The organism is Thiocapsa marina 5811, from assembly GCF_000223985.1.
GTDB classification, from domain to species: domain Bacteria; phylum Pseudomonadota; class Gammaproteobacteria; order Chromatiales; family Chromatiaceae; genus Thiocapsa; species Thiocapsa marina.
Window position 1 is genome coordinate 230,687 of record NZ_AFWV01000009.1, and the last position, 56,287, is coordinate 286,973.

At 66.2% G+C, this 56,287-nt stretch carries 49 protein-coding genes, 1 tRNA gene and 1 other RNA gene (1 of these 51 only partly in view); 19 read left to right on the forward strand and 32 right to left on the reverse strand.

Going from position 1 to position 56,287, the window contains the following annotated elements; all coding sequences use genetic code 11:
* Window positions 1-1,707: the 3' portion of an SF1B family DNA helicase RecD2 gene (gene recD2, locus THIMADRAFT_RS14585; RefSeq protein WP_007193828.1), read on the forward strand. It extends 468 nt beyond the left edge of the window; 1,707 of the gene's 2,175 nt are visible here — the last part of the coding sequence; its start codon lies off the left edge, out of view; the stop codon is at window positions 1,705-1,707.
* 194 nt (window positions 1,708-1,901) lie between these two features.
* On the opposite strand, the gene THIMADRAFT_RS14590 is transcribed toward recD2, so the two are convergent.
* The 8 genes from THIMADRAFT_RS14590 to ybgC all read right to left on the reverse strand — a co-directional run bounded on the left by THIMADRAFT_RS14590 (window position 1,902) and on the right by ybgC (window position 8,221).
* A tRNA-Lys gene (locus THIMADRAFT_RS14590) sits at window positions 1,902-1,977 on the reverse strand.
* 101 nt (window positions 1,978-2,078) lie between these two features.
* Window positions 2,079-2,942 carry a tol-pal system protein YbgF gene (ybgF, locus tag THIMADRAFT_RS14595; RefSeq protein ID WP_007193829.1) on the reverse strand — a complete coding sequence of 288 codons (864 nt, stop codon included), beginning with the start codon at window positions 2,940-2,942 and terminating at the stop codon, window positions 2,079-2,081.
* Window positions 2,943-3,138: 196 nt separating this feature from the next.
* Window positions 3,139-3,678 carry a peptidoglycan-associated lipoprotein Pal gene (gene pal / locus THIMADRAFT_RS14600; RefSeq protein ID WP_007193830.1) on the reverse strand — a complete coding sequence of 180 codons (540 nt, stop codon included), beginning with the start codon at window positions 3,676-3,678 and terminating at the stop codon, window positions 3,139-3,141.
* A gap of 267 nt (window positions 3,679-3,945) precedes the next feature.
* Window positions 3,946-5,268 (reverse strand): Tol-Pal system beta propeller repeat protein TolB, encoded by a 1,323-nt coding sequence (gene tolB / locus THIMADRAFT_RS14605; RefSeq protein WP_007193831.1) that lies wholly within the window; start codon window positions 5,266-5,268, stop codon window positions 3,946-3,948.
* A 15-nt stretch (window positions 5,269-5,283) separates the two neighbouring features.
* Entirely contained in the window at window positions 5,284-6,630 is a 1,347-nt protein-coding gene (gene tolA, locus THIMADRAFT_RS14610; protein ID WP_007193832.1) for a cell envelope integrity protein TolA, read from the reverse strand.
* 21 nt (window positions 6,631-6,651) lie between these two features.
* The gene (gene tolR / locus THIMADRAFT_RS14615; protein ID WP_007193833.1) at window positions 6,652-7,095 is read right to left on the reverse strand and encodes a protein TolR; all 444 of its coding nucleotides are present in this window, start codon (window positions 7,093-7,095) and stop codon (window positions 6,652-6,654) included.
* Window positions 7,096-7,115: 20 nt separating this feature from the next.
* Complete coding sequence (gene tolQ / locus THIMADRAFT_RS14620; protein WP_007193834.1) at window positions 7,116-7,790, reverse strand: protein TolQ; 675 nt, start codon at window positions 7,788-7,790, stop codon at window positions 7,116-7,118.
* Window positions 7,787-8,221: a tol-pal system-associated acyl-CoA thioesterase gene (gene ybgC / locus THIMADRAFT_RS14625; protein WP_007193835.1), complete on the reverse strand. Its 435-nt coding sequence runs from the start codon at window positions 8,219-8,221 to the stop codon at window positions 7,787-7,789. The genes tolQ and ybgC overlap by 4 nt, the downstream gene beginning before the upstream one ends.
* Window positions 8,222-8,605: 384 nt before the next feature.
* Here ybgC and THIMADRAFT_RS14630 point away from each other — a divergent pair, with 384 nt between their 5' ends.
* A complete protein-coding gene (locus THIMADRAFT_RS14630; RefSeq protein WP_007193836.1) occupies window positions 8,606-9,097 on the forward strand; it encodes a methyltransferase family protein in 492 nt (163 codons plus the stop codon).
* Window positions 9,098-9,277: 180 nt separating this feature from the next.
* Here the strand turns inward: THIMADRAFT_RS14630 and THIMADRAFT_RS14635 are convergent, their stop codons facing one another.
* Window positions 9,278-10,168: a class I SAM-dependent methyltransferase gene (locus tag THIMADRAFT_RS14635; protein WP_007193837.1), complete on the reverse strand. Its 891-nt coding sequence runs from the start codon at window positions 10,166-10,168 to the stop codon at window positions 9,278-9,280.
* 121 nt (window positions 10,169-10,289) lie between these two features.
* Window positions 10,290-12,365 (reverse strand): thioredoxin domain-containing protein, encoded by a 2,076-nt coding sequence (locus tag THIMADRAFT_RS14640; protein ID WP_007193838.1) that lies wholly within the window; start codon window positions 12,363-12,365, stop codon window positions 10,290-10,292.
* 234 nt (window positions 12,366-12,599) lie between these two features.
* Between THIMADRAFT_RS14640 and THIMADRAFT_RS14645 the strand changes: the two genes are divergently transcribed.
* Window positions 12,600-13,796, forward strand: a complete 1,197-nt coding sequence (locus THIMADRAFT_RS14645; protein WP_007193839.1) for a class I SAM-dependent rRNA methyltransferase — start codon at window positions 12,600-12,602, stop codon at window positions 13,794-13,796.
* A 149-nt stretch (window positions 13,797-13,945) separates the two neighbouring features.
* Window positions 13,946-14,548, forward strand: coding sequence for a L,D-transpeptidase family protein (locus tag THIMADRAFT_RS14650; RefSeq protein WP_007193840.1), 603 nt, complete (start codon window positions 13,946-13,948; stop codon window positions 14,546-14,548).
* 136 nt (window positions 14,549-14,684) lie between these two features.
* Here THIMADRAFT_RS14650 and minE read toward each other — a convergent pair whose 3' ends face one another.
* The 12 genes from minE to THIMADRAFT_RS14710 form a co-directional block, all read right to left on the reverse strand.
* Window positions 14,685-14,954 (reverse strand): cell division topological specificity factor MinE, encoded by a 270-nt coding sequence (gene minE / locus THIMADRAFT_RS14655; RefSeq protein ID WP_007193841.1) that lies wholly within the window; start codon window positions 14,952-14,954, stop codon window positions 14,685-14,687.
* A gap of 3 nt (window positions 14,955-14,957) precedes the next feature.
* Window positions 14,958-15,767 carry a septum site-determining protein MinD gene (minD, locus tag THIMADRAFT_RS14660; RefSeq protein ID WP_007193842.1) on the reverse strand — a complete coding sequence of 270 codons (810 nt, stop codon included), beginning with the start codon at window positions 15,765-15,767 and terminating at the stop codon, window positions 14,958-14,960.
* A 49-nt stretch (window positions 15,768-15,816) separates the two neighbouring features.
* The gene (minC, locus tag THIMADRAFT_RS14665; RefSeq protein WP_007193843.1) at window positions 15,817-16,605 is read right to left on the reverse strand and encodes a septum site-determining protein MinC; all 789 of its coding nucleotides are present in this window, start codon (window positions 16,603-16,605) and stop codon (window positions 15,817-15,819) included.
* Between the two features lie 207 nt (window positions 16,606-16,812).
* Window positions 16,813-17,157: a histidine triad nucleotide-binding protein gene (locus THIMADRAFT_RS14670; RefSeq protein ID WP_007193844.1), complete on the reverse strand. Its 345-nt coding sequence runs from the start codon at window positions 17,155-17,157 to the stop codon at window positions 16,813-16,815.
* Window positions 17,158-17,274: 117 nt separating this feature from the next.
* The gene (recR, locus tag THIMADRAFT_RS14675) at window positions 17,275-17,871 is read right to left on the reverse strand and encodes a recombination mediator RecR (protein WP_007193845.1); all 597 of its coding nucleotides are present in this window, start codon (window positions 17,869-17,871) and stop codon (window positions 17,275-17,277) included.
* A 15-nt stretch (window positions 17,872-17,886) separates the two neighbouring features.
* Window positions 17,887-18,210, reverse strand: a complete 324-nt coding sequence (locus tag THIMADRAFT_RS14680; protein ID WP_040731662.1) for a YbaB/EbfC family nucleoid-associated protein — start codon at window positions 18,208-18,210, stop codon at window positions 17,887-17,889.
* A 203-nt stretch (window positions 18,211-18,413) separates the two neighbouring features.
* Window positions 18,414-20,150: a DNA polymerase III subunit gamma/tau gene (dnaX, locus tag THIMADRAFT_RS14685; RefSeq protein WP_007193847.1), complete on the reverse strand. Its 1,737-nt coding sequence runs from the start codon at window positions 20,148-20,150 to the stop codon at window positions 18,414-18,416.
* Between the two features lie 234 nt (window positions 20,151-20,384).
* Window positions 20,385-20,481: signal recognition particle sRNA small type (ffs, locus tag THIMADRAFT_RS25765), an RNA gene on the reverse strand.
* 278 nt (window positions 20,482-20,759) lie between these two features.
* On the reverse strand, window positions 20,760-21,992 hold the full coding sequence (locus THIMADRAFT_RS14695) for a nucleotidyltransferase family protein (RefSeq protein ID WP_007193848.1): 1,233 nt from the start codon (window positions 21,990-21,992) through the stop codon (window positions 20,760-20,762).
* Entirely contained in the window at window positions 21,959-22,387 is a 429-nt protein-coding gene (locus THIMADRAFT_RS14700) for a hypothetical protein (RefSeq protein ID WP_007193849.1), read from the reverse strand. The genes THIMADRAFT_RS14695 and THIMADRAFT_RS14700 overlap by 34 nt, the downstream gene beginning before the upstream one ends.
* Entirely contained in the window at window positions 22,384-23,151 is a 768-nt protein-coding gene (locus THIMADRAFT_RS14705) for a PqqD family protein (RefSeq protein ID WP_158308387.1), read from the reverse strand. Before THIMADRAFT_RS14705 ends, THIMADRAFT_RS14700 begins: the two co-directional genes overlap by 4 nt.
* A gap of 67 nt (window positions 23,152-23,218) precedes the next feature.
* Window positions 23,219-23,398: a hypothetical protein gene (locus THIMADRAFT_RS14710; RefSeq protein WP_007193851.1), complete on the reverse strand. Its 180-nt coding sequence runs from the start codon at window positions 23,396-23,398 to the stop codon at window positions 23,219-23,221.
* Window positions 23,399-23,595: 197 nt separating this feature from the next.
* Between THIMADRAFT_RS14710 and THIMADRAFT_RS14715 the strand changes: the two genes are divergently transcribed.
* The 3 genes from THIMADRAFT_RS14715 (at window position 23,596) to THIMADRAFT_RS14725 (ending at window position 27,267) form a co-directional block, all read left to right on the forward strand.
* Complete coding sequence (locus THIMADRAFT_RS14715; RefSeq protein ID WP_007193852.1) at window positions 23,596-24,645, forward strand: helix-turn-helix transcriptional regulator; 1,050 nt, start codon at window positions 23,596-23,598, stop codon at window positions 24,643-24,645.
* Between the two features lie 488 nt (window positions 24,646-25,133).
* Window positions 25,134-26,405, forward strand: a complete 1,272-nt coding sequence (locus tag THIMADRAFT_RS14720; protein WP_007193853.1) for a hypothetical protein — start codon at window positions 25,134-25,136, stop codon at window positions 26,403-26,405.
* A 46-nt stretch (window positions 26,406-26,451) separates the two neighbouring features.
* The gene (locus THIMADRAFT_RS14725) at window positions 26,452-27,267 is read left to right on the forward strand and encodes a fumarylacetoacetate hydrolase family protein (RefSeq protein WP_007193854.1); all 816 of its coding nucleotides are present in this window, start codon (window positions 26,452-26,454) and stop codon (window positions 27,265-27,267) included.
* Window positions 27,268-27,421: 154 nt separating this feature from the next.
* Here THIMADRAFT_RS14725 and THIMADRAFT_RS14730 read toward each other — a convergent pair whose 3' ends face one another.
* Window positions 27,422-27,964, reverse strand: a complete 543-nt coding sequence (locus THIMADRAFT_RS14730) for a hypothetical protein (RefSeq protein ID WP_007193855.1) — start codon at window positions 27,962-27,964, stop codon at window positions 27,422-27,424.
* A 484-nt stretch (window positions 27,965-28,448) separates the two neighbouring features.
* Between THIMADRAFT_RS14730 and THIMADRAFT_RS14735 the strand changes: the two genes are divergently transcribed.
* Entirely contained in the window at window positions 28,449-28,925 is a 477-nt protein-coding gene (locus THIMADRAFT_RS14735; RefSeq protein ID WP_007193856.1) for a hypothetical protein, read from the forward strand.
* Window positions 28,926-29,052: 127 nt separating this feature from the next.
* Here the strand turns inward: THIMADRAFT_RS14735 and cysS are convergent, their stop codons facing one another.
* Entirely contained in the window at window positions 29,053-30,453 is a 1,401-nt protein-coding gene (cysS, locus tag THIMADRAFT_RS14740) for a cysteine--tRNA ligase (RefSeq protein WP_007193857.1), read from the reverse strand.
* A gap of 571 nt (window positions 30,454-31,024) precedes the next feature.
* On the opposite strand from cysS, the gene THIMADRAFT_RS14745 reads away from it, so the two are divergent.
* Window positions 31,025-31,513, forward strand: coding sequence for a peptidylprolyl isomerase (locus tag THIMADRAFT_RS14745; protein WP_007193859.1), 489 nt, complete (start codon window positions 31,025-31,027; stop codon window positions 31,511-31,513).
* Window positions 31,479-32,312 carry a UDP-2,3-diacylglucosamine diphosphatase gene (locus THIMADRAFT_RS14750; protein WP_007193860.1) on the forward strand — a complete coding sequence of 278 codons (834 nt, stop codon included), beginning with the start codon at window positions 31,479-31,481 and terminating at the stop codon, window positions 32,310-32,312. The genes THIMADRAFT_RS14745 and THIMADRAFT_RS14750 overlap by 35 nt, the downstream gene beginning before the upstream one ends.
* A 301-nt stretch (window positions 32,313-32,613) precedes the next feature.
* Here the strand turns inward: THIMADRAFT_RS14750 and THIMADRAFT_RS14755 are convergent, their stop codons facing one another.
* From THIMADRAFT_RS14755 to THIMADRAFT_RS14775, 5 genes are all read right to left on the reverse strand, one after another.
* Window positions 32,614-32,913 carry a hypothetical protein gene (locus THIMADRAFT_RS14755; RefSeq protein WP_007193861.1) on the reverse strand — a complete coding sequence of 100 codons (300 nt, stop codon included), beginning with the start codon at window positions 32,911-32,913 and terminating at the stop codon, window positions 32,614-32,616.
* Between the two features lie 21 nt (window positions 32,914-32,934).
* Window positions 32,935-33,405 (reverse strand): rhodanese-like domain-containing protein, encoded by a 471-nt coding sequence (locus THIMADRAFT_RS14760; RefSeq protein WP_007193862.1) that lies wholly within the window; start codon window positions 33,403-33,405, stop codon window positions 32,935-32,937.
* Window positions 33,406-33,644: 239 nt separating this feature from the next.
* Entirely contained in the window at window positions 33,645-34,307 is a 663-nt protein-coding gene (locus THIMADRAFT_RS14765) for a response regulator (RefSeq protein WP_007193863.1), read from the reverse strand.
* Window positions 34,307-35,929 carry a histidine kinase gene (locus THIMADRAFT_RS14770; RefSeq protein ID WP_007193864.1) on the reverse strand — a complete coding sequence of 541 codons (1,623 nt, stop codon included), beginning with the start codon at window positions 35,927-35,929 and terminating at the stop codon, window positions 34,307-34,309. Before THIMADRAFT_RS14770 ends, THIMADRAFT_RS14765 begins: the two co-directional genes overlap by 1 nt.
* On the reverse strand, window positions 35,926-37,779 hold the full coding sequence (locus tag THIMADRAFT_RS14775; protein ID WP_007193865.1) for an ABCB family ABC transporter ATP-binding protein/permease: 1,854 nt from the start codon (window positions 37,777-37,779) through the stop codon (window positions 35,926-35,928). The genes THIMADRAFT_RS14770 and THIMADRAFT_RS14775 overlap by 4 nt, the downstream gene beginning before the upstream one ends.
* 307 nt (window positions 37,780-38,086) lie before the next feature.
* On the opposite strand from THIMADRAFT_RS14775, the gene THIMADRAFT_RS14780 reads away from it, so the two are divergent.
* From THIMADRAFT_RS14780 to THIMADRAFT_RS14800, 5 genes are all read left to right on the forward strand, one after another.
* The gene (locus THIMADRAFT_RS14780; RefSeq protein WP_007193866.1) at window positions 38,087-38,473 is read left to right on the forward strand and encodes a S24 family peptidase; all 387 of its coding nucleotides are present in this window, start codon (window positions 38,087-38,089) and stop codon (window positions 38,471-38,473) included.
* Window positions 38,474-38,571: 98 nt separating this feature from the next.
* Window positions 38,572-39,624 (forward strand): efflux RND transporter periplasmic adaptor subunit, encoded by a 1,053-nt coding sequence (locus THIMADRAFT_RS14785; RefSeq protein WP_233490261.1) that lies wholly within the window; start codon window positions 38,572-38,574, stop codon window positions 39,622-39,624.
* Window positions 39,621-40,265: a hypothetical protein gene (locus THIMADRAFT_RS14790; protein WP_007193868.1), complete on the forward strand. Its 645-nt coding sequence runs from the start codon at window positions 39,621-39,623 to the stop codon at window positions 40,263-40,265. The genes THIMADRAFT_RS14785 and THIMADRAFT_RS14790 overlap by 4 nt, the downstream gene beginning before the upstream one ends.
* A 381-nt stretch (window positions 40,266-40,646) precedes the next feature.
* Window positions 40,647-43,781, forward strand: coding sequence for an efflux RND transporter permease subunit (locus THIMADRAFT_RS14795; RefSeq protein ID WP_007193869.1), 3,135 nt, complete (start codon window positions 40,647-40,649; stop codon window positions 43,779-43,781).
* 50 nt (window positions 43,782-43,831) lie between these two features.
* Entirely contained in the window at window positions 43,832-45,634 is a 1,803-nt protein-coding gene (locus THIMADRAFT_RS14800) for an oxygen-binding di-iron domain-containing protein (RefSeq protein ID WP_007193870.1), read from the forward strand.
* A 178-nt stretch (window positions 45,635-45,812) separates the two neighbouring features.
* Here THIMADRAFT_RS14800 and THIMADRAFT_RS14805 read toward each other — a convergent pair whose 3' ends face one another.
* The 3 genes from THIMADRAFT_RS14805 to THIMADRAFT_RS14815 form a co-directional block, all read right to left on the reverse strand.
* Window positions 45,813-46,661, reverse strand: a complete 849-nt coding sequence (locus tag THIMADRAFT_RS14805; RefSeq protein ID WP_007193871.1) for a c-type cytochrome — start codon at window positions 46,659-46,661, stop codon at window positions 45,813-45,815.
* A 176-nt stretch (window positions 46,662-46,837) separates the two neighbouring features.
* Window positions 46,838-47,302 (reverse strand): CBS domain-containing protein, encoded by a 465-nt coding sequence (locus tag THIMADRAFT_RS14810; RefSeq protein ID WP_007193872.1) that lies wholly within the window; start codon window positions 47,300-47,302, stop codon window positions 46,838-46,840.
* 447 nt (window positions 47,303-47,749) lie between these two features.
* A complete protein-coding gene (locus tag THIMADRAFT_RS14815; RefSeq protein ID WP_233490262.1) occupies window positions 47,750-48,295 on the reverse strand; it encodes an REP-associated tyrosine transposase in 546 nt (181 codons plus the stop codon).
* Window positions 48,296-49,026: 731 nt separating this feature from the next.
* Here THIMADRAFT_RS14815 and THIMADRAFT_RS14820 point away from each other — a divergent pair.
* The 4 genes from THIMADRAFT_RS14820 to THIMADRAFT_RS14835 all read left to right on the forward strand — a co-directional run bounded on the left by THIMADRAFT_RS14820 (window position 49,027) and on the right by THIMADRAFT_RS14835 (window position 56,020).
* Window positions 49,027-53,136 (forward strand): ribonucleoside-diphosphate reductase subunit alpha, encoded by a 4,110-nt coding sequence (locus THIMADRAFT_RS14820; RefSeq protein ID WP_007193874.1) that lies wholly within the window; start codon window positions 49,027-49,029, stop codon window positions 53,134-53,136.
* A gap of 601 nt (window positions 53,137-53,737) precedes the next feature.
* On the forward strand, window positions 53,738-55,147 hold the full coding sequence (locus tag THIMADRAFT_RS14825) for an MBL fold metallo-hydrolase RNA specificity domain-containing protein (protein ID WP_007193876.1): 1,410 nt from the start codon (window positions 53,738-53,740) through the stop codon (window positions 55,145-55,147).
* A gap of 194 nt (window positions 55,148-55,341) precedes the next feature.
* A complete protein-coding gene (locus THIMADRAFT_RS14830) occupies window positions 55,342-55,605 on the forward strand; it encodes a ribbon-helix-helix domain-containing protein (protein WP_007193877.1) in 264 nt (87 codons plus the stop codon).
* Window positions 55,592-56,020 carry a type II toxin-antitoxin system VapC family toxin gene (locus THIMADRAFT_RS14835; RefSeq protein WP_007193878.1) on the forward strand — a complete coding sequence of 143 codons (429 nt, stop codon included), beginning with the start codon at window positions 55,592-55,594 and terminating at the stop codon, window positions 56,018-56,020. Before THIMADRAFT_RS14830 ends, THIMADRAFT_RS14835 begins: the two co-directional genes overlap by 14 nt.
* The last annotated feature ends 267 nt before the right edge of the window (window positions 56,021-56,287 follow it).

Sequence of the window (56,287 nt, forward strand, 5' to 3'; positions counted from 1 at the left end):
TTTCTGCAGTCCCACGGGGTCGGCACGGCGCGCGCGGTGCGCATCTTCAAGACCTACGGGGACGCCGCGGTCGAGAAGGTCCGCGAGAATCCCTATCGCCTGGCGCTCGACATCTGGGGCATCGGCTTCAAGACCGCCGATGCGATCGCCGAGCGCCTCGGCATCGCGCGTGACGCGCCGATCCGGGCGCAGGCGGGGGTGCGGCATGTGCTTCAGGAGCTCTCAACCGAAGGCCACTGCGCCGCTTGGCGGGATGCGCTGAGCACGCAGGCCGCGCGTCTCTTGGAGATCCCCGCCCCGATCATCGCGGCGGCGATCGACAGCGAGCTGGCCGAGGAGCGCCTGGTCGCCGAGACGATCGCCGAGCGCCCTGCCCTCTTCCTTGCACCCCTGCAGCGCGCCGAGCGCGGGGTCGCCGGTCATCTGCGCCGGCTCGCGCAGGATCCGCCGCCCTGGGGTCCGATCGACGCCGAGAAGGCCCTGCCCTGGGTCGAGACGCGCACCGGGCAGGTGCTCTCGGCCTCGCAGCGCACCGCGGTCGCGACGGCGCTCGAGGCCAAGGTGGCCATCGTCACGGGCGGTCCGGGCGTGGGCAAGACCACGGTGGTCAACAGCCTACTGCGGATCCTCGCGGCCAAGGGCGTGGAGGTCCTCCTGTGCGCCCCGACGGGGCGTGCCGCCAAGCGGCTCTCCGAGTCGACCGGCCGGGAGGCCAAGACCATCCACCGGCTGCTCGAATTCGACCCGCAGGTGATGGGCTTCAAGCGTGATGCCGAGCACCCGCTGGAGGCGGATCTGGTGGTGGTCGACGAGACCTCGATGGTCGACATCGTGCTGATGAACCAGTTGCTGCGCGCCGTGCCGAGCGCCGCCGCCCTGCTCCTGATCGGGGATGTCGATCAGCTCCCCTCGGTCGGCCCCGGCGCGGTGCTCGCCGACATGATCGCCTCCGGCACCCTGCCGACCCTGCGCCTGACCGAGATCTTCCGCCAGGCCGCCGCCTCGCGGATCATCGTCAACGCCCACCGCATCAACGCCGGAAAGCTGCCCGAGGCTGCGGCCCCTGACGGCCAGGACAGCGACTTTCATCTGGTCCGGGTCGACACCCCGGAGGCGATTCACGAGCGGCTCCTGCGGGTGGTGACCGAGCGTATCCCGGCACGCTACGGTCTGGATCCGGTACGCGACATCCAGGTGCTGACCCCGATGAACCGCGGCGGTCTCGGCGCGCGCGCACTCAACGTCGCCCTGCAGGCGGCGCTGAACCCCGAGGCCCAGCCGCGCATCGAGCGCTTCGGCTGGACCTATGCCCCGGGCGACAAGGTCATCCAGCTGGTGAACGACTACGACAAGGAGGTCTTCAACGGCGACATCGGACGGATCCGCACGATCGATCTCGACGAGGGGATCCTGACCATCGACTTCGACGGACGCCCCGTCGCCTACGAAACGGGAGAGCTCGACGCCCTTGCACTCGCCTACGCCACCAGCGTGCACAAGGCCCAGGGCTCAGAGTACCCGGCGGTCGTCATCCCGCTGGCGACCCAACACTACACCCTGCTGCAACGCAACCTGCTCTACACCGCGGTGACCCGCGGCAAGCGGCTGGTGGTTCTGATCGCTCAGCCCAAGGCGCTCGCCATGGCGGTGAAGCAGACAGGGGCAGGACGGTTGACGCGGTTGCGGGAGCGATTGGCGGAGGGGTGAGACGGCGAATCGGGGCGGCGGACCCCGGGATCCTCTCGGGCGATCGCGCAATCGTGCGCGCCGATCGGCTCGCGGTCCAGCGAGGGTTTCGGAGCATGACTGCAGGATTAAGGCCGGGCTGGAGCCGGTCCGCACATGTTCCGGTACACCGGAAACGAACAAGGCCACCGAAGTGGCCTATCCCGTCGTTTTTATGGTGCGCCCTGCAGGGCTCGAACCTGCGACCACCTGATTAAAAGTCAGATGCTCTACCAACTGAGCTAAGGGCGCGAAAGCCAGACAGTATAATGCCCCGCGCGGTCTTTTTGAAGGGTTACGACGCGCACCCGTCGAAACAAGTGTCGTCGCGGCCGTGCGCCTGACGGAATCGCTCAGCGCAACTCTTGGCCGATCCGGTCCAAACGACTTTTCGCGAGGCGCGCTTCGGTGCTGTTGGGATAACGGCTGACGACCTGCTCGAGCGACGCGCGCGCCTGATCGAACGCCTTCTGCTCGTATTGGATGTAGCCGATTTTGAGCAAGGCGCCGGGGACCTTGGGACTCTCGGGGCTCAGTTGGACCAAGCGATCGAGCTCGGCCAAGGCGGCGGGGTAATTGCGCTGGACATAGTAGGTCTCGCCGAGCCAGTAGCGCGCGTTGTCGGTGAACTGGCCCTGCGGATAGCGCCTGAGCAGGTCGTTGAAGGCGGCTTGGGCCTCCTCGTAGTTGCGCTCTTTGAGCAGCTCGAAGGCGGCGGCATAGGCATCGCGCTCGCTGCCGCCGGTCGTCTCGGGCGATGGCAAGGACGGAATACCCGCGGCGCCGGGCGACGCGGGAATGGGTGCACCGATCGAAGGCGGCGGCGCGGGCGTACCGGCGGGAGCATCGAGACCGCTCCCGCGCAGGTCGCCGGCGCCGGCCCCTAAACCGCCGTTCAAATCACCCGGCGCGGCGGGACCCAAGGGATCACTGCGATCGGCGCCGAGCCGAGAATCGATATCCAGGAATTGATCGCGTTGCTGGCGTTGCAGCTTTTGGATCTCGAACTGCTGCATCTCCACCAGACCGCGCAGCTCCTGCATCTCCATCTGTAGCTGCTGCATCTGGAGCAGCAGCTCCGAGCCGGCCTGATTTTCGAGAATTCGCTCCATTCGGGCAATCCGCGCCTCGAGGGCGGGGTTTGCAAAGGTCGTCGCCGGCATGGCCGCGGCGACAAGGGCCGCGGCCAGAATCGGGACAATCGCTCGGATACCCATAAATGCACTCCTAAACCCTGCTCCGTTGACAATCGAGCGCTCCGCGCGCTCGAAAGTCGACCGAAGACCGCAAGCGCCGAGAAAAGCGCGATTGAATGACATTTTCAGACGACTTGAATCGCGTCGACACCGACGCCTGCAAACAGACGCAAACCCTGACCCGACGGAAGGGCTTTCACTGAGAATCAGACGCGATTCAATACTGGATCACGACACGCCGATTCAACCGCCACGCCTGCTCGCTATGGCCGGGATTGGCGGGGCGTTCTTCACCGTAGCTGAGCGTGGACAATTGGTTCGGCGGCACACCGTCGGCGATCATGAGACGCCGCACCGACTCGGCGCGTTGATCGCCCAGGGCGAGGTTGTACTCGCGTGTTCCGCGCTCGTCCGTATTTCCTTCGAGGGTCGCCTTGACCCCGGTATTGGTGCCCAGGTAGCGCGCGTGGGTGCGCAGCACCGGGAGATATTCGGGCTTGATCTCGGCGGTGTCGTAGTCGAAATAGATGGTCCGCTGGTACAGAGGATTGCTCGGATCCTCCCAGGGGCCGGCATACACCGGGCGAGGCGGCTCAAGCGGGACGGTCGTGGTCGGGGCCGCGGGCTGCGGCTGCGGCGCGACCGGCTCGGGCGGCTGTTTCGGCGCGCTGGTGCAGCCGGCCGCGAAAACGCCGGCGAGCACGCCGGCGAGGAGGATGGGCGTCGACGCCCGGAGGCCCTTGCGGCTCGTTGTCATGACAGACTCCTTCACCCCGGCCTCGGGGATTGGACGTTGGATGGTTCGGGGCGAGCCTTGCTCATGAGCTCGGCCAGGTCGCTGATCGGTAACGGTAGGGTGGACGAGCGGAAGCGAGGTCCACCGAGCGCTGTGCCGGGGTCTGGTGGACTGCGCTGCGCTTGTCCACCCTACGGCGCTTGTCCACCCTACGGTGCTTGTCCAGCCTATGGTGCTTGTCCAGCGTGCGGGGCGCCGGATGAGCAAGTCCATCGTGGCGCGCCGAGGTCATTCGATGTAGGGAGACCAGGCAGGCTCGCGGACCTCGCCGGAATCCTGCGACAGGCGCTGGTTGCCGCCGCCGTCGATCGAAGCTGCGGCCAGGACGCCGCGACCGCCGTGGATGGTCGCGTAAATTACCATGCTGGCGTTCGGCGCGAAACTCGGTGACTCGTCCAGGCTGCCGTTGCTGAGCAGGCGCATGAAGCCGCGATCCAGATCGATCACCCCGATGCGGAACATGCCGTTGACCCGTGTGACCAGGACAATGGAGCGCCCGTCAGGCGCATAGGAGGCGCGCGCATTGTAGTCGCCCTCGGAGCTGATCCGTTGGGCCGGACCGCCGCCCGAGCCCATGCGATAGATCTGCGGGCTACCGCCGCGATCGGAGGTAAAGATGATCTGTTGACCGTCCGGCGACCAGGAGGGCTCGGTGTCGATAGCGAAATGGTCGGTCAGACGCACCAGCTCGCGGCTGGTGAGATCCAGGACATAGATGTCGGGATTGCCGTCCTTGGAGAGCGTCATCGCGAGCTTGCGCCCGTCGGGCGAGAAGGCCGGCGATCCGTTGATGCCGGGATGGCTCGCGACCAGCTCGCGACGCCCGCTGGCCAGCTCCTGGACGTAGATGGCGGCACGCTTGTTCTCGAACGACACGTAGGCGATGCGGCGTCCGTCGGGAGACCAGGCCGGCGACATGATGGGCTCGCCCGAGGAGACGATGGTCTGTGGGTTGTAGCCGTCGGCGTCCGCGACGCGCAGGGTCACGGTCTGGCCCTCGCCTTGACCGGTAGCGGTCACATAGGCGATGCGGGTGGCCGCCACGCCGCGCTGGCCGGTGAGCTTCTGGTAGATGATGTCGGAGATGCGGTGCGCGGTATTGCGCATGCCGGCCTTGGTGGAGACGATGGTGCTGCTGGCGAGTTGATCGCCGCGAAAGACGTCGTAGAGGATGAAGCTGACCCGGTAACCATTGCCGTCGGCCTCGACGCGACCGATGACCAGGTTGTTCATCCCGAGCAGGCTCCAGTCGCGCAGATCCACGTCCTCGTGACGAGCCGGCATGTCGAGCATGTCGCGTGTCGGCATCGGGCGAAAGCGGCCGGTGCGCGCCAGATCCGCGCTGATGACGGCGGCGATGTCGACCGGCGGGATCAACCCGTCGCTGACACCGAAGGGGACGACGGCGATCGGCTGGGCTGCCTCGACACCGCCGGTGACCTCGATGTTCAGGCGCGCCTGTGCCGGACCGGCCCCGAATCCGAGTCCGAATCCGAAAAGGACGACGGCAAAGGTCAGGAGGATCGAGGTGCGGCGCTGATGTCGGGGCATAGGTGTCTGTCCTGGCTAGGGCCTGAAGGTGAAATTGAACTCGCGAAAGCGCTCGAACACGGGGCCGGACGGCACCGGCAGAGGCGATGCCTGATTCACCGCCGCAACGACCGATTGATCGAAGGCGGTGTTGCCGCTGCTCTGAACCACGCGAACGCTGTTCGGCACCACATCGCCGCCCGGAATGAGCCGCACCGAGACCACGGTAGAGAGGTCACGGCCGGTCGCCGGCGGCCGCACCCAGAATTGACGCACCCGATCGCGAATCACGGGGACATAGCGATCGGCCTCGCGCGCGAGCTGTTCCGACGCCAATGAAGACAGCAGGTCGCTCTCGCGGGTCCGCTGCGCCTCTTCTGCGGCAAGTCTGCGCTGTGCCTCCTCCGCGGCCATCCGCCTGGCCTCCTGCTCGATGCTCTCCTGAGCAAGCTCCTCGACGAGTCTCCGCTCCTCGATCTCGGCCATCAGGCGCGCCTCCTCTTCGAGCCGACGCTGCCGCTCTAGGACGGCCTCGGCATCGGCTTGGCGCTGCGCCTCCGCACGACGCTCGATCTCGGCACGGCGCTCGGCCTCGACCCTCGCGCGGCGTTCGTCTTCGGCGCGCGCCGCCTCGGATCGACGTTGCGCCTCGGCCCGTGCCGCGGCCTCCGCGGCAAGACGCTTCTCTTCGGCGAGACGTTCCGCCTCGGCCTTGGCTGCTGCGGCCTCGGCGGCCAAGCGCTCGGCCTCGGCGCGTCGTGCGGCCTCTGCACGCCGCTCGGCTTCCGCGCGCCGTTCGGCCTCGGCCCTCGCAGCGGCCTCTGCGGCCTCTCGTTCGGCCTGCGCGCGGCGCTGTGCCTCGGCCATGCGGTCGATCTCCAGCTGACGGCGCGCCTCGGCCTCGGCTGCAGCCGCTTCGGCCTCCGCTGCCAGGCGCTCGGCTTCGGCGGCGGCGCGAGCGGCCTCGGCAAGACGCTGCGCCTCCTCGCGCTCGGCGTCGGCTTGGCGCTCGGCCTCGGCTGCTTCGGCTTCAAGCCGCTCGGTTTCGAGCCGGGCGGCCTCGGCCGCGCTCAGGTCTTCAAGCGGCACAGCATCCGGCGGCTCCTGCGCGTCCGGAATCATCTCCGTGCCGACCTCGGGACTGACCTCCGGGCTGATCTCGGGGCCGGCCGGACGCCGCGCCTGATCGGCCTGAAACTCAGCGACCATCGCCTCGAGCGCGGCGTCGCCGACGATGGTCGCCTGGACGACCCGCGGCTTGCTGCCCGCCTCCGTGATGGGTCGGTCGATCTTCACGCCCACGAAAAAGAGCAGGGCGAAAAAGACATGCAGACCCAACGACCAGTAGAAGGCCCTCGGGTTATGCCTCAGGATCTGCCACATGTCGGGGCTCGTGCCGCAGCGCTAGGGCTCGCGGCGCTCCGGAGGCACCGTCACCAGACCGACCTCCGGCGCACCCGCCGCTTGAGCGACGACCATGGCACGCACGACACGCCCGTAGTCGACCCGATGGTCCGCGCGCACCAGGATCGGTGTTTCGGGCGTGTATTCGAGCACGACACGGATGCGGTCGAACAGGATCTGCTCGCTCGCCGGGGCGTTCTTCTCGTCTCCGATATCGATGTAATAGTCGCCGAACTCATCGACCGTGATGATCAGCGACTCGGTCGTCGGGCTCGGGATACCGCCCGCCTTCTCCTGCGGCAACGCCACCTTCACACCCTGCGTAATCAGGGGCGCCGTCACCATGAAGATGACGAGCAACACCAGCATCACGTCGATGTAGGGTACGACATTGATCTCGGCCATCGGCCGGCGGCGCTGTCTGGAGCGGGTGCGCTTGAGCATCTGTCGGACTCCTCGAACGCTCAGTTGCGGCCTTGGCGTTGCAGGAGGGTCGAGAACTCTTCCATGAACTCCTCGTAGCGGCTGTTGAGACGCTCGACCTGATGGGCGTACCTGTTGTAGGCGATGACGGCGGGGATGGCCGCGAAGAGACCGATCGCGGTGGCGACCAACGCCTCCGAGATACCCGGCGCGACCAGCGCGAGGGTCGCCTGCTCGACGTTCCCCAGCGCATGGAACGCATGCATGATGCCCCAGACGGTGCCGAAGAGACCGATGTAGGGGCTGGTGGAGCCAACCGTCGCCAGAAAGGTCAGGCTGGTCTCCAAACGGTCCATCTCGCGGCTGAGGGCGACGCGCATGGAACGCTCGGTCCCCTGCAGCACGGCCATCAAGTCATTGCCCTCGATCTTGCGCAGCCGCACGTATTCCTTGAAGCCGGCGCGGAAGATGGACGGCAGACCATGCTCGCCCTTGCGGTTCTCGCTCAGATCCTTGTAGAGCGCGCTGAGATCGCCGCCGGACCAAAAGCGCTCCTCGAAGGCATTGGCATTCCTGCGCGCGGCCGAGAGCACACGGCCGCGATCCAGGATCATGGTCCAAGAGGTCACGGAGGCGATCACGAGCACCAGCAGAACCAACTGAACCACCAGGCTGGCCTGGAGGATAAGGTTGAACAACGATAGATCGGACGTCATGACGATGGCTCCGCTGGACCGCTCGCGAAAGGCAACAACTCGGACAAGAGATCGCCGGGCAGGCGCGCCGGGCGCAGGGTGTCGGCATGCAGGCAGGCGATCTTCACGGCGCCTCGGCAGCAGCAGGAAGCGTCGCTGTCGCGCATCACCTGCTGGTCGAACTCCAGACTCGCACCGCCCGCCCGCACCAGCCTGGAGGTCACGCTCAAACAGTCATCGAGACGCGCGGGCGCCAGATAGTCGATGTTCACCCGTCGCACGGCGAAGAGGATCCCGCAACGCGCGCGCAAGGCATCCTGCTCGTAGCCGACTGCGCGCAGCCACTCCGTGCGCGCCCGTTCCATGAACTTCAAATAATTGGCGTAGAAGACCACGCCACCCGCGTCGGTATCTTCGTAATAGACCCGCACCGGCCAGGTAAAGGTCAACAATCGGGGATCGCTCGATGTCGGCACTGCACGGACCGCATGTTTGGGCTTGACTTAAACCGCGGGAGTGTACCGGAAAGCACCTGTTCGGGCACCTTGCGTCGAAGGGAGCGGCGACGGCGAGAGGTTGCAGAGAATCCAGGACGCCCGAAATCATTGTCGTTGTCGCTGTCGCTGTCGCTGTCGATCGATCGTCGATGACGACAACGAACGGTCGCGTCGACAGACCTGGCGTGGTGCGCGATTGGCTCAGGTCGACACCCCCGGTCTCGGTCGGTTGGTTGTGCCGCACGACGCTCGGCACAACCTCCCCGGATGTCGGACAATGCCTGTCTTCGCGACCCGACAGACGGCCGCCTGCGCTCAACCTGCGATAAGGACCTCGATATGACCCGTTTCTCGTTCCTGAAGGGCCACCGCGGCGAATACCTCGTCGTGCTGCAATTCGTGCTCTTCTTCGCCTTTGTCTTCACCCCTGCGTGGAATCCGCTCGCAACCCCTGCGCTGATGGATGCCCTGGCGCCGTTACGCTGGCCGGCGCTGATCGCCTTTTGGGCGGTCGCCCTCGTCCTCGGCGGGTTCGGCTCGGTCCATATCCGCGAGTATCTGACACCGTTGCCCTATCCGGTGGATCACAGCCAGCTGGTGAAGCACGGCGTCTACGCCCGGGTTCGCCATCCGCTCTACAGCAGCCAGCTCTTCGCGGCGGCGGGCTGGGTGCTCTTCACGCTCAGCATCCCGCACCTTGCGATCCTGGTCATCGGCTTCGTCTTCTTCGACTACAAGGCCAGCAAGGAAGAAGGCTGGTTGACCGAACGTCATCCGGAGTATGCGGAGTATGCGAAGGAGGTGAAGAAGCTCGTGCCCTTCCTCTACTAAACCGCGCCCGAGCTTTTCTGCACGATCGGCGGCCGGGGTCGGTCTCGGATGGCTTCAAGACCGTTTGAGTCGACGCGGTTTAGGAGATTGAAAGCATTTTTCCCTTCTTCGTTCTCTAAACCGCGCCAGGTTTAAGTCGCTTGGTCGTCGTGAGGGTCGTCACCGGTAAAACCGCGTAGGTCACAAAAGGCGCGGTTTAGAGGCGGCGGAGAGCACATAGTCCAGACCGCCGTAGACGCTCTCGGCGCTCATGCCGAGTGCGAGTCGGGCCGGGAGTCGGGTCGCGGGGTGGAGCCGGTCGAGCGTCTCCGGGTGTCTCGAGAGATAGTCGTGCAGGGGGGTGTAGACGCGATCGCGGATGGAGGCGACCTCGACATCCGCGAAGCCGCACGCTCGAAGCTTGTCCGCGTAGATCTCGCGCGTGTAGACGTTTTCGGCAGGTATCGCGAACTTGCTTGCGACCAGTCCCCAGGACCAGCGCTGTTTGAGCCGGGCACGCCAATCCTCGGCCAGCGGCATCGGGATGATGTCGGCCGTGACCAATCGGCCCCCCGGACGCAAAACGCGAAGGGCCTCCTCGAAGAAGCGTTCGCGGGTCTCGAAGTGGAAGGCGCACTCGAGTGCGACAACCGTGTCGACTGAATTCGAAGGCAGCGGCATGTCCGTGGCCGAGCCTTCGCGCAGGTCGATGAGCTCTTCGAGACCGAGATCTTTCACCCTTCCGCGCGCGACGGCCACCTGCGAGGCGGTGATGTTGAGGCCCTGGATGTGGTCGGGCGCGTAGGTCCGAAGCCAGTAGATGTCTTGATCGGCGAAACCGAAGCCGACGTCCAGCACCCGGTCGCCGGGCCCCATCGCCGCGCGTTCCGCGACCAAGGCCGCCAGTGCCTGGCAGGCCTCGTCCAAGCTCTGCTCCGCGCTCCAGTAGCCCAGGTTGAGATAGAGCCCGTTTTCGGTGGCCACGTCGGTCGAGAGGAGATCGTAGACGCGGGTCACGTCCCATGACTTGAAGGGGTTATAGAGCCAATCGAGATAGGCGAGATGCCGTCGAAACGGCCGTGCTGTCGACATGAGGGATGACCTGCTGGTGGGTGAGGCTGCCGGGCGGCGGTGCTTGTGCGGATCGCGATCAAGGCGCGGGTTTGGGGCTCGGTAAGGCTGCCGCCGTTGCGCGTCCTATCGTCGGCACGACCTACGAGGTTGGTTTCACGACGTCGGCGAGCGATTCGGTCGGCGGCTCGCAGCGGGTGCCGCTGCAGCGGTAGATGCGCGGGCGCTCGCCGGGCGCCATGGCGGCGAGCGTGCCGGGGAGATGGCTCTCGTCGGCGGGGATGCCCAGGACGAAGCGACGTGGTCGGTAGCCGCGTTGGGCCTCTCGGCGCCAGGCGTCGAGACGCTCGTCGCCGGCGCGGATCACCAGGGTCTCGGGCGGGTCGAGCCACTCGTCGAGCGCGAAGAGGAGTGTGGCGTGGGCGTAGGGCATGCGGCGGATCGACTCGGCCGCGAGCTTCAGGGTCCGTTCGGCCGCCGCGAGATAGCGCGGCTCGCCGACGAGATGGCCGAGCCGCTCGAGCGCCAGCGCGGCGACGCCGTTGCCGGACGGGATGGCCTCGTCGCCGAGCGGTTTGGTGCGATGGATCAGGGTCTCGTGATCGCGCCCGGTGAACCAGAAGCCGCCGCCGATCGGATCCTCGAACTGATCCAGGAGGACCTCGGCCAGCGCGAGGGCGAAGTCCAGATCCGCCCGCGACCAGCGTGTCTGCAGGAGTTCCAGCAGCGCATCGAGTAGGTTGGCATAGTCGTCGAGATAGGCGTTCAGATGGGCGGTGCCGTCCTTGTAGGTCGCGAGCAGCCGACCCTCGCGCCAGAGTGTGCCGCGGATGAAGGCGAGCGCCTGCTCGGCGGACTCCAGATAATCCGGTCGATCGAAGGTCCGCGCGGCACGCGCCAGACCTTTGATCATCAGGGCGTTCCAGGCGGTCAGGACCTTCTCGTCCCGACCGGGGCGAACGCGCCGCTCGCGTGCGACATAGAGGGTCGCGCGCGCGGCGGCGAGCAGGGCCTGCACCCGCGCCGGCTCGAGCCCGAGATCAACGGCGACGGCCTCGGGCGTGCGGTACCCGTGCAGGTGCCAGCGGCCTTCGCAGTTGGCCGGACGATCCAGACGGTAGACGGCGGCGAAGGGCGCGTACTCGGCCGGTGCGAGCAATGCCCGGATCTCCTCGCGATCCCAGACGTAGAACTTGCCTTCCTCGCCCTCGCTGTCGGCGTCCAGACTCGACCAATAGCCGCCCTCCGGGGACTGCATCTCGCGCAGCACCCAGTCCGCGGTCATGACGGCGGCATCCCGAAACACCGGATCCTCGGTCACGGCGAAGGCGTCGCAGCAAAGTGCGAGGAGCGGACCGTTGTCGTAGAGCATCTTCTCGAAGTGCGGGATCATCCAAAGCGCGTCGACCGAGTAGCGATAGAAGCCACCGCCGAGTTGATCCGTGAGTCCGCCGCGGACCATCCGCTCTAGCGTCCAAACGGCCTTCGCGAGCGCAGAGCGGTCGGGGGCCCCGGTCTGCGGTGCGTCCGTCGCGTGCCGAAGCAGGAGATCGAGGTTGGTCGGATGCGGAAACTTGGGCGCATCTCCGAATCCGCCATGCTCGGGATCGAAGCTCGTGTCGAGCTGTTGCAAGGCCGCATCGATCGCCGAGCGCTCGGGCAGCGCGTCGGAGGCATGCGGCTCCAGCTCGGCAAGCGCAGCCATCAGGCTCTCGTTTTGCGACTCGATCGCCGTCTTTTGCTCACGGTAAGCACGCTCGACCCCTTGCATCAACTGCTTGAACGCAGGCAAGCCGTGACGCGGCTCGCGCGGGAAGTAGGTCCCGGCGAAGAAGGGTTTTTGATCGTCCGGCATCAGAAACACCGTGAGCGGCCAACCGCCGGGACGTTGCGCGAGCAGCTGGTGTGCGGTTTGGTAGATCTTATCGAGATCCGGGCGCTCCTCCCGGTCGACCTTGATGTTGACGAAGAGCCGGTTCATCAGCTCCGCGGTGCCGGGATCCTCGAACGATTCATGGGCCATCACATGACACCAGTGACACGCCGAGTAGCCGATCGAGAGCAGGATGGGGCGATCCGTCTCGCGTGCCAGCGCAAGCGCCTCCTCGCACCAAGGCCACCAATCCACGGGGTTGTGCGCGTGCTGCCGCAGGTAAGGACTGGTGGTCTCCGCCAGACGGTTGACGGGACCGGTCGGGGACGAGGGGGCGTTCGACATGGAGGTTTCCCGGAAGCTTGGGGGGATGGTGGGGAGATGAGGGTGAAAGGTGAAAGGTGAAAGGTGAAAGGTGAAAGGTGAAGGGTCGAAGGGCGATGACTGGCGGCTGGCGGCTGTTCAGACAAGACGGGTTCTGCCGACTCCCCTTTCCATGCCCCGACCGACCTCGGCCGGTTCTGATAGTCTGTGACCGCGCAAGACGACGAGCGCCCAGACACCACAGGACACGCGATCATGAAGACCCAACCCCTCATCCTGAGCAAAGACCAGGAACGCCGCCTCATCGCCGGGCACTGCTGGATCTACAGCAACGAGGTCAACACCAAGGTCACGCCGCTGAAGGATCTCCAACCGGGCCAGCCGGTCGCGATCCGCAGCGATCACGATCGCTGGATCGGTCATGGATACGCGAATCCGCATTCACTGATCTGCGCGCGCGTGGTCAGCCGCGATCCGACACAGCCGCTGAGCCCGACCCTTTGGCTGAAGCGCATCCACGACGCGCTCGCCCTGCGCGAGCGGCTCTACGCACGCCCCTTCTATCGACTCATCTTCGGGGAAAGCGACGGGATGCCGGGCCTGGTCGTCGACCGCTACGGCGATCTGCTCGCCGTACAGATCACCACCGCGGGGATGGAACGGGTGCAAGGCGAGATCCTCGCCGCGCTCGAGCAGGTGCTGCGCCCCAAGGCAATCGTGCTGCGCAACGACACCTCGGTGCGCGAGATGGAAGGCTTGACACAGGGCGTCGAGGTGATCCTGGGCTCGCCCGAGGATCGCCTTACCCTGGTCGAAAACGACCTGGAGTTCCTCGTCTCGCCCCTGACCGGCCAAAAGACCGGCTGGTTCTTCGACCAGGCCGAGAACCGCACGCGTCTGGCGCGCTACGGCGTCGGGCGGCGCGTCCTGGATGTGTGCAGCTATATCGGCGCATGGGGTCTGCGCGCCGCGGCGCTGGGCGCCGAGCAGGTCGTCTGTGTCGACAGCTCGCTACCGGCGCTCGAGCGGGTCGCCGACAATGCGGCTCGCAATCGGCTGGCGGAGCGCGTCCAAGGCCGGCATGGCGATGCCTTCGATGTACTGCGTGCGCTGCGCGAGGAAGACGCCCGTTTCGACACGGTCCTGCTCGACCCGCCCGCCTTCATCAAGCGACGCAAGGACGAAAAGGACGGGATTGCGGCCTATCTGCGGCTCAATCGACTCGGGATGGAGCTGCTCGAGCCGGGCGGCCTGCTGGTGACCTCATCGTGCTCCTTCCACATGGGTCGCGATGTCTTCGTGCGGACCGTGCAGCAGGCGGCACGCCGCGCCGGGCGCACCCTGCAGTTGTTGGAAACCGGTCAGCAGGGACCGGACCATCCGGTGCATCCCGCAATCCCCGAGACCGCCTATCTCAAGACGCTCTTCTTCCGCGTGCTTCCCGAGTTTTGATCGGCAATCTCGATGTCGTGAGGTCGTTTTTTCCGATCGAAAAATTGCGAAACAAGATGGCGTTTTGTCATGTGGTTACCTACACTTTCGCGTGTTGCTCATGAGCACGGCCAACGCCGTAACATCCTTACAGACACCGGATCAGACCCATGTACACCGACGCGAAAAACACCGTGACCGCCATCGCCGAGCCCCCGACGCGCCGACCCGAGCGGGGTGCGCATCGGGTCCGATCCCTGCTGACGGTGCTCGCTGTGATAGGGGCTTTGGGACTCGCCGGCTGCGGCAGCACGTCGAAGATGGCGACGGTCGAGCCGAGTCACGCGGACAAGGTCGTCGTCAAGAAGTCACAACGCAAGCTGGAGCTGCACAACAACGGACGGGTGATCCGCGAGTACCGGATCGCGCTCGGCGGTGCACCGGACGGACATAAGTTTCGCGAAGGCGACGAGCGCACCCCGATCGGCGACTACTTCCTCAACTGGCGCAATCCGAACAGCAACTTCTACAAGTCGATCCACATCTCCTACCCGAACGAGCGCGACAAGCTGGTCAGCCGTTCGCTCGGGTACTCCAGTCCGGGCGGGATGATCATGATTCACGGGCTCCCGAACTACGTCCGGTCCGAGGCACTGCGCCAACAGTACGCCAACCGCGATTGGACACAGGGCTGCATCGCCGTGCAGAACCACGAGATCGACGAGATCTGGTCGATGGTGCGCGACGGGACGCCGATCAAGATTCTGCCCTAAACCGCGCGCGACGCGGTATGCGCTGTTTTTTGGATGGATCGGCCTCGGCAGGCTCGACGACCGTTGGCGCCGGCGCGGTTTAGAGGAGGGGTTTCGCTTACGCTGTACCCACCCCGCTAAACATGGCCAGCCGCCCTCAAATCCGTCCCTGCGCCGTGTCCGGGAGGACGATATTCAGCTCGAGGACCTCGTGGCTGTCCTCCTGCTCGTATTTCACGGAGACGGCGTTCATGTCGACCTCCACATACTTGCGGATGACCTCGAGGATCTCCTGCTGCAGCTTGGGGAGATAGGATGGACGGCCACGTTGCGTGCGATCGTGGGCCACCAGGATCTGCAGCCGCTCCTTGGCTACATTTGCGGAGCCCTTCGGTCGCGAGGAGCGGAAGTAGTCGAGTAAGCCCATAGGTCAGCCTCTGAAAAAGCGCTTCAGGAAGCCCTTCTTCTCCACTTGGAGAAAACGGTGCGGCACCTCGTCGCCCAGATAGCGAGCGACCGTATCGGCATACGCCTTGCCGGCATCGCTCTCCCGATCGAGGACCACGGGTACGCCGGAGTTGGACGCGGTCAGGACGGATTTCGACTCCGGGATGACGCCGAGCAAGTTCAGCGACAAGATCTCCTGCACGTCCCCCACACTCAACATCTCGCCCTTCTCCACGCGTGCCGGATCGTAGCGGGTCAGCAGGAGAAACTCCCGGATGGGCTCGTCGTTGGACTCCGCCCGACGCGACTTGCTCGAGAGGATACCCAGCATGCGGTCGGAGTCCCGCACCGAGGAGACCTCGGGATTGGTGACCACGACGGCATCGTCGGCGTAATACATGGCCATGGTGGCACCGTGCTCGATGCCGGCCGGCGAGTCGCAGACGATGAAGTCGTATCCGTGGGCGAGCTCCTCGAGCACCCGACCGACGCCCTCCTTGGTGAGCGCATCCTTGTCGCGGGTCTGAGAGGCCGGCAGCACATAGAGGTTGTCGCAACGCTTGTCGCGGATCAGGGCCTGGTTGAGGTTGGCCTCCTGATTGATGACGTTGACGAAATCGTACACGACACGGCGCTCGCAACCCATGATGAGATCCAGGTTGCGCAGGCCTACATCGAAATCGATGACGACCGTACGATGACCGCGCTGGGCAAGGCCCATCGCCAACGCGGCGGACGTGGTCGTCTTGCCGACCCCGCCCTTGCCCGAGGTGATCACAATAATTCTCGCCAAAGTAGCCGCCTCCAAAATGGGATGGTCCGTCGCCCAACCCTGCGTCGGGTCAAAGTTTTTCGATTCTCAGAATCTTCTGGTCCAGAAAGATCTGGACGGGAACGCCGCGCAGCTCGCGCGGGATGTTCTCGCTTACCCGGTAATGCCCCGCGACGGACACCAGCTCCGCCTGAAGGTCTTGGCAAAAGATCCGCGCATCCGTGTTGCCCTTCATGCCGGCCAATGCCCGACCGCGCAACGGACCGTAAACATGGATGTTGCCGTCGGCCATCAGCTCGGCACCCGAGCTCACGGCGGCGATGATGGACAGATCCCCGCCGGCGGCGTAGACACGTTGCCCCGAGCGCACCGGGCGCGTGACCAAGGTGAAGGCCGCACCCGCACCTGGCCGGGGCGGCGCCGCGGGGGCCTCCTGCACCGTCGGCGCAACCGCGGCGGGGACGACGGGCGCGGGCTCCTCGGGTGCGGCGACGCGCTCGGCGCGGGTTGACCGGGTCTCGTGCTCGCCGAGGATCGCCAGCTCCATCGCCTCCGCCGCCTCGTTCTGGGCCTTGTTGCCGCCGCGCACGCCGAAGGGGATCATGCCGTAGCCGCGCAGCAGGCCGACCAAGAGCGGAAACTCGACCTCGCCGCCGCCGTCGGGAAAGGCGCTCAGATCGATCACGACCGGCGTATTGCGAAAAAACTCGGGCGCCTGCTCCACCCGGGCACCCAGCTCGGCGGCGACCGCCTCGATGTCGGCCTCGAGCAGACGAAGGATCGGCAGCGTGAAGCCGGCCGCCTTGAGCTCGAAAACGGCGGGGCGATCCCCGACGGACGTGCGTTGATACCCTGCCATGTTGCTGCTTTCGGGGCAAACGCCCGTCGATCTCCACTGGAATGAATCAAAAGGTCGTCGTTCGTCGACGCTATCCGGGTCCTAGCGCTGTAGGGTGGACAAGCGAAGCGCAGTCCACCAGCGCCGTCGCGGGTTTCGGCGGACTTCGCTTGCGCTCGTCTACTCGACGGCACCGCTGCCGTGAACAACACCGCCCTGCAACATCGATCAGCCCGGCGGCCACTGCATGGGACGCCCGCCCAGGATATGCAGGTGCAGGTGATACACCGTCTGCCCGGCCGCGGCGTTGCAGTTGATCAAGGTCCGGTAGCCGCTGTTCGCGATGCCTTCCTGCTCGGCGATCTTGGCCGCGGCCAGGAACAGCTTGCCGATCAGCTCGGCATCCTCGGGCTGCACGGCGTTCAAGGTCGGAATCGGCTTACGCGGGATCACCAGGATATGGGTCGGTGCTTGCGGGTGAAGATCTCGAAAGGCGACCAGGTCATCGTCTTCATAGACGATATCGGCCGCGACTTCACCGGCGGCGATCTTGCCGAAAATGGTATCAGACATCGTTGCGATCCGCTCCGTTAAACCACGCCCAGCGCGGTATGTGATGTTTTTGGATGGGACCGGCCCCGGCAGATTTGAGGATTGTTGAAGCCGGCGCGGTTTAAGAGACCAGTGGCGTCAGAGTCGGCGCCGACCATTGAAGGCGAGCGCCAGCGTTCCGCCGTCCAGATACTCGAGCTCTCCGCCCAGCGGGACACCGTGGGCGATGCGTGTCGCGCTGACCCCGTACCGATCGGCGGACTCGGCGATGAAGTGTGCCGTCGCACTCCCTTCGACGGTCGGGCTGATCGCCAGGATCACCTCGCGCACCTCCCCTGCCTGCAGACGCGCGTCGAGCTGGTCGAGGCCCAGCTCCTGCGGGCCGATCCCGTCGAGCGGCGAAAGCCGCCCGCCGAGCACGAAATAGAGTCCGCGAAAGTCCGTAGCCTGCTCGATCGCCAGGATCTCGGAGGGCTGCTCGACCACGCACAGAAGTCCGCCGTCGCGATGCGGGTTGGAGCAGAGTCCGCAGAGCTCTTGCTCGGTCAGGGTCCGGCAGCGGCGACAGCGCCGGATCAGGCTCATCGCATCGGCCATGATCCGCGCCAAACGCACCCCGCCCTCGCGATCGCGCTCGAGCAGGTGAAAGGCGATACGCTGTGCCGACTTGGGACCGACGCCGGGCAGGCACCGCAAGGCATCGATCAATTGACCGAGAAGCGGGCGCTCCGACACGGCGACCGACCGCGCCTAGAAGGGCAGCTTCATCCCGGGCGGTAAGGGCAACCCGGCGGTCAGCTCGGCCATGTTCTCCTTCGCCTTCTCGGCCACGCGCTGGCTTGCACCGTTCACGGCGGCGGTGATGAGATCCTCGAGCATCTCCTTGTCGTCGCCCATCACGCCCGGGTCGATCTCCACCCGACTGACCTGGTAGCGGCCGTTCATGGTCACCTTGACCATGCCGCCGCCGGACTCGCCGACGACCTCTTCCAAGGCGAGCCGCTCTTGGGCCAGCTTCATGTCTTCCTGCATCTTCTGCGCTTGCTTGAGCAAGTTGCCGATTCCGCCTTTCATCATGCCTTGTCGCGGGAAACCCCGGCCGGATGGCCGAGGCGGGATAGCGCACGGCGCCGAACGCCGTCCATCTCCCGCATCCTCTCTTCTCGGTTGGCTATCTCTTCACAAAGATCCGTCGCAGTGCGACATCGGTTCGCCCGGCTCTCCGACCGGAGAGCCGGCATCGTATCCACGGCAGCCGGCCCCGGATCGGCCGGCCTTCAATCACTCGGCTCGATACTCCCGGCGATCCAGCTCGCGTCCAGCTCGTCCTGCATCGCGCGCGCCACCGGATCCTCCTCCATCGCGGAGACCGCGGCCTGACGACGCTCGCCGGTCTCGCGCTCGCGCCGCTGGGCGAGGGTCTCGCGCTGCGGCCGCGCCACCTGGATGTCGAGCTTCACCGCGGTACCCATGGTCTTTTCCAGGGCCGCATGCAGGCGCGATTCCGCACCCGGCGAGCGCAGATGCTCCGCGGCCGGGTCCAGGCCCAGCGAGAGCCGTCCGTCTGCCCAGCCTTTCAGATCACAATGATGGGCGATCTGGCTCGCGATGCCGCCCAACTCCAGACGATCGACAAGCGCGAGCCATTCCGCATGCGAGGTCAGCACGACCGCAGCCGCGGCGCCCGTGGTCTCCGTCGGCACGTGCGCCGCGGCCCTCGCGTGCCGCGCGGGTGCGGGCTCGGCGACGCGCGGCTCGGTGACCGGCCTCAACATCGAGACCGGCGAGGACGCCTGCGCGGACAACGGCGCGGACAACGCCGAGCCAACCGCGCCGCCTGCGGCCTCGGGCGGGTGCGTCGCATCGCCGGACGCGCTCTCCCGCAAGGTCGCGAGGCGCGCCGGCGCACGCGCCGGCTCATCGCGATGCGGGGCCGGTCGAAACGCCAAGGCGCGCAGCAGGACCATCTCGAAACCGGCGCGCGGATCGGGGGCCAGCGGCAGATCACCTTGCCCGGTCAAGGCCACCTGATAATAAAGCTGAAGATCCTCGGCCGGGAGACGCTCCGCCAGCGCCTTCAGACGCGCGGCATCCGGATCGTCCGGGGCCAACGTCTCGGGCACCTGCTGGAGCAACGCCAAGCGGTGCAGCAGCGCGATCAGCTCGCGCAGCAGCTCTTCGAAATCCGGCGTCAGCGACGCCACGCGCTCGACCTCCGCCAAGACGCGCGCTGCGTCGCCCGCCGCCATGGCATCGAGCAAGTCCAACGTCAGATCGCCCGGCAGGGTCCCGAGCATGGTCCGCACGCCCGATTCATCCACGCGCCCGCCGCCGAAGGCGATCGCCTGATCGAGCAGACTCAAGCCGTCGCGCATGCTGCCGTCCGCCCCGCGCGCCAGCAAAGGCAGCGCCGAGGCCTGAAACTCGAGTCCCTCGGCTTCCAGGACATGCTGGAGTCTGGCGCGGATCTCCTCGGGCAAGAGACGGCGCAGATTCAACTGCAGACAGCGCGAGAGCACCGTCACCGGGACCTTCTGCGGGTCGGTCGTCGCGAGCAGAAACTTCACATGCGGCGGGGGCTCCTCCAAGGTCTTCAACAAGGCGTTGAAGCTATGGTTGGAGAACATGTGCACCTCGTCGATCAGATAGACCTTGTAGCGTGCACGGGCCGGGGCATAGGGAACGTTGTCCAGAAGCTCGCGAGTTTGATCGACCTTGGTGCGCGAGGCGGCATCCACCTCGATCAGATCCACGAAACGCCCGCCGTCGATCTCGCGACAGGCCGAGCAGACACCGCAGGGGCGCGCGCTCACGCCCTCCTCGCAGTTCAGCGCCTTGGCGAGGATGCGGGCGAGCGTGGTCTTGCCGACACCGCGGGTGCCGGTAAAGAGATAGGCGTGATGGAGCTGGTCGCGATCGAGCGCATTGGAGAGTGCGCGGACCACATGCGATTGTCCGACCAGATCATCGAAGCTCTTGGGGCGCCATTTGCGGGCGAGCACCTGGTAGGACATGCGTGATTCGAGTCGGACGAATTCCGTTTGGAGCAGAGGCCGAGGTGAATGGAGACGGTCATCCCCGGTGCCGGATCTTCCCGGTGGCCACCGTGTCGTCCATCCGGTTTTGAACGGGCGGCCTCAAGCGCCCTAGGGGCAATGGCCGAGCCGATCTTCATGCCGTGCGCGCCGAGGCTCGCGCGTCCGCCCCGATCAAACAGGACCGAGCCGGCCCGCGACTTGGGCGGCGGCCGACGCCAGCCACACCCCGGCACACGCTTCAACCGCTGCGGCTGCTCCCTTCCGGGCCTGACCGGGTTCACGGTTTCGCGTTGCGAGGGGACCGGCGCAAGCCACCATGACATTCGATCCGTGACCAAGCCGCGAATCGACGGGCAAGATTAACAAAGCCCGCGGGCGAAGACAAACGCCCGACGCCCGCGTTCGGCAGTCCGGCGCTGCTCGGAACACCGGCCACTGCGATGATCTTGCGCTGCGGGCTCGACTCGCGCCGGGTGGACAAGCGAAGCGCAATCCGCCAGCCCCGGTCGCGTACGCCCAATTCCGGGCGAACGGTGGAGGTCGGCCGCGATCATGAACGTCGCCGGCAGCCCGAAGCAGCTCGCCTTACGGTGGATCCAGACGTTCGCCAGATGTCCGATCCGCAATGGACTTCGCAGCGGCCTGACGCCGCGCGACCCACTTCTGCATCCAGAAGCGATATTTTTCCGGATACCAGGCGGGCGTCATCAGCCGCCGCGGCAGATTCGGCAGCCGTCGGGCCTGGCGCAGCGCCCGCAAGCGCCAGGCGAACAGCCGATCCAGACGCGGAGAGTCGAGCCGCGCCCAGAACCGCGCCTGCGCTCGGCGAGCCGCCGCAGTCGGACGCACGCCCGCCGGCAGCGGCTGACCGAACAGCTCCTGCACGGCGAGAAGATGGGCGCCCACCGTATGCGCCAATCCCCGGCGCTTCAGGTCCGCCATGAGCCCCGGCCAGTCGATATCGACTGCCGCCGGCAAGGCCAGCAACCTCTTGAACTCAAGGAGTTGGCGTAGCGATCGTCGGTCAGTCCAGAACGCCTGATCCTGGACCTGATGATGCAGGGCGTTGTGCAGGAGCCGGTCGGCCAGGGTCGGAATCCGGATCCGCAGCCCGTCCCAGTCGTGCGTTTCGGCCCGGGCGAGCACGGCGCACAGGGGCAGCACCGCCTTCTGCGGCATGCCGCTGAAGAGATCGTAGTGCAATTCTACATAACCGTCCCCGGAGGAGTGGATGAGCGGCGGCAAATGATGCCCGGACGCGGTTGACCAGTGCAGTGGCTCGCGATCGGGCGCCGGACCATCGGGCGACCGATAGTGATGGTAGCCAGCGGCCCGGAGCGCCGCGCCCGCGCGGTTGGCCTGATCGAGCGGCACGCCCAGATCCAGATCGCTCAGGACACGGGCAAACGCCAACGGGTACTGATCCGGCAGCAGGGCGATGGCGCCCTTGAGCAGGAGGGGGACGATCTCGGCTTGATTCAGAGTCGCGACGGTCTCCCGCAACACCCGGCGCAGCCGGCGGTTGCGGGCGTCGTTGCGCTCGTGGAGATAGGCGAGTGCCTGGCGGACATCCTCCGGCACCGGTTCGAGCGTATCCCGGTCCCGTTGGCCCGCACCCAGTTGTGCCGCATAGAGGCTCGGGGCCACCAGTTGTGTGGTGGCCAGGCCATAGAGTTCGCGCCAATCGTCGATCGGGCCGGCGCCCGACCGCTCCGGACCGGCGTCGGCGTCGGCGGGATCGAGCAGGGCTGCCAGCGACCGCCAACGACGGCTGTGCAGCGAGGTCACGGCCGCTCCCCCGCGGCTGCCCGCAAGCATGCGGCCACCTGATCCTGCCCGGCGGCCAGATCCGGATAGGTCAGTGCGAAGGCCGGAAGCGCCTCGATCCAGCGGGCCAATTCATCCAGCTTGAACTGCGTCAGGTCGCGGATCACCACTTCGGCGCCGATGATCCCCTGCAACGCCTGGACCGGGGACAGCGGCGTCACCCGGGCGACCTCCTCCGGGGCATAGCGCGGGAACAGCAGACAGAGCGGGCGCACCGGCCGAGTGACGGCGGGACCGCGGGCGGCCAGGAAACGCACCCGTCGGCCGAAACGCTCCACCACCGGGGCTTCCTCCAGGTCCGGCCGACAGGGCCGGAGCACCGGCCAGCCGCCGGGCTTCAGACAAAGCGGCAGATTCAAACCCAACAGTTCCCCGGCCAGGGTCACCGGTACCAGTCGTCGCTCAGCAGCGCGAAACCGGCGGCATTCAGCGCCGCCGCCAGCGTGGTCTTGCCCGAGCCGCCCGGCGCGATCAGCAGCAGCCCCTGCCCGTCCGGCGCGACCAGACCGGCACCGTGGAGCACCATCAAACGCTCGGCGGGCCGGCAGCCCAGATTGGCCAGGGCCGTAATGGTCGCGACCAAGGCCGCGTCGAGCCCCCGACCGCAGTCGAGGGTCTGGCCGTCGCACGCGAGCCGCCAGTCCGCGGCCGTGCCATGCAGAGACAGCTCATGATCGACGCGGGACTGCTCTCCCTGCTCCGGCTCGGACTCCGACGACGGCTCCGAGGCATGCTCCAGCGCCAGCATCCAGCCGAGGTGCCGCTGGATCGCCGCCTCCTCGCACCATACACCCACCCGGCGATCGGCCAGCCACAGCGCCCGGGCGCCGTGCTCCGGCAGGCGCGGCCGGGGCGCGGGCCAGAACGGCGCGTCCGTGGTGCCGAGACGCCAGTCGATGGGGGTCTCGCCGCCGACGTCGAGCAGTCCGGCGCTCTGCCAATCGGCGACCAGGGTCATGACCTGATCGTGCGCCAGCTCCGACGGCAGGGCGAAACGCTCCACGAGCAATCCGGCCAGCCGCTCCGGCGACAGTCCGACGGCGTGCAGATCCCAGAGCGCGCTCGCGGATGCGTCGAGCAGACACAGCCGCCGGTCGCCGGGGCGGGCGAGCAGGCGGCCGTGTCCAAGGGCGGTGGAGATGATCGACATCATCTGTTTCTCGCGTGCGTCCGCACCGGCGCCACGGGGGTCCGGAAGATCCGCGCCGTCCAGGCGGCTACTGTTGCGAGTCGGGCGCTGCCCGTGCCGAGGTCACCAACGTCAGCATGGCCGGCGCGGTCCATGCCGCCAGGGCGCCGAGGCGGGCGAGCGCGGCGCGGCGCTCGGGGTCGATCATGTCCGAGGCCGGGTCGTCGGTCGATGGTCGGGGAGAGCTCTGATCGTCGTTTGGTTGCATCGTCGGGTTCTCGTCGGTTGATATGCGCAGCACGCATGCCTGTGGGATAGTCGGTCCTCAGACCGCCTCAAGGGCTTCTAACTTGCTCCCGAACTGCATGAACGTTCAACTGCCGCCTTCTACCATCCGATGACCGATTTATACCTCTGCAGGACCTTCACAAGCCCGCATCGTCTGCTCTCGCCCGCTCGGATGCCATGAATCGCCCGACGCTTCCCGCACTCAATGTCCACTGGCTCACCGATCCGACGGCCACCGGGGAGCCCCCGTCCGTTCCCGAAAGTCACGACCTGCAACGGGTGCAATTCCCGATTCCGCCCGACATCGGCCAGGCCTGGATGGAACGGCTGCCGCTGGCGGAGGGGGTCTCGCTGTTTCGCGGCATTCATCGATTTCGGCTCGAAGCACGCGGTCAACGTGTCCCGCTGGGTGAATTCAGCTACCGATTCCCCGAAACCACGTTTTGCGCACAGGTCATGGATGGCGGAACCGCCCACCACAGGGAGCTTTATCCGCCTGCCGAGTTGAATTTCCAGCCGGGCCATGACTTTTTCCGTCTGGCCGATCGGTTTCACACCATTTCATCGATCGATTCCCCGGCCGACAGCGACATGACGGCGCTGATGGTCACCGAAACCGTATTGACACAGCTCATGGACGAGGAGGTAGCCAAGCAACTGCTCGTTTGGATCGGTTTGGATTCACCGCCGGCCGTCAAGGTGCTGCCCATTCCCCGATCCGTCTCCGCCCCGTTGCGGGCCGCGTTCTCGACCCAGTTGCAGGGAAGCTTGCAGCGGTTGTTCGCGCAGTCGAAGATCCTGGAGTATCTGTGCGCGCTCTGCGCCTACACGACGGCCGGCGACCCCCAAGCGCCGCGGCTCGCGGATCGGCGGGATCAGCTCCGGGAGCTCCACGATTATCTGACGCAATTGGAGGGACGCTTGCCCGGCCTGGAGGACTTGGCGGTGCAGTTCAGGATGTCCGCACGGCGACTCAACGCGGCCTTCGCCGAACAGTACGGCTTACCGATCTATGCCTTCATCGCCGACCGGCGGCTGAACGAGGCCTATGCGGCGATTCGCGACAGCGAGGTTGCGCTCAAGGTCTTGGCCGACCGATTGGGTTACTCCCATGTCAACCACTTCAGCCGAGCATTTCGACGCAAATTCGGTCATCCGCCGGGTCAGCTCCGTTGCCGGCGCGGGGCGGCGCAGAGTGGGGCCGAAAACGAAGGGGGAGCTAAGTAACCGTTTAGAAACCACTTAGCCGTTCCGGTTCATTCTCCCCCTCTCCCCAACCCCTCTCCCGCGAGGGGCGAGGAGCTAAACCGCGTCCAGAGCGACATGCGTCATTTTCACTTTGTGTCGGGATTAGGGATTTTTCCGAACCTCATGGAGACTCGGTTTAGAATTTTAGATTTTTTAATCTCTTAAACCGCGCCGACTCCAACGAACGTCACGTCTGCCGGCGCCGATCCCATCCAAAAACGTCGCATACCGCGCTGGGCGCGGTTTAAAGGCGAAGCGCGGACGGACTTGGCCGAGGACCGATCGATTTCCGCCCTGCACCGGACCGATGCAACCTCCTCCGCTCGCCCGACACGCGAATCGACCCGACCGCCCCGGCGTGGCAGACTTGTCGCGTCCGACCCGTGGCCGGGTCCGAGCATCCGACACGGCGGAACCCGCCGACTCGGGACCCGTGCAAACAGACCCGCCGAGGCATCCTGATTCCCATGCGTGCTATCGCCCCGCTCATCCTTCTCCTCGGAACGCTCGTCCTCGGCAGCGGCGACCTCGCCGCCGAGACCGAGGGCCCCGCGGCCGCTTCCTCCCAATCGGAGCCGGACGTCTGGAATCGGACCCTCGAGACCGCCTCCGATTGGTGGCAACGCTCGCGCGACTTTGCCGACCAAGCGGTCGCCGATGCCAAAGGACTCTTCGCCGACGATCAGGATTTTGCCCGGGTCTGGGGGACGGTCGTCCCCACGCTGGACTCGACATTGGAGCTGGAAGAGCGCCACGGCGAGCTGCCCGAGAAGACCTGGTTCGGCACCGACCAGCGCTCCAATCGCGAGGAGATCAATGCCCTGCTCGACACCGCGGTGGAGATCCTCTCGACCTCGCCGGTCCAAAACTACCGCGAACGGATCCGGATCCTCCAAGCCGAGATCGAGAAGGACCGCGCCGAGATCGCCGACGCCCGCCAGAAGCGCATCGCCGCCCCCGCGGAGTCAACCCTCAAGAAGACGGTCGCCGATTACGATCGACTGATTGCATCGCTCGAGGACGACATCGATCGTCGCAACGGCGAGCTGGCCGCGGTGAAGCGGGAGTTTGCCGACGAGCTGCACGGAATGGGTCTCGACCTGGGCGACGATCAGCTCGAGCTGCTCCTTTCGACCGTCGTCGGCGACAATATGATCGATCTGGGCATCCTCTTCGACAACGTCAAGGCAGTCACCGCCCAGCTCGAGGTGCTGGTCGCCCAAAGCGGCGAGGATCTGCAGAGCGCGCGACGCTATTACGGCCTCTATGTCGTCCTGCTGCAGGCGCTCAACCGCATGCACCTGCAGATCGAGGAGGCGATCGGGGAGCAGTACATCCCGCAGATCGACGCCATCATCGCGCGTGCGCAGGAGCTCTCCGGCGAGACTCGACGGCTGCAGCGCGAGTCGCCGGGTCGCCGCGACGTCCTCGCGGCCAACCTGGAGGCACAGCAGCTGACCGTGCAGGCCGCCGAGATCTATCGCCGCTATCTCAGAGAACAGGCGACACAGGTCAAGCAAGCCAGACGCGAGCTCGAGAAGGATATCGCCGCCGCCTGGAACACCTACGAGACCGTCCGGGTCTCCGGCGAGCTGGTGAGCCTGGTGCGATCGAGCCAACAGCTGCTCGACGGCCTGATGAATCGCCAGGTTCCGACCCTGCGTCCCTTCGAAAACCTGGAGATGCAGCGCGAATTCCAGAAACTCACCGAGCAGCTGCGCAACCGCAGCGCCGGCTGAGACCCACATCCATCCGCTATCCACGAGACCCCGAGACCCAGAGACCATGAAGATCGCCCGCTTTCTCGACATCCACGGCACCGTCCACTACGGCACCCCGATCGACGCCGGACATGCCCGCCGGCTCGGCGGTCACCTCTACGAGGGCCTGACCGAGACCACCGACGAGATCGCGGTGGCGCGCTGGCTGGCGCCGGTCACACCCGTGAACGTCTACGGCATCGGCTTGAACTATCGCGCCCACGCCGAGGAGACCGGGGCCGCCATCCCGGCCAACCCGGTCGTCTTCATGAAGCCCACGACGGCGATCACGGATCCGGGCGAGCCCATCATCCTGCCGAACGCGTGCGAGCACGGCCCCGAGGTCGACTACGAGGCCGAGCTGGCCGTGGTCATCGGCCGCACGGCGCGCGACGTCCCGGTCGCCTCCGCGCTCGACTACGTGCTGGGGTACAGCTGCGCCAACGACATCTCGGCTCGGCGCTGGCAGAAGGAAGGCGGCGCCGGCCAATGGATTCGCGGCAAGAGCTTCGATGGCTTCTGCCCCCTGGGTCCGGTCCTGGTCACCGCCGACGAAATCCCCGATCCGCAGGCATTGAGCGTCACCTGCACGCTCAACGGCGAGCGGGTCCAGACCGGCCACACCAGCGACATGATCTTCACCATCGCCGAGCTGATCGCCTTCCTCAGCCGCGACACCACACTCCTGCCCGGCACGGTGATCATCACGGGCACCCCGCCCGGTGTCGGCTTCGCACGCACCCCGCCGCTGTTCCTGAGCGCAGGAGATCGGGTCGTGGTCGAGATCGAGGGGATCGGGGCGCTGGAGAACCCCGTGGTGCAGGCGCAAAGCCTCGCCTGAGGTGATTGGTGATTGGTGATTGGTTTTGGGCCGCAGATTCGGCAGCTTACAAAAGCTGTAGGGTGGACAAGCGCAGCGCAGTCCACCAGCGCCGCCGCGGGGATCGGTGGACTTCGCTCTCGCTCGTCCACCCTACCGGCTGGGGCAGGAGGCCCTACAGCGCGTCGTTCCGGGCCTCATCCAGGCCGCCGAGCGGCAGATGCCCGAAGACGATACTGCCTTCGGTTCCATCGTCGAGGGCGATCTTGCCGATGCCGTTGCGCCCGTCGCTTGCGCGGATGATGTCGGCCCAGCCGCTGCGTCCGTCGGTGCAATAGACGTCGAAGACGGCGTCGGCCGAGCCCGTAAAGGCGTTGTAGCTGCCGCGGCAGCCGTTCCGGCTGCTGGAGACACGGAAATCGGCCGCGAAGGGCGAGGAGCGGTAGTCGCCGACGTAGACCTCGCCGTCCATGATGACGGCGAAGGGCCCGGAGGTCGAATAGCCCGGCGGCAGCGGGCTCGGTTGACCGCGGTCGATCTCGTCCAACACCTGACTCACGCAGGAGGAGTAAGACTCCGGATCCAGATGCGCGCAGAGACGCCGGCCATAGTCGATCGGCGAAACGGTCGCGCCGATGCCGCCGAGATGATTCGGCGGCACGAGTCCGCAGGCCCCGATCAAGAGCGGCAACAGGGCAACGAGATGGCGTGGGGTCATAAGCGTTCTCCGCGCAAGACGACCGCTCGACCGAGCGGACCGGACGGTTGAGCCGGACCGATGAGCGGTGCCGTTCAAGACGACGTCGATTCCTATCCCTGCCCGGTGAGCACGGGGTCAGTTTAGGCCCAATCGCGCCGGTCGGGGAGCATTAAACCGCGCCCAGCGCGGTATGCGATGTTTTTGGATGGGATCGGCCCCGGCGGATTTGACGACCGCTGGAGACGGCGCGGTTCAAGAGATTAAAAATGATAAAATTTTAAACCGCGTCTCCGCTAAGGACCGTGGATGCACCAAACGTCGAGCTCACTCGAAAGTGAGCATCTCGCTCTGAACGCGGTTTAATACCGAGCGCGCAGGACACGCGAGCGGCGCACCCTGCACAGCAGGGCGCTTTCGGACTACAGTTGCCGAGACGGCGAGCCTCGGATGCGCCCGCGCCCGCCCCCGATCTCGAATCAACCCGACACGGAGCGACTCAGGGATGCAAAACAGGCCATCCATGCGCGAAGCCGAGCAAGGCAAGGTCCCGCCCGAGCCGACTCGGCTCGGCTCCCGATCGCGCACGCCTCTCCTCTCCGTTGTAATCTCGGGCCTGCTCCTCGCCGCACTGTCGGGCGGCTGCGCCCAAGCACCGGGCTTACCCGGGCAACTCGCCGAGCTCAGCTGTATCGGCGCTTGCCAGGGCGCGCGAGACCGATGCAACGCCGATGCGCGCTACGACTATCGCCAATGTCAGGCGGGCTACAGCGAGGCGTTCGTCGACTACCGCTGGTGTCTGGCCTCGGCCTTCGAGCGCTCCGAATGCGGTTATCCCTGGTGGTCCTGTGCCGAGAATCTCTACGGCTATTGCGCCAATCGCGCAGCCGAGTGCGAGCAAGCCTGCCGCCCGCAGGCATCACCCCCGCACGCATCGACGACGCAGAGCCCGTCAAAACAACCGAATCATCCAGCGACCTGACTCGCCGAGATCCATGGTACAGGCTGGATTTGAGTCCACCTGTGGGTCGGACTTGAGTCCGACACGACGGTGGCGTTGGGCTCGAGGGCGGCTTCGGGCTGAAGCCCGACCCACCTGGCCCGATCGGTCAAGCCCCGCGGCGCCAAGCGGTCCCGCTCGGTCCATCCTCGAGACCGATGCCAGCCTCGGTCAGCAGCTTGCGCAGACGATCGGCCTCGGCCCAATCCTTGGCGGCCCGGGCAGCGATGCGCGCCTGAACCAGGCTCTCGATCTCCGTGTCCGACAAGCCGCCGTCGTCCGCGCGTCCGCGCAGATACAGATCCGGATCCTCCTGCAGGATGCCCAGGATGCCGCCGAGTCGCCGCAGCACGGCCGCCGGGCCGGCGGCGGCGCCGGGATCATCCGCTCGGATGCGATTCACCTCGCGCACCAGATCGAACAGGACGGCAAGCGCCTCGGGCGTGTTGAAGTCGTCATCCATCGCGGCATGAAAACGCTCGACGAAGGGCGCGGCGACGGATGCATCCACCGCGTCGGGGGCGACGTCCGGCACGCCGCGCAACGCCGTGTAGAGTCGGGTCAAGGCCGCACGGGCCTGCTCGAGATGCTCGTCGTCGTAGTTGAGCGGGCTGCGATACTGACTCGTCAGGATAAAGTACCGCACCTCCTCGGGACGAAAGCGCTGCAGGATCTCGCGCACGGTGAAGAAGTTGCCGAGCGACTTGGACATCTTCTCTTCGTTCACGCGCACGAACCCGTTGTGCATCCAGACGTTCACGAAGGTCTCGCCGGTGGCGCCCTCGGACTGGGCGATCTCGTTCTCGTGATGCGGGAACTGTAGATCCGCCCCGCCGCCGTGGATATCGAAATGATGGCCCAGGGCGCAGGTGCTCATGGCCGAGCACTCGATATGCCAGCCGGGCCGTCCGGGTCCCCAGGGCGAGTCCCAGGCCGGCTCGCCGGGCTTGGCGGACTTCCAGAGCGCGAAGTCCAGCGGATCGCGCTTGGCCTCGTCGACCTCCACCCGAGCGCCGGCGCGCAGGTCCTGCGGGTCCTTGCCCGAGAGCTTCCCGTAGCCCGCAAAACGCGCCACCGCGTAGTAGACATCGCCGTTCTCGGCGACATAGGCGAGCCCCTTCTCGATCAGGGTGCCGATCATGGCGAGGATCTCGTCCATGTGTGCGGTGGCGCGCGGCTCGTCGGTCGGCGGCAGGATACCCAGGGCATCCGAATCCTCGTGCATCGCCTGGATGAAGCGATCGGTCAGCGCCTGCATCGACTCGCCGGCCTCGGCGGCACGGCGGATGATCTTGTCGTCGATGTCCGTGATGTTGCGGATATAGGTCACCTCGTACCCGAGCGCCCGCAGATAGCGATAGACGACATCGAAGACGACCATCACCCGCGCATGCCCGAGATGGCAGTAGTCGTACACGGTCATCCCGCAGACATACATGCGCACCTTGCGCGGCTCGATCGGCTCGAAGGGCTCTTTGCGGCGGGTGAGGCTATTGTGGATCTGCAACATGGAAGGCACTCGCGAGTTGGACGGCCCGGGCCGCAACGGGCCCGGCGCCGAGATTCCGGCAAGGGCGGCATGGTAACAAAGCCGAGGATGTGCGCGTGAACCTTCGGACGCGTTCAACAGGCCGGCCCGGGTGGACGAGCGAGAGGAAAGTCCACCGAACCTGCGGTGCCGGCGGTCTGAGCTGGTGGACTGCGCTGCGCTTGTCCACCCTACGGCGCTTGTCCACCCTACGGCGCTTGTCGACCCACCGATTCGCTAGGCGACGGGACCGGGTTCATGACCAGCGCCCACCAGCCTTTCCCCGAGCGCGCGAAGCCCGTACCATTCAACCTAAACCGCGTCCAGAGCGAGATGCACACTTTCGAGTGAGCTCGACGTTTGGTACATCCACGAACCTCAGCGGGGACGCGGTTTAAAGCGAATATTCTTGAATCTTTTATACCGCGCCGGCTCCGACTTTTGTCGGAGTCGGCGCTGCCAAGCCGATCCAATCAACGACGCATTCCGCGCCGGGCGCGGTTTAAACCCGAGTGCGCCGCCGGCGCGCCAGTACAGCCTGCGGAGATCCCAGATGATCAAGCTCACCACCAACCACGGCGACATCCTCGTCGCGCTGGATGCCGAGAAGGCACCCAAGACCTGCGCGAATTTCGAGCAGTATGTCCGCGACGGCCACTACGACGGGACGCTCTTTCACCGCGTCATCGACGGCTTCATGATCCAGGGCGGCGGCATGACGCCGGACTTCGCGCCCAAGCCGACACGCGCTCCGATCGAGAACGAGGCGAAGAACGGACTGAAGAACCTGAACGGCACCCTCGCCATGGCTCGCACCATGGATCCGCACTCGGCGACGTCGCAGTTCTTCATCAATGTCGCGGACAACGGCTTTCTCGATTATCCGGGTCAGGACGGCTGGGGCTACTGTGTCTTCGGACAGGTCGTCGAGGGCATGGACGTCGTGAACGTCATCCGCGGCGTGCAGACCGGCACCCGTCACGGGCACCAGGATGTCCCGGTCGAGGATGTCGTCCTCGAGCAAGCGGTCGTCGTGGAGTAGCACGCCGAGCCGCAACGGAAGCGAAAGCCGAGCCTTGAGCACCGCAGACGTCAGCCTCTTCGTCTCCGACCTGCATCTGTCGCCGGATCGGCCGGCGACGGTGGAGCTTTTCCTCGACTTCCTCGCAGGACGCGCGCGCGAGGCGGATCAGCTCTATCTCCTGGGCGACATCTTCGACGCCTGGATCGGCGACGACGACGAGGGCACGCCCAACACCGAGGTCAAGGCCGCACTCGCCGCGGTCACGGCCTCGGGGGTCGGCGGTTATCTGATGCACGGCAACCGCGACTTCCTGATCGGTCGGACCTTCTGCCGCGAGACCGGCTGCCGGCTCCTGCGCGACCCGACCCTCGTCCGGTTCGCCGGCGAGCCCACGCTCCTCATGCACGGCGACCTGCTCTGCACGGACGACGTCGCCTATCAGCGGTTTCGCCGCCGCATCCGCAATCCTCTGGTCCAGCGCCTCTTCCTCTGGCGATCCCTCGCGGCGCGGCGCAAGGTCGCCGCCGACTACCGCCGCAAGAGCGGAGCAGCAACCGCGGGGAAGACCTCGGAGATCATGGACGTCAACCAGGAGACGGTCGCCCGCGTCATGCGCCGCTACGGTGCCGCACGCCTGATCCACGGGCACACCCACCGTCCAGCGGATCATCGCGTGCAGATCGACGGACGGGAGGCCGTGCGCTCGGTCCTCGCCGAATGGCATCCGGACCGGGGCGAGATGCTGATCCACGACCCCTCGGGTTGGCGCCGCGAGGCCGTGCAGCCGTCAGTCGACAAGCTGTACGGACGGCTGTAAGGGCGAATTTATTCGCCCGAACACACTTCGAACAGTGCTTGCAGGTCTCTTCCGGGACTCCGGCCATATCGGTACGTGGCGCAGAGCGCCAGGGGCATGCGTGACACCGCGGAGCGGATGTCACGAGCTCTTTGGGTTGGGCTTCGTAATGCCACGGAGCGGATGTCACGAGCTCTTTGAGTGGGCTGCGTGACACCGCGGAGCGGGTGTCGCGAGATCGTTGGGGTTTGGGGGTGGCCCGTCTGCCGAGCGTAGCCCGGCTGCGAAGCCGCTGCGCTCGCCTCGGACCGACTCGGCCCGGTCAGCGGGAGTCGGTCGCCGGATCCAGTCCGATCACGTCCCGGGCGTCTTCTTCCACCGCGGGGAAGCTGAAGCCGCATTCCTGCGGCGTCAGCTGCTCGGAGGCCACACGCGGATATTTCCGGCAACTCGGCGGCCGCAACACGTAGACCGCGCAGCTGCTCAAACCCTGGTCGTCGAAGCGCAGAAACGGGCAGGGGTAGGGCAGCTTGCAGCAGGCACCGCAGCGGTTGCATGCGCCCGTTCGATCGGGATCGACCGGCAGGAGCGAAGTGAACATGCGCTTGGTTTTATTCAGCATCCGAAAAGGCTTCCGAAAGGGTCATCCGTCGGCCGGCCGCATCTGATCCGGTCTCAGGCGTGGCGTAAAATAGCGGTCGGCGTCGTCCAGATCGACCGCCGTCCCGGCCGCGTCGACCAGCGACTGCTCGTAGTCCTTCCAGCCCCGTAGGCCCGTCTGCAACGAGGACACGTCTTGGTAGCCGAGCAGGTTCATCGCATGGGCCGCCATGATGCTGCGGTACCCCGATCGACAGACTACCACGACCTCCCGGTCACGCGCGCGCACCAGCTCGGGAACGGTCTCCTCGTAGTCCCATTCGCAGGCGGACTCGAGGATGCCCCGCGGGACGTTCAGCGATCCGTCGATGTGCATCGCCGCGAACTCATCCGGCTCGCGCACATCGACCAGCAGCAGATCCGGGTTTGCCGCGAGCCGCTCCTCCAGATCCCAAGGCATGATCTCCTTGACATCGCTCAAACAGTCTTTAATGAGCTCTAAAAACTTCTTCATCGCTTTAAACCGCGTCCAGAGCGAGTTGCTCGTTTTCGAGTGAGTTTGACGTTGGCCGCATCCATGGCCCTTCGCGGGGACGCGGTTTAAAAAGGTCATCTTTGAGTTTTTTAAACCGCGCCTGCTCCAACCGTCGTCGAGTCGGCCGGGGCCATCCAACACTGTCGCATGCTGCGCCGGGCGCGGCTTAACCGCGCCCGGAGTGGTCTGCGTTCATTCGGATCGAGGCAGACGCGGACTCATCCGAGATCGCGGCTCGACCTGCGCTCGCACAGACCGCGCTCGACCGCGATCACCGCCGCCTCCACGCGCGAGTGCACGTCGAGCTTGCGCAGGATCGCCTTGACGTGAAGCTTCACCGTTCCGTCCGAGATATTCAGACGTCGCGCGATCGCCTTGTTGCTCTGGCCCTCGGCAAGATGGCAGAGGATCTCGTGCTCGCGCGGCGTCAGGTCGGCGATCCGACCCTCGGCGGCCGTGCCCGCGGCCTCGCCCTGGACGGCCTTGGCCAAGACGACGGCCAGCTCGGGCGCCACCACCGTGCGGCCTTGGACGATCTCGCCCAGGGCCGCGATCAGCGCGTCCGGCTCCATATCCTTGAGCAGATAACCCTGCGCGCCGCCCTGCAGCGACTCGATCACGTCGCGCTCCTCGGCGCTCGTGGTGAGCATCGCGATCGGCATCGCCGGATGGGCCGCACGCAACCGACGCAGCATCTCCAAACCGTCGAGCTGCGGCATGCGCATGTCCAGCAAGACCACGTCGGGCAAGGTCTCGGCAACCCGCTTCAAACCCATCGCGGTATCGCCCAGCGCCGCAACCACCTGGATACCCCGGCGCTCCAACAACTCCTGAAGCCCGAAACGGAAGAGTGCATGATCGTCGATCAGCAAGACGCGCATCAGGCGGCCTCCCGCCCTTGGCGCGGGGTGCGCCGGTTGCCGTCGAAGATCACCTCCACACGCGTGCCCTCGCCCGCCTCGCTCTCGATGCGCAGCTCCGCACCGATGCGCCGTGCACGCTCCTCCATAATGGTCAGGCCGATGTGCTCGCCCGGATTGGATCCCGCCGTCGGGGTGGTAAAGCCCACGCCGTCGTCTTCGATCAGCAGCACGTGCTGGCCGCTCGGATCGCGGGTGAGCAGGACGCGTACCGTATGCGCCTTTGAATGTTTACGTATATTGGCCAACGTTTCCTGGACAATCCGCAAGATCTGAAGCTCCTCGCTTGCCGAGAGCTCGAACGGACGACAATCGTTCTGAAAGAGCACGTGTGCGCCTGTCTCCTGTCCGAAGCGGTGCGTGAGCTTCTCGAGCGCCGGCACCAGACCCCGTCGATCCAAGGGGGCACGGAAGCTCGCGAGCAGCTCGCGCAGCTCGGTGTGGGCCTCGTCGAGCCCGTTGCGGATACGGCTCAGATCGTTGCGCGCCTCGAGCGAGATCGCGCTCCCGCGCAGCGAGTCGGTCAGCATGCGGCACTGAAAGCGCAGGCTCGCCAGGGTCTGGGCGAGCGAGTCGTGCAGCTCGTGGGCCAAGGAGTTACGCTCCTCCACGATCGACAGACGCCGCGCGTCGGCGTCCGAGCGCAGCTTGGCAATGGCGACCCCGAGGTGATGCCCGACCGTCGAGAGCAGGTCCAGAATGTCCTCGCGGGCCCGTAAGCCCGGCCGGTCGACGAAGACGGTGTAGACGCCGAGCAGCTCGTCGCGATGCTCCAACGGCACGGTGACGACCTCCATCTCGCTGCTGGCGAACATCCGCCGCCCGTAGATCCTGGAGCAATAGCGCGCGTCGTTCCCGCAGACGATCTCGCCCGGCGTGAGGACACTCCCGCACAGACACAGATCCACCGGGCCGATATCCTGCTCGCGCACCAGATCGTCGTCCAGACCGATCGCGCCGACCAGACGCCGCGAGCCGTCGGGCATGACCAGACGCACGGTGGCGGCGCGGCCGTTGATCATCTCCTTCAAGACCCGCAGGAAGCGCAGCAGCAGCTCGTCGACACTCTCCGCTTGATGGATCCCGGCGGCCACGTCGTAGAGGATCTTCAGCGAGGCGGTCTTCTGCGCCAGCCGCATGGTCTGGCGTGCGACCCGGTTGTCCATCTCCTCGTACAGATCGGTCAGCTCCTCGTTGAGGCTGCGGATATCGCGCGCCACCTGCGCCAGCACACCGGCGTCCTCCAAGGCATCGCTCGCGCCCGGCTCGCCCTGACAGACCCGCGAGAGCGAATGCTCCAGCCGCACGAGAGGCACCAGCAGTTGTCTGCGCAACCGGCTCCAGAGGTGCATGGCGGCGAGTAAGGCCGCGAGGAGCGACGCCATCGCGAGCGGCGCCGCCCAGTCCAGATGCGGACGCGCACCCTGCAAGGTCAGCAGAGCGAGCGCAGCGGCGAGCGTCGCCCCGACCACGATCGAGGGCGCGGCAAGACCGGCCGCGCGCAGGACCTCGCGAACCCGCGAGGCCTCGACCTCCTCGGCACGCTCGGCGACAGGTCGCTTTTGGATCAGGCTCGTGCTCACGCCGACGCCTCCGGATCCTCGGGCTTCGCGTCACGCGTGTCCGTCGCCGCGACCGGCACCGGGGCATCCGGCCCTTCGCGCTGCTGCAGATCCCACATGGCCGCATAGTGCCCGCCGGCCTCCAGGAGCGCGCGATGCGTCCCCTGCTCGCGGATGCGCCCCTGCTCCAACACCAGGATCAGGTCGGCATCCACCACCGTGGACAGACGATGCGCGATCACCAGGGTGGTATGGTTTTCCGCGACCTCGGCGAGTGTTTGCTGGATCGCCTGCTCGGTGTGGCTGTCGAGCGAGGAGGTCGCCTCGTCGAAGACCAGGATCCGCGGCTGCTTCAAGATCGCCCGCGCGATCGCCACCCGCTGTTTCTCCCCGCCAGAGAGCTTCAGACCGCGCTCCCCGACCATGGTGTCCCAGCCGTCGGGCAGGCTCTCGATAAAGGTGCGGATGTGGGCCATCTCGGCGCAGCGCTCGACCTCGGCGCGGGTCGCTTCGGGCCGTCCGTAGGCCAGGTTGTAGTAGATGGTGTCGTTGAACAGGACGGTGTCTTGCGGGACGATGCCGATCGCCGCACGCAGACTCTCCTGGGTGACCTCGCGCAGATCCTGCCCGTCGATCAGGATCCGCCCGGCGGTCACGTCGTAGAAGCGAAACAGCAGGCGTGCCAGGGTGGACTTGCCGGCGCCGCTGTGACCGACGACGGCGAGGGTCTGGCCGGGCGCGATCCGAAAATCGACATCCTGCAGGATCGCCCGTTCGTGCTGGTAGTGAAAGTCGACGTGCTCGAAGCGGATCTCGCCGTCGCGCAGGCGCAATGCCTTGGTGTCCGGGGCGTCCTGGATCTCGGGGCGGCGCTCGAGCAGCTTGAAGACCAGATCCATGTCCGCGAGCGCATACTTGATCTGCCGGTAGACGATCCCGAGAAAGCCCAGCGGGATGAACAACTGGAGCATCAACGCGTTGACCAGGACCAGATCGCCGACGCTCATTTCGCCCTTCACGACGCCGTTGGCCGCGAAGGCCATGATCAGGGTGACGCCGATCGCGATGATCGCGCCCTGCCCGAAGTTCAGCAGCGACATGGAGGTCTGGCTCTTGACCGCCATCTCCTCCCACTCGGCCAGGGTGCCGTCGTAGCGCGCGAGCTCCATGTGCTCGTTGCCGAAATATTTGACCGTTTCGTAGTTGATGAGGCTGTCGAAGGCCTGATTATTGGCCTCCGAGTCCAAACGGTTCATCCGGTGCCGATAGTCCATGCGCCATTCGGTGATGGCGAAGGTGAAGGTGAAATAGACCGCGACGGTCCCGAAGACGACCAGCGCAAAGGCCGGGCTGTACTGCTTGAAGAGGATCACCGCGACCAGGGTGAACTCCACCAACACCGGCAGGACGCTGAAGGCGACATAGTTCAGAATGGTCGAGACCGAACGGGTACCGCGCTCGAGGTCGCGGCTGATGGCGCCGCTTTGCCGCCCCAGGTGGTAGCGCAGCGAGAGCCGATGCAGGTGATCGAGCACCTTGGTCGAGAGCCGGCGCATGGCGCGGTAGCGCACCCGGGCGAAGACCACGTCGCGCAGCTCGTTGAAGAGCGAGGCGCTGAGCTTGAGCGCCCCGTAGGCGACCAGCAGCGAGATCGGCAGCACCAGCACCTGATGCGGCGTGGCCTCGAAGGCATCCACGATGTCGCGCAGCACCAAGGGGACGCCGACATTGGCCACCTTCGCCGCGATCAGACAGAGCAGCGCGAGCATGGCACGCCCGCGGAACTCCCACAGATAGGGCAGCATTCCGCGCAGATTGTGCCAATCTCGGCGATCGGCGTGGATGCGCTCGGTTGCGGCGATTCTATTCATACAACTCTTTTGAACCGCGCCCGGCGCGGCATGTGATGGTTTTGGATGGGATCGGCCCCGGCAGACTCGACGACTGTCGGAGCTGGCGCGGTTCAAATGTTTTCCGGAAATCGCCTAAGCTGCCGCTCCGAGAAGGACGGTGAAATCCCCATGGCCGAGTACAACATGACAACGACACGGGTCGCCTCGGACGCGATTCATACTGGACGATATTCAAGACGACATTCAAAAGGTGTCGCCCGGTCGTTATTCGAACGGCTCGCCGCGGCGAGCCGACCGACCAAACCTGTATAAATGAGGACGCATCATGGCAGATCCCACGATGGACAGCACGGGTTGCAGCATGCACGAGCCCTACGCCTTGCAGGTGCTCGGCGACCAGATGGAGCCCGAGTTCCCCGATCGCTGTGTCGTGATCGTCGAGCCGACGGACAATCGTCAAAACAACAGCTTCGTGTTCGCCGAGGTGGAAGGCGTGCGCTGGTTTCGCAAATATGTGCGGAGCGAGGACGGCACCGAGCGGCTCGTCGCCGTCAACCGCATCTATCCGGACATCGATCTCGACGGACTGGACTGGCACGTCCTGGGCGTGATCATTCAACGCAACATCCGCCGCAAGATCAAACACTACGACTACTCGCAAGAGCCCGAGACCTCGCCGACGGTGGCCATCACGGATCTGACCGGCCGGTGATGCGCGGCGACGCCGTCTCCACGCCGCCGCGAGCCGACGGCGCAGCCGGCCGTTCGGGGCCCGCGCGCCCCCGCCGGTCGCGCCTGCGGATCGCGTGCGTGCCAAAAGGGCTCTCGACCGCGATGCCGGCCGCGCTCCTGGCCGCGACCCTGCTCGCCTGCTCGCCCGGAGGCGACCCGCCGGCGAGCACGGGCCGCAACCGCGGCGCGCTCGACCACCTGGTGGCCTCGGTCGCCGTGGAGCGCGCCGCCACGACCAGCAGCCACGAGCGCCCGGGCTCGCTGCGGTATCGCCGCCAGGTGCGGCTCTTCAGTCAGGAAGAGGGCCGGATCACCGCACTGGACGTCTTCGAGGGCGATACGGTTCGGGAGGGCGAGGTTCTGGTCGCGCTCGATGACGACCTCCTGCAGGCCGAGCTCGACAAGGCACGCGCCACGCTGGCGCAGGCCGAGCTCGACGTGCGGCGACTCGAAGATCTCGTGAGCAAGCGCGCCGCCTCGGACGCCGAGCTCTCGCAGGCCCGCACCGCCGTTGCCGTGGCGCGCGGCGATGTCCGACTCCTGGAGACCCGGCTGGCCTTCACCCGGATCCCGGCCCCGTTCGACGGTGTCGTGACCGAGCGCTTGGTCGAGCCCGGTGATTTCGTCTCGAAGAATACCCACCTTCTCAGCGTCGCCGATCCGACGTCATTGGTTGCCGAGGTCTATGTCTCCGAGCTCATCCTGCCGCGGATCAAGGTCGGCGACCCGGCGCAGCTGCGCATCGACGCGCTCGGCGGGACGGAATTCCCGGCCCGGATCCTGCGGATCCATCCGAGCCTGGAGCAGACCAGCCGACAGGGGATCGTCGAGCTGACGCTCGAGGATCCGCCGCCGGGGGTGAAGGCCGGACAATTCGTGCGGGTCACGCTCGAGACCGCCGCGGTGGAGCGCCTGCTGATCCCCTTTCGTGCCCTGCGCCGAGATCGTGACGGCGAGCTCGTCTGGCTGATCACGGACGACGGCACGGCCGCCCGACGGCAGGTCAGGAGCGGTCTGCAGATCGCCGATCGCATCGAGATCCTGGAGGGTCTCGCGCCGGGCGATCGGATCATCACGCGCGGATTCCTCGGGCTGAGCGAGGGTAAAACAGTCAAGGTGGTCCCGGAATGAATCTCGAACACCTCTACACCGCCGTCGAGCTGGTGCGCAGCGGCTGCTATCGCGACAACCCGCGCGAGGCGACGCGCCTGCGGACCTACCCGGTCATGATCGCGGCCGCCGCAGCGCCGGCGGCGAGCCCGACCGAGGCCTTTCTGCGTGCGGCCTGTCTCGCCTATGCCTGGATGCCCGAGCGCGTGCGCATCGATCAGAGCCATCTGGCCCCCGCGGTCTCCGCCTTCGAGGCCGCGCGCGCCTCCTCCCGGAGCGGACCGCAGAGCGCCTCGGATGCCGAGCTCGCCGCTCTGCGGGAGCGCGGCATCGACGCCGTCGCCGCCAGCCTCAGCTCGGTCGTCGGGGCCTCGCTGGTTCTGCATCTCGCCGCACCCGGCCTCTTCCCGATCTGGGACGAGCGCATCGAGCGCTTTCGCCTGGACGAAGAGCCCTCGCCGTACCACATGGGTCAGGCCCGTCACTATCTCGACTTCATCGACGAGATTCGCGACCTCACCGCACACCCCCTCTTCCTCACATTCCACAACGACTTCTGCACCGCCTACCAGGCGCGACTGCAACGCCTGCGGATCTCGCCCTATCCGCTGACCGAGCCCAAGGTCGTGGAAGAGGCGATCACGGAGCTCGCGGGCGACTGAGTCACATGTCGGAAAAAGTCGGTTACCGAACCGAATGGTCGTCGTCGTTGTCGACCGTCGATGAGTCAGAAACAAGGGGAACAACTTGACCGGTTGTATTTAAACCGCCATCACGGTTTTGCGGGAACGGTTCGACCGGCCGTAGGGTGGACGAGCGCGAGCGAAGTCCACCGAGCGCTGTGCCGGGGTCTGGTGGACTGCGCTGCGCTTGTCCACCCTACGGCGCTCGTCCACCCTACAGCACAACTTCATCGCAGCGGCCCATGTGATGAGCTCCGCCCAGTGTTGTCGGTGCCTCACTCGATGACGACAACGACAATGGGGCTGTAGCACCACCACCACCGAGCGTCGGCGGTTAGAGCGCTTTCCGGGAATCACCTCATGTTGACCAACATTTCCACCTGGTCGGTCCGCCACCCCGTCGGCGTTGTCGCGCTCACGCTCGCGGTGATGGTCCTCGGGGGGGTCTCGCTCACCCGGCTCAACATCGACCTGCTGCCGAGCATCATCTATCCGGACATCCAGGTCCGCATCCTCGACCCCGGCGTTCCCGCGGAGGTCATGGAGAACGAGTTCACCCGCGACCTCGAGGAGCAGCTCGCGATCACCGAGGGCGTCATCGCCATCCAGTCGCGCACCACCGAGGGCCGCAGCGCCATCGATCTGTCGTTCCGCTACGGCGAGGACATCGACGAGGCCTTGCGCGACGCCAGCTCCCGACTGGATCGGGCCAAGCGATTCCTGCCGGAGACGGACGACCCGCCCATCATCTACAAGCGCGACCCCTTCCAGCTCCCGGTCGCCGAGTATGTCGTCAGCTCCGCGTTGCGCGACCCGGTGGAGCTGCGCACCTGGGCGGACTACACGCTGGGTCGCTCGCTGGTGACACTCCCGGGCGTGGCCTCGGTGGAGGTCGGCGGCGGGTTGGAGCGCGAGGTGCAGGTGGTCGCCAACCAGTTCCGCTTGGCCGGCCTGGGGATCGACATCCTTGATCTGGAGACCCGCCTGCGCACCGCCAATCAGGATGTCGCGGCCGGGCGGCTGCGCATGCCCGACGGCGAGATCGGGGGCCGCACCGAAGGGCGGTTCAGGGACGTGCAGGAGATCATCGACCTGCCGCTCAACCCCGAGGCCGGCGACAACCCGATGGCCCAGATGCGCATCGGGGAGATCGCGCAGGTCATCGACGGGGCGAGCGAGGAGCGCCTGCGCATCCGCCTGGACGACCAGCCCGGGATCAAGCTCTCGGTCCAGAAGCAGCCGCTCACCAACACGGTCGCGGTGGTCGAGACCGTCGATCGCGAGCTTGCCCGGCTCGCCGAGCAGGGCCAGCTCCCCGAGGACATCCAGATCCAGCGCGTCGACGACCAGGCCCGCTATATCCGTCACTCGCTCGACAACGCCGTCACCGCCGCGCTCAGCGGCGCCCTGCTCGCGATGGCCGTCGTCTATATCTTCCTCGGGAGCCTGCGGCGGACCCTGATCATCGGCGCTGCCATCCCGATCGCCGTCCTGGTCACCTTCATCCTGATGGCCGCCAACGGCCTGACCTTCAATATCATGACGCTCGGCGGTCTCGCGCTCGGCATCGGCATGCTGGTCGACAGCACCATCGTGATGCTCGAGAACATCTATCGCCATCAGCGCATGGGCCAAACCACGGTCGTCGCGGCGGATGCCGCCAGCCGCGAGGTCACGGGCGCCATCATCGCCTCGACCTCGACGAACCTGGCCGCGGTCCTGCCGTTCCTCTTTATCGGGGGGCTCGTCGGCCTGCTCTTTCAGGAGCTGATCTTCACCATCTCGGCGGCCATCCTCGCCTCCATGATGGTCGCCTTGACCCTGGTGCCGGCGCTCGCGGGCGGTGTGCCGGCGGGCCGAGAGGGGATGTTGCGCAGACAGGTCAATCGGGTCATGGAGGCCCTGCAGAACGGCTATGCCCGAGTGCTCGACGGGCTGCTGCAGATCCGCTGGCTCGTCATCCTGGCCTTCGTCGCCGGCCTGGCGTGGACGGTGCCTTGGTTGATCGACGCCAAGCAGGAGTTTTTGCCCGCGCTCGACGAGGGCGACGTGCGCATCAGCCTGACCGCGGACGCCGGTATCGACCTCGAAGAGATGGATCGGCTCACGCGCCGAATCGAGGCGCTCGTCGCCGAGCAGCCGGAGGTCGAGGCGATCTTCACGACGGTGGGCGGTTTCGTGTTCGGGCGCTCGTCCTTCGAGAGCGCCAACCGTGCCAGCCTGCAGGTCCTGCTCAAGCCGGCCGCGCAACGCGACGTAGGCAGCAAGGAGTGGATCGCACGCGTCGACGGGCTGATCCGGGCGCTCGAGATCCCCGGCTTACGGGCCTCGCTCGTCACGCGCGGGATCCGCGGGATCCGCTTCAGTCAGGGCGACGACGACGTCAGTCTGCGCATCGCGGGCGAGAACCTCGACACCCTCGCGGATCTCGCCGATCAGGTCGTGGAGCGTCTCGCCACCGTCGAGGGACTGAGCAATATCCAGCACAGCAGTCAGGACGTCACCCGCGAGATCTCCATCCGGCTCGACCCGCAACGCGCCGCGAGCTTCGGTCTCGCCATCGAGGACGTCGGTGCCGTGCTGCGGTTCGCCCTGGAGGGGCGGATCGTCACCGAGCTGATCGACGGCGACCGCGCGGTCGATCTGCTGCTGCGGCTCGACCGGATGGACATCGCCGCGCCGGGCGATCTGGACTCCATCGTGCTGTTCAGCAAGACCGAGCCGCGACGCCCCTTGCGACTCGGCGATGTCGCGACCGTCGAGATCCTGGCCCAGCCCGCGACCATCCTGCGCGACCGCCAACAACGTATCGTCGAGGTCACCGCGTCGATCGGCGAGGATCTGACCGTGCAACAGGCGATCGAGTCGGCGCTCGCCGCGGCGGCACAGGTCCCGCTGCCGCAGGGCTATCGGCTCTACGAGGCGGGCGGTCTGGAGACCCTCAAGCAGGGCCAGGACATGAGCCGGATCCTGCTCGGGCTCGCGCTGTTTCTGGTCTTGGTCGCGATGGCGGTCCAATACGAGTCGGTGCGCAATCCCGTGATCATCCTGATCTCGGTCCCCTTCGCCTTGATCGGCGTGGTGCTCGGCCTCCAGTGGACGGGGCTGCCCGTCTCCATGCCGGTCTGGCTCGGACTCATCATGCTCGCCGGCATCGTGGTCAACAACGCGATCGTGCTGGTGGAGTTCATCGAGCTCGAGCGGCGCGCGGGTCTGGATACAGGCACCGCCATCCTGGAGGCGGCACGCCTGCGTCTGCGGCCCATCCTCATGACCACGCTCACCACCGTCGTGGGCATGCTGCCGCTCGCGCTTGCACTCGGCGAAGGCTCGGAGATGCTGCAACCGCTCGCCGTGACCATCGTCTCGGGGCTATCCTTCTCGACACTGGTCTCGCTCGTGCTGGTGCCCCTGGTGTATCGGGTCCTGGCAGCCCCGGCAGCGGCGCAGACCCCGACGGACTCGACGGACCTCGCCTTGAAGACATCGCGCTGATCCGGAGCCCGAAGTCGACGCCACTCATGCCGCGGAGCGCCGCCACACCGATGGACACCAATCTCACCCACCTCGAGCATGCCGACACCCATCGCGCGCTCGAGATCGCCCCCCGGATCTGGTGGGTCGGCCATGTCTTGCCCGACGATGTCTTCCAGTGTCACGTCTATCTGCTTGAGCAGGGCGATCAGTCGGTGCTCTTCGACCCGGGCTCACGGCTCACCTTCGCCGGGACCTTGCGCAAGATCGAGGAGGTCATCCCCTTCACCCACATCCGCTATTTCGTCTGCCACCACCAAGACCCGGACATCGCCGCGGCCATGCCCTTGATCGACGAGCTGACCGATCGCCCGGACGCGGTCCTGGTCACCCACTGGCGCACCCGCGCGCTGCTCAAGCACTACGGGTTGAAGATGCCCTTTTGGTTGGTGGAGGAGCACGACTGGCGCCTCCCGCTGCAAGACCGCGAGCTCGAGTTCATCTTCACGCCCTACGCACACTTTCCGGGCGCCATCGCCACCTTCGACCCGAGCACGGGCGTGGTCTTCTCGAGCGACCTCTTCGGCGGCTTCACCGAACGGCCGACGCTGGTCGCGAAGGACGAGTCGCACTTCGAGGCACTCCGGCCCTTCCACGAGCACTACATGCCCAGCCGCGACATCCTCGACTTCGCGCTCAGCCAGGTCGAGCGGCACCCGGTGAAGGTCATCGCCCCCCAGCACGGCTCCATCATCCCGGAGCGGCTGGTGCCCTTCATGATCGACAAGCTGCGGCACCTGGACTGCGGCATCTACCTCTTCGCACGCGAGAACACCGACATCCGCCGGCTCTCGCGCCTGAACGAGACCCTGCGCGAGATCACCCAGACCATGCTGCTGTATCGCGACTTTCGCGACATCGCCGAGCGTCTGTTCGAGGTGGTCGCGCGCAACCTGCCGGTCGAGCGCATCGATTACTACGCCAGGCTCGACGACGGCGCGATCCTGACCCTCGCGCACGAAACCCGGTACTCGGGATTCACCGTGGAGCCGCCCGAGGCGGTCTCGGGGATCCTCGGCAAGACCCGCGCGCAGTGGCTGGCGCACCATCGCGACGACCCCGCAATGGCCGACCATACCCTCTACGACGACACCTTCTGCGCCCAACCGGGAGAGCGCTCGGGCTTGGTGGTCACCTTGCCGCTGTTCTCCCCGCAAGGCGAGATCATGCAGGCCGCGGCCCTGATCCACCTGGGCTCGGAGGCACGGATCGGGCCCGAAGAGACCGATGTCGTCGAGCAGATCATGATGCCGCTGCAGGTCGCGCTCGAACGCGAGGTCATCTATCGCTCCATCGAGGGGGAACGACAAAAGGCCTATCAACGCTCGATCCGCGATTCACTCACCGGTCTCTTCACGCGCCTCTATATGCTCGACGTGATGGAGCGCCACTGCGGTATCCACGACCGCAACGACTCCGCCCCGATCGCCGCCCTCATGGTCGACGTGGATCACTTCAAGCGGATCAACGACACCCACGGACACGCCGCGGGCGACGAGGTGCTCAAACAGGTCGCTCAGGTCTTGCGCGACAGTGTCCGCGAAACCGACATCCCGGTGCGCTTCGGCGGCGAGGAGTTCATCCTCTTCCTCGTCGGTGCCTCGGCCTTCGGCGCGCGCGACTATGCCGAGCGGATTCGCTCGGCGATCGAGAGGCGCGCCTTCAAGATCGACTCCGACCAGCAGATTGCGGTCACCGTCAGCGTCGGCGCAGCCATGCGCCGCCAATTCGAGCCGCTCGACGAGCTCATCCGCCGAGCCGACGGCGCCCTCTACCGCGCCAAGCAAAACGGCCGCAATCGCGTCGAGCTATAAGGGGCGAATTCATTCGCCCATACACCCGTCAATCGCGCCACGGGGACGCCCGCGCTCACATCGCTCGTGACACCCGCTCTACGGTGTCACGCATGCCGCTGGCGCTCTGCGCCACGGACAACGACGGCCGCAGCGACGGGCACTGCCTCGGTCGCCGCATGGGCGAATGCATTCGCCCCTACCGCGGGGCGGGCGGGACGGAGGGATACGCCGGCGGCTCGGGCGGCGGCGGGGCGTCCATCAACCCCGCGGGCATCGGCGGCATGGGCGGCACGCCCATCGGATCGCGCACGTAGGCCGGAAAATCCGGATTTGTCCAACCCCTCTCGGCGAGCTTGCTCGCGGGCGGACGCAGCCGCGCGGTGTAATCGAGCACGGCCGCCTGATGACGCGGTGTAAAGCCGTCGATCTGCTTGACCATCTTGGGGTCGGAGTTCTTGCGTCGACCCGTGCGGATCGCATCGAACTGGCGCATCAGATAGAGATAGTGCTGACCCGCGATCGCAGGGATGTGCTCCGCCTCGTTGCCCTCCCCGTTCTCGCCGTGACACTTGGCGCAGTGCTCCGCGTAGACCTCCTGTCCCAACGCCAAATCCACCCCGGGACCGACCCCGTTGTCCGGTGTCATGGGAAGCTGCGCCACATAGGCCGCCACGTCGGCGACACTCTGAGGACCGCCGAGGATGCGCGGGACCGAGAAGGGATACATGAGCGGATTGTCGCGATTGCGCGCCCGGATATCCGCAAGCTGCTTGATGATAACCGGACGCAACTGCCCGGCAATCTGCGGATAGGACCCGTCGGGCGCACCCCAACCTTCCGGACGGTGGCAGACCGCACAGGTCAGATAGACCCGGCGTCCGTTCTCCGGATCGGGTGTCAGCGCCATCACCTGCTCGTATTCGAGCCGGGCGATCTCGGCCGGGGTTTGGGCGGGGTTTTCAGCCGGTTCTCGGGCATCGGACGCCGTCGGGACGATGCCCGCGAGGGCGATGGAGAGGCCGATCGCAAATACGGGTCGAGACATCTTGACCTCCAAACGAAGAGACCGGGACCGGGCCGACCCAAGGATGCTCGACCCCGGCGCGACCTGGAAGGTCCGCGCGCCGCGCGGCCGACAAACCGGCAAGAGCCCGGCATGAGCATAGAAAAAACGGGCCGCATGGCGACGGCCCGGCAAGGCGATGCTCGATCGAAGCGGCCTCAGAGGCCCTTCAATCCACTCGTCACATTGGCCTGGAAGATCGCCTTGTGCACGTCGCCGATACTGAGCATACCGACCAGCCGCCCCTGGTCCGCAACGGGGATGCGCCGGAAGTTGTGGCGCACCATGACGGTCGCCGCGCGCAGCACATGCATCTCGGGATCGACCGTCACCGGATTGGGTGTCATCAGCTCCTCGGTCTTCAGCTCCAGGATCTCCGAGTAACGCGCCATCTCCTTGTCGAGGTCGACCGAATGCATCCCCTCGGCGATAAGCTTGTCGAGCTTCGGAAACAGGCTATGGAGCAGATCCCGCTCGGCGATGATACCGACCAACTTTTCATCGCCGTCGACCACGGGCAGACCGTGAAAGCGGTAGAGACACATCAAGGACGCCACCTCGACGATCCGCGTATCGGGATTCACCGAGCGGACCGATCGACTCATCACATCTTTGACTTTCATCTAGGCCATCCTCCGTTGTGTTGTTGTCGGCCGCATTCGCGAGACAGAGACGCGCGTCTCGCGACGGCCGTCCGCGCATTATAGACAGGTCCGCGCCGATCATCGCCGTCGGAGCGCCTCGCTCACAAGACCGGCCCCTTGCCTGTAGGGTGGACGAGCGAGAGCGAAGTCCACCGAATCCCGCGCCGGCGTTGGTGGACTGCGCTGCGCTTGTCCACCCTACGGCGCTTGTCCACCCCACGGCGCTTGTCCACCGGCTCCGATCGGCGAGGCGGCGGCGCAGACCCCGACGCCCGCTCGTCGTGCCCCGCCGAGTCCCTGCAGACACCTGTAAGCCCGCCCAGCTCGCACGCTGCCTCGCTCCACCCCAACTTCCCACGCTTCACCCCACAACTCGCTCCCACGCTCCGCGTGGGAGTGTAGACCCGACGCTCTGCGTCGCGTGGCCTACCAATCGGTCACCACGTCAAGTAATCCCTCCAACCCCTCGTAGTTCCGTGCGCTCGAGTATCGCCAACACAAAGGATCGTCGACATAACCCCGTTTCACCGGGTTATTGTGAATGTACTCGAGTTTCTGCCGCATCATGGTTACCCCCTCGATCTGCTCCGGGTGCGATCCCTCCTGCCACACTTGGTGATCCCGACCCCGCTTGTGCCGGCCCCGGTACCAGACCAAGAGAGACAGCGCAGGAGAGTTCCGCTCGCGCATCCGATCGACTATCTGCCGAGCGGTGAATGATTTGAAGCTGCTGATCGAACGCGCGAGCCCAGGTCCGCCGGCAATCAGGTGACAGTGGTTCTCCATGATGACGTAACCATGGATCAAGAGACCGCGCTCGCGTTGCAGGAACCGTAGGGAGTCAAGCAAGATCAGTGCGTTGGCAGGTTGAGCGAAGATCGGTAACCACTTGACCGCCGTGCACGTGAGAAAGTGCGGAGCGTCTGGCTCGAGGAAACGGTAGCGGTCGCGGCCCATAGCTGCAATGTACACGACATGGTGTGCTCCGACATCCGTGGTTTGGAGTTCACGCTCCGAGTCGCAGGATCTGAGCAGGCACACCGCCGGCCGGTCGCGTCGACTTGGCGGCACGACCGCGAAGCGTCCCGAGGAGGCTCCCACGCGGAGCGTGGGAGCCAGTTCGTGTGCACTTGCTACATGATGCCAATTCGGCGCGGGAGCCTTCGTTGGATCCCGAGCGGTCCGCGCCCGCGTCCCACCCACCAACTCGCTCCCACGCTCCGCGTGGGAGTGTAGACCCGACGCTCTGCGTCGCGTGGCGTCACGGTCGGTCGTGCGCCGGAAGGTGCCGCATCGCCGGCCGGATGCAGCGACACGGCGGCAGGGACGCGAAGCGTCCCAGGGAGGCTCCCACGCGGAGCGTGGGAGCCAGTTACGTTATAAGTTACCAATTCGGCATTGCCGTCGGTGCGCTCCGATCGGCGACCTGGACTGCGAGAATCCGCGACGCCCGCTCGTCGCGCCCCGCCGCCCCCCTGCCGACACCCGCAAGCCCGCCTCCGAACCCCCGTCGGGTCTGGCGCGACCGCTTTTATCCACAGCTCGCCCACAGCCTGATCCACCGCTTTTACACAAGATATTGTGGTTGACGGATTTCGAAAACAACATATATTGTGCCTGTCGCGTAGCACCCGCTCGGCCGTCCAGGCCGCGGAACACCCAATAGATCGACCCCGCCGTCACACCGCACCCCAGGAGGAGCCATGTCCACCGAGAGCCCGTCGTTGGTCGAATCCACGCCCGCCGAAGACGCCGTCGCCCGCCCCGGACAGTCCGCGAAGCAGAGCCCGGCCCCAACCCCGACCCCGGCCCGGCACAACGACTCGGCTCCCGAGATCACCGCCCACACCCCGGGTAAGGTCCAGGTCATCCGGCGCAACGGCAAGGTCACCCACTTCGACCCGAACAAGATCATGGTCGCCATGACCAAGGCGTTCCTCGCGGTGGAAGGCGGCTCGGCGGCGGCCTCCAGCCGCGTCCACGACCGAGTGCGCGAGCTCGCCGAGCAGGTCACCTCGGCCCTCACCCGCCGCCTGCCCGGCGGCGGCACCGTCCATATCGAGGACATCCAGGACCAGGTGGAGCTGGCGCTGATGCGGGCCGGCGAGCACAAGGTCGCGCGCGATTACGTCCTCTACCGCGAGGCCCGCGCCCGCGAGCGTGCCGAGCGTGCGGCGGCGAGCACACCCGCCGAGGCCGCGCACCCGCTCTCCGTGACGCTTGCCGACGGCACCACCCGCCCACTGGATGTCGCCCGCCTGACCCGACTGCTCGACGAGGCCTGCCGAGACCTCGACGCCGTGGATGCACAAGCCATCCTGACCGACACCCTGCGCAACCTCTTCGACGGCGTGCGCGAGGCCGACGTCGGACAGGCGCTCGTGATGTCCGCCCGCGCGCGGATCGAAAAAGACCCCCAATACAGCCAGGTCGCCGCCCGTCTGCTGCTCGACGTGCTGCGCCGCGAGGCGCTCGGCTTCTTGGGACTCGCCGGCGGCGTCGAGACCCAAGCCGATCTCGCCGAGCGCTACAGCGACTATCTGGCGGCCTATATCAAGCGCGCCGCCGATCTGGAGCATCTCGACCCGCAGCTCGCCCGCTACGATCTGGCCCGCCTCGGCGCGGCACTCAAGCCCGAGCGCGATCTGCAGTTCACCTATCTCGGCCTGCAGACCCTCTACGACCGCTATTTCATCCACACCGCCGACGGCATCCGCTTCGAGCTGCCGCAGGCCTTCTTCATGCGTGTCGCCATGGGTCTTGCCATCAACGAGATCGACCGCGAGACCCGCGCCATCGAGTTCTACGAGCTGCTCTCGAGCTTCGACTTCATGAGCTCGACACCGACCCTCTTCAACTCGGGCACGCTGCGCCCCCAGCTCAGCTCCTGCTACCTGACCACCGTCCCGGACGACCTGGACGGCATCTACGGCGCCATCAAAGACAACGCACTCCTGTCGAAATTCGCCGGGGGCTTAGGCAACGACTGGACCCGCGTGCGCGGCATGGGTGCGCACATCAAAGGCACCAACGGCAAGAGCCAGGGCGTGGTGCCCTTCCTGAAGGTCGCAAACGATACGGCGGTCGCCGTCAACCAGTGCTTCGCACCGCAGACCACCGTCTTTACCGCCGACGGCCCCAAGCCGATCGCCGACGTGCGGGTCGGCGATCTGGTGCTGGGTCAGCGCGGGCGCTATCGCGAGGTCACGGAGCACTTTGTCTACGACCAGAAGGACGCCCCGATGGTCCGGGTGGCGGTCAAGCATTCGGTCAATGATCTGGACGTCACCGCCGGTCATCCCTTCTGGGCGATCCAGGGCGTACCGATGGAGCAATCCATCGAGCGCACGCTCGGCCAGATCGAGCAGACCCGTTTCCGGCCCGAGTGGGTCGAGGCCGGCCAGCTGACGCGCGGAGACTATGTGGCGCAGGTCATCCCCGCCGAGGTGGTACCGGTTCCGGAGCTCACCCAATCGGATGCACGCTTCTACGGCATCCTGCTCGGCGACGGGCATCTTACGCGCGGCTGCGAGTTCGGTATCTCCGGCAACCCCGAGTGCGACAAGGGTCATCTCCAATTCGTCCGCGACTATCTCACGGAGCGCGGGATCCACTTCTGGGAGAACGGGCGGGGCAATGAGTACATCCAAATCAAGTGGGCCGTCGGCCGGGGCTTAGGCCGTTGCGCGACCACCGGCCGCTATGTCGGACTGGACGAGGCCCATCTCCCCTTCACCTACGAGGACCTCTACGACGCAGGCGGCAAGAAACGCATCGCCCGGCGCTTCAGCCATCTGCCGCACGATCAGGCGCTGGCGCTCGTCCAGGGACTTCTGGAAACCGACGGCGGAGTGAGCCGCGGCAAAGAGATCTACTTCACCAGCACCTCCGCCGCGCTCGCCGAAGGCTTGCGTTATCAGCTCCTGCGACTCGGCATCCCCTGCGCCGGGCAGTATCGCGAGCGCGACAATGCCCACACGGGCACGCGCGGTGACGGCTCGGTGGTCTCCTTCACCGGCATCACCCGCGCCTTCGATCTGCGCATCCCGGCCGTGCCCGAGATCGCCGAGCTGGTCGGCGTCCCGGCGCTCACCAAGCGGAACTGGTTCCGCTTGGGCAACTGGATCTTCACGCGGGTCAAAACGGTCACGCCCATCGCGCCGGTCACCAAGGTCCACGACCTCAAGGTCGAGGGCGACGAGACCTACATGACCGCCGCGGCGCTGGTCCACAACGGCGGCAAGCGTAAGGGTGCGGTCTGCGCCTATCTCGAAACCTGGCACATCGACGTCGAAGAATTCCTCGACCTGCGCAAGAACACCGGCGACGACCGGCGCCGCACCCACGACATGAACACCGCCAACTGGGTGCCGGACCTATTCATGAAGCGAGTCGCCGAGGACGGACACTGGACCCTTTTCTCGCCCGACGAGACCTCGGACCTGCACGACCTGACCGGGCTGGCGTTCGAGCAGGCCTATGTCGGCTACGAGGAGCGCGCGTCACGCGGCGATCTCAAGGTCGCCAAGCGGATCAAGGCCGTCGACCTCTGGCGCAAGATGCTCGCCATGCTCTTCGAGACCGGGCATCCCTGGATCGCCTTCAAGGATCCGTGCAACCTGCGCTACACCAATCAGCATGTCGGGACCGTGCACAGCTCCAACTTGTGCACGGAGATCACCCTACATACCAATGACTTGGAGATCGCCGTCTGCAATCTCGGCAGTGTGAATCTCGCTGCGCACGTGACCGAGAAGGGGCTCGACACCAAGCGTCTGCAAAAGACGGTCAGCACCGCCATGCGGATGCTCGACAATGTCATCGACTACAACTTCTACAACGTCCCGCAGGCGCGCAACTCCAACCTGCGCCACCGTCCGGTCGGGCTCGGCATCATGGGCTTTCAGGATGCCCTCTATCGGCTGCGCATCCCCTACGCGAGCCTCGAGGCCGTGCAGTTCGCCGACCACAGCATGGAGGCCTTCAGCTATTACGCGATCCAGGCCAGCACGGATCTCGCCCAAGAGCGCGGGCGCTATCAGAGCTTCGAGGGCTCGCTCTGGAGCCGCGGGATCCTGCCCGTCGACAGCATCAAGCTGCTCGCGGAGGCGCGCGGCAGCTATCTGCAGATGGACGCCGGCACCACACTGAACTGGGACGCCCTGCGCGAGCGCGTGCGCACCGTCGGCATGCGCAACTCCAACTGCATGGCCATCGCCCCGACCGCGACCATCAGCAACATCGTCGGGGTCAGCCAGTCGATCGAGCCGACCTACCAAAACCTCTTCGTCAAATCCAACCTCTCTGGCGAGTTCACCGTCGTCAACCCCTACCTGGTGGTCGATCTGAAGGAACGCGGCCTTTGGGACTCGGTGATGGTCAACGATCTCAAATACTACGACGGCTCGATCCAGCAGATCGACCGCATCCCGGAGGACCTGAAGTCGCTCTACGCCACCGCCTTCGAGGTCGACGCCCGCTGGCTGGTCGAGGCCGGCAGCCGCCGTCAGAAGTGGCTCGACCAGGCCCAGAGCCTCAACCTCTACATGCGCGAGCCCAGCGGCAAGAAGCTCGACAACCTCTACAAGCTGGCGTGGGTGCGGGGACTGAAGACGACCTACTACCTGCGCTCCATGGGCGCGACCCATGTGGAGAAATCCACGATGGACGATGCCGGAAAGGCCAACCGCCTCAGCGCCGTCGGCGGCAACTATCTCTCGCTCGACAAAAGCAAAGGCAACGGAAAAGGCAACGGCGCCGCCGCACCCGCCGCCTGCTCCATCCTCGACCCCGAGTGCGAAGCCTGCCAGTAGGGTGGACAAGCGAAAGCGCAGTCCACCGAACCCCGCGCCGGCGCTGGTGGACTGCGCTGCGCTTGTCCACCCTACTCGCTCCCACGCTCCGCGTGGGAGTGTCGCCGGGACGCTCCGCGTCCCTGCCGCCATGGCGACGCGCACCGTCTGCGATACGTCCCTGCGCCGATCCACGACCGACCGCGCCGCCCCGCGACGCAGAGCTACTCGGTCACCGCCTCTGCGCAGGCTTGGTATCACTCGCTCCCACGCTCCGCGCGGGAGCCTGGTGTGGACGCTCCGCGTCCGAGGCTTGATGAATGCGCGGGCGTCTCGATCGGGTCCGGTTTTCCCGCCTGCGGGGTCGCGACGCGGAGCGTCGGGGCGACACTCCCACGCGGAGCGTGGGAGCGAGCTATGGGACCGGAGCCACCGCACCCGCCGTCAGCTCCATCCTCGGCCCCGAGTGCGAAGCCTGCCAGTAGGGTGGACAAGCGAAAGCGCAGTCCACCGAACCCCGCGCCGGCGCTGGTGGACTGCGCTGCGCTTGTCCACCCTACTCACTCCCACGCTCCGCGTGGGAGCGCGCTACCGACCAACCACCAAGGACGACGGAGACGTCATGACGGACACGACATCATTGATCACACACCACGGCGCCGTCGACGGCGTTACCGGGTCCTGCCATGAGCTGATGCTCGGTGACGGCCGCTCGGTCCTGATCGACTGCGGGCTGTTTCAGGGAGCGGAGACCGCCTCGGACGGCTCCGGTGCCGACCGCCCCGGCATCGGCTTCCCGGTCGATCGGGTCCAGGCGCTGATCCTGACGCATGTGCACATCGACCACATCGGTCGCCTGCCTCATCTCCTGGCCGCCGGTTTTCGCGGCCCCATCCTCTGCGGCGAGGCCTCGGCGGAGCTCCTCCCGCTGGTCTTGGAAGACGCCCTGAAGGTCGGCGTCACGCGCGATGCGGCGCTCATTAACGCCGTCCTGCGCGGACTGCGGGCACGCCTGGTCCCGCTGCCGTACGGCGACTGGCACCCCTTGATCACCGGCGATCCCGCGCTGCGCATCCGTTTGCAGCAAGCCGGTCACATCCTCGGCTCCGCCTACGTCGAATGCGACCTGACCCGCGCCGGCACCACCACGCGCGTGCTCTTCTCGGGAGACCTCGGCGCGCCGCACACCCCGCTGCTGCCGGACCCGACGCCGCCGGAATCCGCCGACATCGTCGTGCTCGAAAGCACCTACGGCGACCGCATCCACGAGGACCGCAGCACGCGTCATCAGCGTCTGCGGGCCATGGTCGAGCACGCCTTCGAGGACGGCGGCACGCTCTTGATCCCGGCCTTCAGTATCGGGCGGACGCAGGAGCTGCTCTACGAGCTGGAAACCTTGGTGCACGAGAACCGAGGCACCGAAGGCGCCGGCGGCAAGTGGCGTTGGGACGATCTCGCGGTGGTGCTGGATTCACCGCTGGCGGCGGACCTGACCGCCGGCTACCGCCGACTGCGCGCACACTGGGACCGCGAGGCCAAGGCCCGGGTCGCGGCCGGACGCCACCCGCTCGCCTTCGATCGGATGCTCACCGTCGACGACCACGCCGCACATCTGCGCATGGTCGCGTACCTCGCCCGCGAGCATCGTCCCGCCATCGTGATTGCCGCCGGCGGCATGTGCGCCGGCGGGCGGATCGTCAATTACCTCAAGGCCATGCTCGGCGATCCGCGCCACGACGTTCTCTTCGTCGGCTATCAAGCCGCCGGCACCCCGGGCCGCGACATCCAACGCTACGGACCCCGCGGCGGCTATGTCCAGCTCGACGGCCGCCGCTACGACATCCGCGCCCGCATCCACACCATCGGCGGCTACTCCGCCCATGCCGACCAACACGACCTGCTCGACTTCATCGGCGCCATGTCCCCGCCACCCCGCGAGGTGATCCTCGTCCACGGCGAGCACGGCGCCAAGACCGCCCTCCGAGACGCCTTGCTTCAGCGCTTTCCCGGAACCGAGGTCCGCATTCCCTGAGCCCAATCCTCCCGGCCGACCGCCAGGAGCGACGGTAGGGGCAATTTCAATCCCCCGTCAAAAGCCGTGAATCAGGATCCCGGCACTGCCCCTGCAATGCCTATCGGGAAAGCCTAAGTTGCTCCTGCACCTCGGATTGACACCCCACTAAACGCGTCATACCTTACGTCATACAACCCTGATGGAGAGGCGAGATGCGAGTCAACGCCAGGCTCGACGATGCACACGCCAGAAAACTCGATGAGCTCTGTCGGCGCACCGGCCGCAGTCGCACCGATGTGCTGCGAGCCGCCATCGATCGTTACTACGCACAAGAGGCCGTCGAGCCCCAAAGTGCAGCCGACATCCTGCGCCGAAACGCCTTCATTGGCTGTGGCGAGGCCGACCCCGAGCTCTCTCGAGATTACAAAAAACATCTGACCGAGTCCCTGGCCAAGAAGACGGATGATCATCGCTGACACTGGTTTCTGGCTCGCTCTGGCAAACCGGCGTGACCGCTGGCACCAGGCGGCAACCGCTTGGCTGACCCAGCCGACCGAAGGACTGATCACCACCTGGCCGGTCGCCACCGAAACCTGCCATCTGTTGCTGAGCCGCGTTGGCGAGCATGCCCAACAGGCGTTTATCCATAGCCTGCGCGACGGTGCAGCGGACCTATTCGCCATCGACCGCAGCCACCTGCCACGCCTCGCGGAACTGATGCAGCAGTATTCCGATCTCCCCATGGATCTGGCCGATGCATCGCTTGTCGTGCTGGCCGAAGCACTCGGGCACGGCCGCATCCTATCCACCGACGAGCGTGACTTTCAGACCTATCGCTGGAAACGTCACGCCCCGTTCGACAATCAGTTGTCGACATCCTCGCCGACCTGAACAAAGACCCTGTACGCAAGCCTCGGGGCGGCTTGAGTCGCCCCCGTGGTCATCTGCCTTCTGACTCGCTCCCACGCGGAGAGACTGTGAACGTATTCCCGCGTTGGACCGAAATGCGGGAAACCGTAGGCTGGGGTGAGCTTACTCGCTCCCACGCTCCGCGTCCCTGCCGCCGGGTCGACGCGTCCAACCGTGGACCAACGCCACCACCTAAGCTGTACCCACAATCACCTCTTCATGAGGTACGCTGTAGTCACAATAGACGCA

Excerpts from the sequence above, each read along its gene's own strand:
- THIMADRAFT_RS14760 (WP_007193862.1), bottom strand. The coding sequence starts at position 33,405 with ATGAAGAAGTTTTTAGAGCTCATTAAAGACTGTTTGAGCGATGTCAAG.
- THIMADRAFT_RS14830 (WP_007193877.1), top strand. The coding sequence starts at position 55,342 with ATGCGAGTCAACGCCAGGCTCGACGATGCACACGCCAGAAAACTCGAT.
- THIMADRAFT_RS14635 (WP_007193837.1), bottom strand. The coding sequence starts at position 10,168 with ATGTCGACAGCACGGCCGTTTCGACGGCATCTCGCCTATCTCGATTGG.
- THIMADRAFT_RS14755 (WP_007193861.1), bottom strand. The coding sequence starts at position 32,913 with ATGCTGAATAAAACCAAGCGCATGTTCACTTCGCTCCTGCCGGTCGAT.
- THIMADRAFT_RS14705 (WP_158308387.1), bottom strand. The coding sequence starts at position 23,151 with ATGTCGATCATCTCCACCGCCCTTGGACACGGCCGCCTGCTCGCCCGC.
- THIMADRAFT_RS14715 (WP_007193852.1), top strand. The coding sequence starts at position 23,596 with ATGAATCGCCCGACGCTTCCCGCACTCAATGTCCACTGGCTCACCGAT.
- cysS (WP_007193857.1), bottom strand. The coding sequence starts at position 30,453 with ATGTTGCAGATCCACAATAGCCTCACCCGCCGCAAAGAGCCCTTCGAG.
- THIMADRAFT_RS14650 (WP_007193840.1), top strand. The coding sequence starts at position 13,946 with ATGTACACCGACGCGAAAAACACCGTGACCGCCATCGCCGAGCCCCCG.
- THIMADRAFT_RS14825 (WP_007193876.1), top strand. The coding sequence starts at position 53,738 with ATGACGGACACGACATCATTGATCACACACCACGGCGCCGTCGACGGC.
- pal (WP_007193830.1), bottom strand. The coding sequence starts at position 3,678 with ATGACAACGAGCCGCAAGGGCCTCCGGGCGTCGACGCCCATCCTCCTC.
- THIMADRAFT_RS14810 (WP_007193872.1), bottom strand. The coding sequence starts at position 47,302 with ATGAAAGTCAAAGATGTGATGAGTCGATCGGTCCGCTCGGTGAATCCC.
- THIMADRAFT_RS14680 (WP_040731662.1), bottom strand. The coding sequence starts at position 18,210 with ATGAAAGGCGGAATCGGCAACTTGCTCAAGCAAGCGCAGAAGATGCAG.
- minE (WP_007193841.1), bottom strand. The coding sequence starts at position 14,954 with ATGGGCTTACTCGACTACTTCCGCTCCTCGCGACCGAAGGGCTCCGCA.
- tolR (WP_007193833.1), bottom strand. The coding sequence starts at position 7,095 with ATGCTCAAGCGCACCCGCTCCAGACAGCGCCGCCGGCCGATGGCCGAG.
- THIMADRAFT_RS14775 (WP_007193865.1), bottom strand. The coding sequence starts at position 37,779 with ATGAATAGAATCGCCGCAACCGAGCGCATCCACGCCGATCGCCGAGAT.
- THIMADRAFT_RS14800 (WP_007193870.1), top strand. The coding sequence starts at position 43,832 with ATGGACACCAATCTCACCCACCTCGAGCATGCCGACACCCATCGCGCG.
- THIMADRAFT_RS14805 (WP_007193871.1), bottom strand. The coding sequence starts at position 46,661 with ATGTCTCGACCCGTATTTGCGATCGGCCTCTCCATCGCCCTCGCGGGC.
- THIMADRAFT_RS14725 (WP_007193854.1), top strand. The coding sequence starts at position 26,452 with ATGAAGATCGCCCGCTTTCTCGACATCCACGGCACCGTCCACTACGGC.
- THIMADRAFT_RS14720 (WP_007193853.1), top strand. The coding sequence starts at position 25,134 with ATGCGTGCTATCGCCCCGCTCATCCTTCTCCTCGGAACGCTCGTCCTC.
- THIMADRAFT_RS14835 (WP_007193878.1), top strand. The coding sequence starts at position 55,592 with ATGATCATCGCTGACACTGGTTTCTGGCTCGCTCTGGCAAACCGGCGT.
- THIMADRAFT_RS14780 (WP_007193866.1), top strand. The coding sequence starts at position 38,087 with ATGGCAGATCCCACGATGGACAGCACGGGTTGCAGCATGCACGAGCCC.
- THIMADRAFT_RS14765 (WP_007193863.1), bottom strand. The coding sequence starts at position 34,307 with ATGCGCGTCTTGCTGATCGACGATCATGCACTCTTCCGTTTCGGGCTT.
- THIMADRAFT_RS14640 (WP_007193838.1), bottom strand. The coding sequence starts at position 12,365 with ATGTCGAACGCCCCCTCGTCCCCGACCGGTCCCGTCAACCGTCTGGCG.
- THIMADRAFT_RS14790 (WP_007193868.1), top strand. The coding sequence starts at position 39,621 with ATGAATCTCGAACACCTCTACACCGCCGTCGAGCTGGTGCGCAGCGGC.
- THIMADRAFT_RS14695 (WP_007193848.1), bottom strand. The coding sequence starts at position 21,992 with ATGCTTGCGGGCAGCCGCGGGGGAGCGGCCGTGACCTCGCTGCACAGC.
- THIMADRAFT_RS14795 (WP_007193869.1), top strand. The coding sequence starts at position 40,647 with ATGTTGACCAACATTTCCACCTGGTCGGTCCGCCACCCCGTCGGCGTT.
- tolB (WP_007193831.1), bottom strand. The coding sequence starts at position 5,268 with ATGCCCCGACATCAGCGCCGCACCTCGATCCTCCTGACCTTTGCCGTC.
- THIMADRAFT_RS14645 (WP_007193839.1), top strand. The coding sequence starts at position 12,600 with ATGAAGACCCAACCCCTCATCCTGAGCAAAGACCAGGAACGCCGCCTC.
- THIMADRAFT_RS14670 (WP_007193844.1), bottom strand. The coding sequence starts at position 17,157 with ATGTCTGATACCATTTTCGGCAAGATCGCCGCCGGTGAAGTCGCGGCC.
- THIMADRAFT_RS14820 (WP_007193874.1), top strand. The coding sequence starts at position 49,027 with ATGTCCACCGAGAGCCCGTCGTTGGTCGAATCCACGCCCGCCGAAGAC.
- dnaX (WP_007193847.1), bottom strand. The coding sequence starts at position 20,150 with ATGTCCTACCAGGTGCTCGCCCGCAAATGGCGCCCCAAGAGCTTCGAT.
- THIMADRAFT_RS14735 (WP_007193856.1), top strand. The coding sequence starts at position 28,449 with ATGCAAAACAGGCCATCCATGCGCGAAGCCGAGCAAGGCAAGGTCCCG.
- THIMADRAFT_RS14710 (WP_007193851.1), bottom strand. The coding sequence starts at position 23,398 with ATGCAACCAAACGACGATCAGAGCTCTCCCCGACCATCGACCGACGAC.
- THIMADRAFT_RS14730 (WP_007193855.1), bottom strand. The coding sequence starts at position 27,964 with ATGACCCCACGCCATCTCGTTGCCCTGTTGCCGCTCTTGATCGGGGCC.
- ybgF (WP_007193829.1), bottom strand. The coding sequence starts at position 2,942 with ATGGGTATCCGAGCGATTGTCCCGATTCTGGCCGCGGCCCTTGTCGCC.
- THIMADRAFT_RS14630 (WP_007193836.1), top strand. The coding sequence starts at position 8,606 with ATGACCCGTTTCTCGTTCCTGAAGGGCCACCGCGGCGAATACCTCGTC.
- tolQ (WP_007193834.1), bottom strand. The coding sequence starts at position 7,790 with ATGACGTCCGATCTATCGTTGTTCAACCTTATCCTCCAGGCCAGCCTG.
- THIMADRAFT_RS14750 (WP_007193860.1), top strand. The coding sequence starts at position 31,479 with ATGTCGTCCTCGAGCAAGCGGTCGTCGTGGAGTAGCACGCCGAGCCGC.
- tolA (WP_007193832.1), bottom strand. The coding sequence starts at position 6,630 with ATGTGGCAGATCCTGAGGCATAACCCGAGGGCCTTCTACTGGTCGTTG.
- minC (WP_007193843.1), bottom strand. The coding sequence starts at position 16,605 with ATGGCAGGGTATCAACGCACGTCCGTCGGGGATCGCCCCGCCGTTTTC.
- THIMADRAFT_RS14745 (WP_007193859.1), top strand. The coding sequence starts at position 31,025 with ATGATCAAGCTCACCACCAACCACGGCGACATCCTCGTCGCGCTGGAT.